Below are 54,553 nucleotides of genomic sequence, written 5' to 3'. Positions count from 1 at the left end.
GCAGCGGCGGTCGCGGCAATGCCGCGGGCTTCAGCAACGCCGAGGTCGACCAGCTGCTGGACGCCGCAGAGACGGAGGCGGACCAGGCCAGGCGCGCGGAGATGTACCGCCGTGCCCAGGCGATCGTGACCGACCAGGCGCCATGGCTTTTCCTCTGGCTGCCGCAGGACATCTACGGGGTCTCGCGCCGCGTCACCCATTGGCGCCCGCAGGCCGACAGCCGCATCAACCTGCATCGCATCCGTTTGGCCGGGTGAGTGACCTGACCCGGTGACGGCCTCCCGGCTGCTGGAGCGGCTGTTCCAGACCCTGCCGGTCCTGCTCGGCGTCAGCCTGATCGTCTTTCTGATGATCACGCTGACCCCTGGCGACCCGGTCGAGATCATGCTGGCCGATAGCCGCGCGACGCCCGAACAGGCGGCGGTGCTGCGCCACGACCTCGGCCTCGACCGGCCGTTGCCCGAGCGCTTCCTCATCTTCCTGGGGCGCGCGCTGACCGGCGATTTCGGCATCTCCTTCTTCCATCGGCGCCCCGTCTGGGACGTGCTGGTCGAGCGGCTGCCGGCGACCATCGAACTCACGCTGGCCGCCATCCTGCTCGCGCTTGCCGTCGCGATCCCGCTCGGCGTCGCCGCGGCGGTGAAGCGGGACACCTGGATGGACCGGGCGCTTTCGGCCATCTCGCTGTTTGGCGTGTCCCTGCCGGGATTCTGGTTCGGCATCCTGCTGATCCTGCTCTTCGCGGTGCAGTGGGGGATCTTCCCGGTGGGTGGCCGGACATCCTTCGATCTGGAGGTCGCGCGCATCACCGGCTTCCTGCTGATCGACACGCTGCTCGCGGGGCGCCTGGACGCCTTCGGCGCGGCCTTGCGGCATCTGGCGCTGCCGGCGATCACGCTCGGCCTGCCGACCGCGGCACTGCTCGCACGCGTGGTCCGCAGCGCCATGGCCGAGGTGCTGACCTCCGACTATGTCCTCTTCGCCGAGGCCAAGGGCCTGTCGCGTGGGCGGGTGCTGCTGCGCCATGCGCTGAAGAACGCGTTGATCCCCGTCGTCACCGTGGCGGCGATCGAGACGGGATCGCTGCTCGGCGGCAATATGATCGTGGAGACGGTGTTCGGCTGGCCGGGCCTCGGGCGGCTGGTGGTGGAGAGCATCTTTGCCCGCAACTACCCGCTGGTGCAGGCGGCGGTGCTGTTCTACGCCGTGACCTATGTCGTGCTGAACTTTGTCGCCGACCTGCTCTACACCGGGCTCAATCCCAAGGTGCGGCTGTGAGTGCTGCGGAGGCGGGCGCGCTGTCGCCGCTGGGCCTCGGGCTCGAACGGTTTCGCGCGAACCGCACGGCGCTCCTCGCTGCGGCGGTGATCCTGCTGTTCGTGCTGGCGGCGCTGTCGGCCCCCTGGATCGCGCCGCATGACCCGGCCGATGCCGACCTGTTCCGTCGCCTGCAACCGCCCGCCTGGCTGGAGGGCGGGGAATGGGGATTTCCGCTCGGCTGCGATTCCCTCGGCCGGGACATCCTGTCACGGCTGCTGTTCGGTGCGCGCGTGTCGTTGCTTGTCGCCGCCATCGTCATCTGCATCGCCGCGGTGATCGGCACGCTGGCGGGGCTGGCCGCGGGGTATCTGCGTGGCTGGACCGATACGCTCATCGGGCGCCTTGTCGATACCCTGCTCGGGTTTCCCTACCTTGTCTTCGCGATCGGGCTGATGGCGATGATGGGGCCGGGGCTCCACAACATCATCCTTGTGCTGGTCTACAAGGAATGGGTGTTCTCCTGCCGCGTGGTGCGCGGGGAGACGCTGGCGGCGCGCGAACAGGATTATGTCGAGGCCGCGCGCGCCCTTGGCGCCGGGCCGGGCCATATCATGCTGCGGGAGATCTTGCCCAATGTGCTGTCGCCAGTGCTCGTCGTCGCCACCTTCCGCATGGCCTATGTGATCATCATGGAGGCTTCGCTGTCCTTCCTTGGTCTTGGCGTGCAGCCGCCCACACCCTCCTGGGGCTCCATGGTGGCCGATGGGCGCGACTTCCTGGTGGATGCCTGGTGGGTTTCGACCCTGCCGGGTCTCGCCATCCTGATGCTGGTGCTGGCGATCAACCTCGCGAGCCAGGGGCTGCGCGACGCCTTCGACCCGCGGCTGCACAGCGCGTGAACCCGCCCCTGCTGTCCGTTCGCGGGTTACGGACCGTCTTTCCGACGCGGCGCGGCCCGGTCGTCGCCGCCGATGACGTGGACCTGGAGATCGCCGAGGGCGAGGCCCTCGGCATCGTGGGCGAGAGCGGTTCGGGCAAGAGCGTCACCTTCCTCTCTGTGCTCGGCCTGCTGCGTCCCCCGGGGCGGATCGAGGCAGGCGAGATCCTGTTCGCGGGCCGTGACCTGCGGCGCCTGCCGCATGCCGAGCTGCGCGCGCTGCGCGGGCGGCAGATGGCGCTGGCGATGCAGGATGCGTTGTCGGCACTCAACCCCGCCTTCACCATCGGCACCCAGGTCACCGAAACGCTGCTGACGCATCGCATCGCGCCCGACATGCGGGCGGCGCGGGCGCAGGCGGCGGCGCTGCTGACCCGCGTCGGCATCCCCGCCGCGGCGGAGCGGCTGGACGATTACCCGCATCAATTCTCCGGCGGCATGCGGCAGCGCGCGATGATCGCGATCTCCCTCGCGGCCCGCCCGCGCCTGCTGGTGGCCGACGAGCCGACGACGGCGCTCGATGTCACCTTGCGGGCCCAGGTGCTGGACCTGCTGGACACGCTGCGGCGGGAGGATGGGCTGGCGCTGGCGCTCATCACCCATGATCTGGCCGTGGTGGCGGAACGCTGCCCGCGCGTGATGGTGATGTATGCCGGCCAGGTCGTGGAAAGCGGCCCCACCGAGGCGGTGATCGCGCGTCCACGCCATCCTTATACGCGCGGCTTGCTCGAAAGCCTGCCGCGGCTTGAGGACCCCGACCGTCCGCTGCACCCCATTCCCGGCCAGGTGCCGGACCTTGCGCGGCTCGACCCCGGCTGCCGCTTCCGCAACCGGTGCGGCATGGCGATCGCGGAATGCGCGGCCCCGGTGACATTGCAGCCCGCCGGCGAAGGGCGGCTTTCGCGCTGCATCCGCGCCCCGGAGATGGCGCCATGACCCCGCTGATCCAAGCCCGGGGCGTCGAGCGCCGCTTCGACATCCCGCCGCCGCTGCTTGACCGGCTGCGCCGCCGGCCGGGCCGCGTGCTGCGCGCCGTCTCCGGCGTGGACCTGGTCATCGCGCGCGGTGAGACGCTCGGCCTGATCGGCGAGAGCGGCTGCGGCAAATCCACGCTCGGCCGGCTGCTGCTGCGCCTGCATGCGCCGACGGCCGGGCAGGTGATCTTCGACGGCCAGGACATCACGGCGCTGCCGGAGCCGGCGTTGCGCCCGCTGCGGGCGCGCATGCAGATCATCTTCCAGGACCCCTATGCCTCGCTCAACCCGCGACGCACGGTGCGGGAGATCCTGACGCTGCCTTTGGCCCTGCATGAGCGGCGCAGCGCCGCCGAACCGCGCATCCTGGCCATGCTCGATCGCGTCGGCCTGGCACGCGCGCATCTGGACCGCTACCCGCACCAGTTTTCAGGGGGCCAGCGCCAGCGCATCGGCATCGCCCGCGCGCTGATCCTGAGGCCGGATTTCGTGGTCTGCGATGAGCCGGTCTCGGCGCTCGATGTCTCGGTGCAGGCGCAGGTGCTGGCGCTGCTGCGCGAATTGCGCGACGAGCTTGGCCTGACCCTGCTGTTCATCTCCCATGATCTGGCGGTGGTGGCCCATCTCGCGGCCCGTATCTGCGTCATGTACCTCGGCCGCATCGTCGAGGAAGGCCCGCGCGACGCGGTGCTGCAAAGCCCGGCGCATCCCTATACGCGGGCGTTGCTGGCGGCGGTGCCGCGGATCGGCGCGGCACCGCTGGCGGCGCGGGCGGCGGCCGGGGACCTGCCGTCGCCCCTGGCGCCGCCGCCCGGCTGCGCCTTTCATCCGCGCTGTCCCTCGGCCGGGCCGCGGTGTTCGCGGCAGGCGCCGCGCCTCATGGATTTGGGCGCCGGACACCAGGCCGCCTGCCATCTGCACGATGGGGGTGTGTTGTGAGCCGCTTGCTCGTGACCTTGCACGGCGATGCGCGGGCGCGCGGGCGTGGCCAAGCGGCTGCTTGCCCCGACCAGGCCAAGGCGGTGCGCGCGGCCATCCGCACCCGCCTTGCCCAGGCGCCAGGCCGTGACGAGCGCATGCGCCGCTTCCTCGCGGCACAGCAGGCCGCGACAGCGCGCCTCGCGCCCGAGGCGCTGGAGGAGATCGCCGGCATCGCCGAGGGCTTTGCGCTCGATCCGGCCGAGGTCTTCGATTTCCTCCATCTCGGCTGCCTTGCCGATCTCGCGGCCGCGCCGGCCGATACCGATGGCTGCTCGGCCTTCGCCGCCGCCGGACGGGTTGCCAAGAACCGCGACTTCCGCCCGGAACATGCCGGGCTGCAGCGCGTCTTCTGCCACCTCGACCCCGCTTGGGGCGGGCGGCGGGTGCTCTGCCTCGGCTCGCTGGGAGCGCCGGGGGCTTGGTCCTCGGGGCTGAACAGCGACGGGCTGGCGCTGGCCGATACCCAGATCCCCACCGCCGACCATGGGCCGGGGCTGCTGCGCTATTTCCTCATGACCCGGCTGCTCGCGACCTGCGCCACGGTGGCGCAGGCGCTGGCGGCGATCGCCGACCTGCCGCATGCCGGCGGCGGCAGCCTGGTGCTGGGCGATGCGACCGGCGCCGCGGCGGCGGTGGAACTGCGCCATGGTCGCGTGGACGTGGCGCATGGTGCGTGGGTCGCGCGCACCAACCACTACACGGCCGCGCCGGACCCGCTGGCACCCGTTCCGCATTCGGCAGGCCGCCTGGCGCTGCTCCAGGCTGCCTTGGCCGCGGAATCCGCGCGCGAGCCGCGGGCGCTGCTCGCCACCCATGCGCCGGTGGCACTGTGCCGCCACGCCCCGGACCCGTCTCCGACGCTGGCCGGCGCGGTCTGGGATTGCGCCGGCCGCAGCGCCGTCATCGCTGCCGGCCCGCCCTGCACCGCGGACTGGGTGGGCTTTGTTCCCGACGGGATGCTCTGGCGCGAAATCCACGCCTCGGCGTAATCTCCACGCATCTGGAGACCGCGCGGGCATGGCCTATTCCGAACTTCTCGGCGAACACGAGAGCATCCGCGCGGTACGCGCCCTGGTTGCGCGCGTCGCGGTCAGCCCAGCCGGCACGGTGCTGCTCTATGGCGAAACCGGCACCGGCAAGGGGCTGGTCGCGAGGATGCTGCACCGTCTGTCGCCCCGCGCCCAAAAACCCTTCGTGGATGTGAATTGCGCCGCGATCCCGGGCAGCCTGATGGAGAGCGAGCTGTTCGGGCATGAACGCGGCGCCTTCACCGGCGCCGCCGGCGCCAAGCAGGGGCTGATCGAGGCCGCCAATGGCGGCACGCTTTTTCTCGACGAAATCCGCGAGATGGAGCTGCCGCTTCAGGCGAAGTTGCTGACTTTGCTGGATACCCAACGCTTCCGCCGGCTGGGCGCGGTGAAGCAGACGGCGGCGGATGTGCGCTTCGTCGTCTCCAGCAACCGCATCCTGCTCTCGGAGGTGAAGGAGGGGCGCTTCCGCGACGACCTCTATTGGCGCTTGCAGGTGGTCCCGGTGAACATCCCGCCGCTACGCGCGCGCGGCGATGATGTGCTGCTGCTGGCGGAGTCCTTCCTGCGCCATCATGGCGAGCGCTGCGGCCGGCGCATCACCGGGCTGGAACCCCGCGTGGCCGAGGTCTTCCGCCGCTATTCCTGGCCCGGCAACGTCCGCGAGCTGGAGAATCTCATCGAACGCATCGCGATCCTGGAGACCGAGGAGCAGGTCCTCGCCCGGCATTTGCCGGACCGCATCCTGCGTGAGGTGGAAGGCCGCGCGCCACCGGCGGCAGAGGGGGAGGGGCCGCGCGTCCTCGACTTCCATGACGCCACCGAGCAGTTCCAGAAGGGTTTGGTCGAGGCGGCGCTGCGTGAGGCGAGCGGGCGGCACGGGCGAGCCGCGGCGCGGCTCGGCCTGACCCGCCATGCCTTGCGGCACCAGATGCAGAAACTTGGCATGGCCATCGCCGTGGGAACCGACGCCTGAAGCTGGCACGGAGCGTGCAATGCCGGTCCCGATACGCCGCCGTCGCGGCAGGAGAGGTCGGAAGACATGACCGAGATCACCATCCTGTGCCCCACCGGGCACCTGGGATTCACCCCGCTTGAGAAGGACAGCTTCCTCGCGGGCTGCGAACTGAAGCCGGATTTCATCATCGCCGATTCCGGCTCCTGCGACATCGGGCCCTATGCTCTCGGCGCCGACGGGCAGGCGAGCCCGGCCGCCTGGCAGCGCCAGGATCTCGAGATCATGCTGCTGGCGGCGCGGCGGCTGGGTGTGCCGATGATTGTGGGCTCCGCCTCCGACACCGGCACCGATCGCGGCGTCGCGCAATATGTCGCGCTGATCCAGGACATCGCGGCCGAGCACGGGCTCGCCCCGTTCCGCCTTGCCGCGATCAATTCCGAGCAGTCGGTGGACGCCCTGCGCCAGCGCCTGTTGGGAGGCATGCCGATCCGCGGCCTTGACGGGCGCAAGGATGCCGATGCCGCGACCCTGGCGCGCACCGACCGCATCGTCGCCGTGATGGGCGCCGAGCCGATCGCCGCCGCGCTGGGCGCCGGCGCCGAGGTGGTGATCGCCGGCCGCGCCAGCGATTGCGCGCTCTTTGCCGCACCGCTGCTGAATGCCGGCCTGTCGCCGGCCACGGCGTATTACGCCGGCAAGCTGATGGAATGCGCCTCCTTCTGCTGCGAGCCTTTCATGGGCAAGGAAAGCATCTTCGGTCGCATCCGTGAGGACGACATCCGCGTCACCGCCATGCATCCGGGGCAGCGCTGCACCCCGGCCTCGCTGGCCAGCCACGCGATGTACGAACGGCGCGATCCGTTCCGCGAGACCGTCGTCAGCGGCCATGTCGACATGAGCGACTGCCGCTACGAACAACTCGACGAGAAGACCACGCGCGCCTCGGGCGCGCGCTTCGTGCCGGCGGTGCAGCCGATGGCCAAGCTGGAAGGATCGGGCAAGGTCGGCGAGCGCCGCCTGGCCGTGGTCGGCATGCGCGACCCTTACATGATCGCCAATATCGACAAGGCGATCGCCTGGGCGCGGGCGCGTCTCACGGAACGCTTCGGCGCGCCGGAGCAGTCGGGCTGGCAGGTGTTCTATCACCTCTACGGCCGCGACGGCGTGATGGGTCCGATGGACCCCACGCCTGCGATGCAGCCGCATGAGATCGGCGTGGTGGTGGAAACGCTGTGCGGCGACGGCACGCGCGCGGAGGAGATCTGCGCCCTGGCCGCGCGCAACCTCTTCTATGCCCGCCTGCCGGAGGTGAAGGGCACCGCCGGCGCCGCGGCGTTGATGTCCGATGAGGTGCTGACCGGCAAGCCCGGCTACGAATGGACGCTGAACCACATCATGCCGGTGTCCGACCCGAGCGAGCTGTTCCGCACACGCTTCCTCGCCGTGGATGGCGCCGCGCGGAGGGCCGCATGATGGACCGGCGCAACATGGCCACGCTGCGCGACATGGCCTCCACCATCCGCAGCAAGAATGCTGGGGTTGATCATATCACCTTCGACATCATCTTCCGCGAGCGCGCCAATTTCGAACGGGTGCGCGACGCGCATGTGCTCTCGCCGGCCATCGTCGCGGGCCTTCTGCGTATCCCCGAAAGCCGCGTGACGGACTTCGTGGTGTTCGAACCCGCCAATGCGATCAAGTTCACGATCTTGCGGGAACGCCCCTCGGGTAGCCCGGGCGAGCGCGATGTCTTCGGGTCGCAGCAATACGCGCCGCTGTTCGACGTCGAGGTACCATAACCTCGGGCGACACCTGACCCGATCCCTGTGTGACCCGATCCCTGGCACGGGTCGGGTCATCGGCCAGCACCATGGCCTGCGCGGCCTGCCCGGCCCTCACCCTCGCCGAGATCCGTCGCGGCATCCTGGAGAAGGAACCGGGGCGCCGCCGCCGAGACCTCGACGCCTGGTTCGCCGGTCCGGAAGGCCCGCGCGGGCTCTTTGCCGGGCGCATCCTGGCCTTCGACGAGAAGGCCGCGCAGCGCGCTCGACATGGTGGTGGCCGCGACGGCGGCCGCGCATGGGCTGGTGGTGACAACCGCGAATGAGCGGCATTTCCGCGATGTCGGCGTGGCCTGGGTCAATCCGAAGGCCGACGCCACGGGGGAGGGCGCCGCCCCATGTTCACGATGCGGGCATGCTGGCCAGATGGCGTTCCAACATGGGCAGCAGCGAGCGTAATCGTGCTGAAAGCAATCCGTGCGTTCCTATGGCTCAGACATACCCAGCGCAGCCAGCCCCTTGAAGACCACATAGACCCCGACGATGGCCACGATGGCAGCAAAAACTTGCGACAGAAGCTGCTTCTTCCCCGCCAGAAACCCAGCAAGCTTGCCGCCAAACACGCCGCCGCCCAGGCCACCGGCGATGAACAGCCCGACCAGCGGCCAATCGACGAAGCCCGACAGCGCGTAATTCGCCGCCGTCGTCATGCCAAAGGCGGTGACCGCGACGAGTGACGAGCCGATCGCGAACAGCAAGGGCATGCCGGTTGCCGCCATCAGCCCCGGCACGATCAGGAAGCCGCCCCCAATCCCGAAAAAACCCGACATCATCCCGGCGCCAAACCCGATGCCGACCAGCCTCGGCAGCAGGTGCTTCGCGGTCGCCCGGGTCAGCACCACCTTTGCGTCACCCCGGCTCTTCTTCGGCCGCAGCATCAGCATGGCAATCGCCACCATCAGCACGCCAAACAGAACGATCAGCTTCTGCCCATCAAGCTGCTTGCCCACGCTGGAGCCGACCGCGGCGCCGGCGACCCCCGTGGCCGCGAAGACCAGGGCGCAGGGCCATTTCACATTGCCCGCGCGGGCATGGCCGATGACATTGCCGAGGGCGCTGACGGCCACCGCCACGGCGCTGGTGCCGATCGCCACATGCGGTGAGCTGACGCCCACCACATACATCAGCAGCGGCACCGCCAGGATCGAGCCGCCGCCGCCGATCAGCCCAAGGACAAACCCCACCAGGCCACCCGATCCGGTCGCCAGCGCCGCGATGCCATAGGTCATTGCGCCAGTTCCGGGCTGGCCATCCATTCGCGCCCGCGCAGCATGGCCTGCCAGTAGATCGGCGGCAGCATCCGCTCCTTCAGCAGCCAGGCGAGATGGCTCGGCTGCGTGCCGTCGATCAGCCATGCCGGGAAGCTCGGCAGCAGCTTGCCGCCATAGCCGAATTCGGCGAGCACGATCTTGCCGCGCTCCACGGTCAGCGGGCAGGAGCCGTAGCCATCATAGATCGCGTCGGCCTCCGCGGTGGCGCCGAGGTCCTTCAACAGGTTGTGCGCGACGACGGGTGCCTGCTTGCGCGCCGCCGCGGCGGTCTTCGCGTTCGGTGCGTTGCAGGCATCGCCGAGACCATAGACTCCGGGAAGCGTCTTGTGGCGCAGCGTCGCCTGATCGACATCAACCCACCCCGCCGCATCGGCCAGCGGCGAGACGCGGATGAAATCCGGCGCCGTCTGCGGCGGCACGACATGCATCATGTCGAATTCCGCCTCGACTGTGGTCTTGTTGCCATCCGCATCGGTGCGGCTGAACCAGGCGCGGTGCGCCGGGCCGTCGACCCGTGTCAGCGTATGCTGGAAATGCAGCTGGGCGTGGTAGCGCTCGATGTAGCGCATCAAGGCCGGCACATAGGCGGCGACGCCGAACAGCACGGCGCCGGCGTTGAAGAAGTCGATCGAGATGTCGTTGAGCCGGCCCGCGCGCCGCCAGTGGTCGGCCGAGAGATACAGCGCTTTCTGCGGCGCCCCGGCGCATTTGATCGGCATCGGCGGCTGGGTGAACACCGCGCGGCCCGCCTTGAGGCCTTGCACGCATTCCCAGGTATAGGGCGCGAGATCGTAGCGGTAGTTCGACGTCACGCCGTTACGGCCAAGCGTTTCGGTCAGGCCCTCGATACCGGCCCAGTTCAGCTTGAGGCCGGGTGCGACGACCAGCGCCGTATATTTCACCACGCGGCAGCCATCGAGGATGACGGAGCGCTTCTCGGGCTCGAAGGCGGCGACGGCCGCCTTGATCCAGCGCACGCCGGGCGGGATCAGCGACGCCATGGTTTTCGCCGTGGTCGCAGGGTCGAAGATGCCGCCGCCCACCATTGTCCAGCCCGGCTGGTAGTAGTGGATCTCCGCCGGGTCGATGATGGCGATGTCGAGTTCGGGTTGGCGCGACTTCAGGCTGGCGGCCAGCGAGACGCCCGCGGCGCCGCCGCCGATGATCACGACGGTATGGGTCGCATCGGCCACATCGGTGGGCGTGCGCCCGCCATTGGCGATGCGACGCGCGACGGCAGCCATGTCGTAGCCGGCCGCCTTGGTGGCGCCGAGGATCTCCGGCAGCGGCCTACCCTGCGCCGCTTCCGACAGCGACCAGAGCGTCGCGGAGCGTGTGCCGGTGCGGCAATAGGCGAAGACGGGCTTCGGCAGGCTGGCGAACAGCGTGCCGAAAGCCGCCGCGTCGCTGTCTTTCACTTTGCCCGAGACCACCGGCTGATAGACGGCCTGCAATCCGGCAGCCTTGGCCGCGGCCTCGATTTCGGCGAAGCCCGGCTGGTCGACGCCCTCGCCGTCCGGCCGGTTGCAGATGATCGTTTTGAAGCCTGCCGCAGCGATGCCGGCGACGGCGTCCGGCATGATTTGTTCCGATACCGAGATGGTTGCGTTGATCGGTTTGGCCTGCATGGCGGTTTCTCTCACGTGTTTCTTGGCCGTCGCATCGACCTTGGGTCAGAGGACGTTGACAGGGACCTTGAGGAAGCGCGTGCCGCTGTCATCCGGCGGCGGCAACGCGCCGGCGCGCATGTTCACCTGCAGCGAAGGGATGATCAGCCGCGGCATGCCGAGTGTGGCGTCACGCGCCTCGCGCATCGCAACGAAGGCGTCCTCGGTCACGCCATCCTTCACATGGATGTTGTGCGCGCGCTCCTCGGCGACCGTCGTCTCCCATTTGATGTCGCGCCCGTTCGGCCCGTAGTCGTGACACATGAACAGCCGCGTCTCCGGCGGCAGCTTGAGTACGCGGTGGATCGAGCGGAACAGCGTACGCGCGTCCCCGCCGGGGAAGTCGGCACGGGCCGAGCCGCCATCAGGCATGAACAGCGTGTCGCCGACAAAGGCGGCGTCGCCGATCACATGCGTCATGCAGGCAGGGGTGTGGCCCGGCGTGTGCAGCGCGAAGGCGGTCATGCCCCCGATCGCGTAGGTGTCGCCATCCTTGAACAGCCGGTCGAACTGGCTGCCGTCGCGGCGGAACTCGGTGCCCTCGTTGAACACCTTGCCGAACACGTTCTGCACCACGGTGATCTGCTCGCCGATGCCGATCTTCCCGCCGAGCTTGCCCTGGATGTAGGGCGCGGCGGAGAGATGGTCGGCATGCACATGCGTCTCGATCAGCCATTCGAGGCGCAGGCCGTGCTGCTCGATATGCGCGATGATCGCGTCCGCCGAGCCATGGGTGATGCGGCCCGCCGCATAGTCGATGTCCATCACGGAATCGACCACCGCGCAGGCGGCGGAGGCCGGGTCCTTCACGACGTAGCTGATGGTGTTGGTCGGCGCGTCGAAGAAGGCCGTGACCTCCGGCTTCACCGCAAGTTCGACGCGATGGGGAATGGCGTTCATGGGTTATCTCCTCTCGGGTTTCTTGTTGCGTTAGGCGTGTGGCGTGGCGGGGAGCAATGCGCTGGGGCGATTGGCGAGCCAGCGGGCGCCGCTCATGCCGAGCAGCATCGCGACGATGAAGAATGCCGCCGCGCTGCCGCCGGTCGTCAGCGCCGTGAAGGCCGGGCCTGGGCAGAAGCCGGCGAGGCCCCAGCCCACACCGAAGATGGCCGGGCCGAGGACGATCCGCGCGTCGATCTCGGTCGCGCTCGGCAGGTGGAACGTCCCGCCGAAGATCGGCTGCGGACGACGCAGCACCAGCCTGAAGCCGATGAAGGTCACCGCGATGGCGCCGGCCATGACGAAGGCCAGGCTCGGATCCCAGCCGCCGCTCGGTATGGCGGCGAGGTCGAGGAAGTTCAGCACCTTCGCCGGGTTGGACATGCCGGCGATGACCAGCCCGAGCCCGAAGACCAGGCCGATGGCGAATTGCACCAGGACGGACATGGCGGGCCTCAAAATACGTGACGGGTGAGGAAGACGGTGGCCATCGCGGTCGCCATGAAGGTGAGCGTCGCCACCAGCGAACGGACGGACAGCCGCGACAGGCCGCAGACGCCATGGCCGGAGGTGCAGCCATTGCCCCAGACCGAGCCGAAGCCGACCAGAAGCCCCGCCAGGACCAGCAGCGCCGGGCCGGTCTCGATGGTCGGCACCGGCGCCGTGCCGGTGACGAGCAAGACGACGAGCGGTGCCACCACGATGCCCAGGATGAAGGCAAGCCGCCCGGCGAACTCACTATCGGAGTAGGGCGGCAGCAGCCGAACCGTGATGCCGCTGACGCCGGCGATGCGGCCCTTGGCGGCCATCAGCATCACGGCCGATGCGCCGATCAGCGCGCCGCCGAGAAGCGAGGCCACCGGAGTGAAGTCGGTGGCCATCATGTCACGCCTTGCCGATCGCGCAGGTGCGGATGCCGAACAGCATGTAGGCCGGGCAGATGCGGAAGACCGCGGTGGCGAACAGCACGGCACCGACACCGGCCACGGCGAACCGCCACTGGCCGAGCGGGGCGAACATCGCCGGCAGCACGAAAGGGGCCGCGAGAAGCGCGGCGCCGAGCACGAAGCGGACGGCGCGATCGAGGGAACCGATATTGGCCATGGTGTGATCCTCCAGCGGATTGCTGCTGGATTCATATCTGCGCAAATGCTAAGGTGTCAAGATGAAAACAGACACTCTGGATGCGCCTTTTGTGGCGCTCGAAGCCAAGGCCGAGGAGGCCGCCCGGATGCTCTCGGCGCTGGCGAACGCCAAGCGGCTGATGGCGCTGTGCCACCTCCTGGAGGGCGAAAAATCCGTCGGCCAACTGGCGGAGCTTGTCGGCTTGGCCCCGGCCGCGCTGTCGCAGCACCTGGCCCGGATGCGCGACCTGCGGCTGGTCGAGACCAGGCGCGACGGCCAGACGATCCATTACCGCCTGGTCAGCGCTGAGGTCGGCGCGATCCTGGAGACGCTGTACCGCCTCTACTGCGCGCCGGCCGGCAGCAGCGCCGGCGCCGGCTGATCCGCGCGCACGAGCCGGTCGAGCAGGGCGGTCCGGTTGAATGCGATGTCGGCGATGGTCAGATCGTCGAGAACCGAGAGAAATGCGCGCAAAGCGCGCTGCAGGCCACGCGAGAGATGGCACACACCGAGCAATGGGCAGGTGTTGGTCTCGGGGTTGAAGCACTCCACGAGCTCCAGCGGCGCCTCGGTCCAGCGGATGATCTCGCCGACCGTGATCTGCTCCGCCGGCCGCGCCAGGCGCATGCCGCCGCGCCGCCCGCGGATGGTCTCGATATAACCGCGCCGGGCCAGCTCGCCGGCCACCTTGACCAGATGCGCCTTGGAGATGCGATGCGCCCGGGCGACGTCATCGACGGTGACGATCTCGGGCGCGCGGACCGCCACCAGCTGGAGGGTCCGGAGCGTGAAGTTGGAATACTGGGTGAGGCGCAAGGTCGATCCTTCGGCACGATAAACCTCTATCGAGAGTATTGCTTTTCCCAGGATCGGGCAATATCCTGCATCATCGATGATGATTTGAAGCGGGGATTGCCATGGATTCCTCTGACGCATTGACGCTGGCACGCCTCCAGTTCGCCTTCACCGTCAGCGCCCACATCATCTTCCCCGCCTTCTCGATCGGCCTTGCGAGCTTCCTCGCCGTGCTGAACGGTCTCTGGCTCGCGACCGCGCGCGCGGTCTTCCTCGACCTGTTCAACTACTGGAAGAAGATCTTCGCCGTCGTCTTCGGCATGGGCGTCGTCTCCGGCATCGTCATGAGCTACCAGTTCGGCACGAATTGGAGCGTCTTCTCCGACAAGGTCGGCCCCGTCATCGGCCCGCTGATGGGCTATGAGGTGCTCTCGGCCTTCTTCCTCGAAGCGGGCTTCCTCGGCGTCATGCTGTTCGGGCGTGAGCGCGTCGGGCCGAAGCTGCATCTTCTGGCGACGCTGATGGTGGCACTCGGCACCTTCATGTCGGCCTTCTGGATACTGGCCGTGAACAGCTGGATGCAGACGCCGGCCGGATACGCCATGAACGATGTCGGGCAGTTCGTCGTCACCGATTGGTGGGCGGTGATCTTCAACCCCTCGCTGCCCTATCGCCTGGTGCACATGGTCCTGGCCGCCTACCTGACCACGGCCTTCGTGGTGGGCGCCGTGGGCGCGCTGCATCTGCTGCGCAACCGCACCCATGCCGCGGCGCGCGTCATGTTCTCGATGGCCATGTGGATGGCCGCGATCGTGGCGCCCGTGCAGATCATGGCCGGCGACTTCCACGGGCTGAACACGCTGGAGCACCAGCCGGCCAAGGTCGCGGCGATGGAGGGGCATTTCGAGACCCATGCCGGCGTGCCGCTGGTGCTGTTCGGCATCCCCAATGCCGCCGCGGGCCGCATCGACTATCGCGTGGCCATTCCCAACCTCGGCTCGCTCATCCTGACGCATGAATGGGATGGCGTGGTGCGCGGCCTCAATGAATGGCCGGCGGACCAGCGCCCGCCCGTCGGCATCGTGTTCTGGAGCTTCCGGGTGATGGTCGGCATCGGCTTCGCGATGCTGGGCCTCGGTGTCTGGAGCCTGTGGATGCGCTATCGCCGGAAGCTCTACGACGCGCCCTGGCTCTACCGCGCCGCCATCCTGATGGGCCCCTCCGGCTTCGCCGCGGTGCTGGCCGGCTGGATGGTCACCGAGGTCGGGCGCCAGCCCTATACGGTGTATGGCCTGCTCACCACGGCGGACTCGGCCTCCCCGATCGCGGCGGCGGCGGTCGCCTCCTCGCTGATCGCCTTCATCGTCGTGTATTTCGCGCTGTTCGGGTCGGGCACCTTCTACATCCTGCGGCTGATGAACCAGCCGGTGCATGGCCACGAAACCGGCCTGCCGCCCGAGCAGCCGATCCGCGCCGGCGGCATCATGCCGGGGCCGGTGATGGCGGCAACACACGTCCTGCCGGCCACGGAACAGGGAGCCTCCTCATGACGCTCGATCTTCCCCTGATCTGGGCCGGGCTGATCGCCTTCGCGGTGCTGGCCTATGTTGTGCTCGACGGCTTTGATCTTGGCGTCGGTATCCTGTTTCCGCTGATCCGCGGCGAGCCCCATCGCGATGAGGCGATGAACTCCGTCGCCCCTGTCTGGGACGGCAACGAGACGTGGCTGGTGCTGGGCGGCGGCGGGCTGCTGGCGGTCTTCCCGCTGGCCTATTCCATCATCATGTCGGCGCTTTATGTGCCGATCATCGTGATGTTGCTGGCGCTGGTGTTCCGCGGCGTCGCCTTCGAGTTCCGTTGGAAGACGCAGCGCGGCAAGTTTCTCTGGGACTGGGCCTTTGCGGGTGGCTCGACCCTCGCGGCGCTCGCGCAGGGCGTGGCGCTCGGCGCGCTGGTGCAGGGTATTCCGGTGGTGGGCCGCGCCTATGCCGGCGGCTGGTGGGGTTGGCTCACGCCCTTCAGCATCCTTACCGGTGTGGCGCTGGTGATCGGCTACGCGCTGCTCGGCGCCACCTGGCTGATCCTGAAGACCGAGGGCCATGTGCAGCGCCGCGCCTATGACATCGCCTTCTGGGTGGCGCCCGCGACCTTGCTGCTGATCGGCGTGGTCAGCCTTTGGACGCCCCTCCTGAACACGATCTACATGCAGCGCTGGTTCGCGTGGCCGCAGGTGCTGCTGGTGGGCGTGGTGCCGCTCGCGGTTCTGGGCACTGGCTACCTGCTGCTGCGCGGCCTGACCGAGCGGCGCGAGGCGATGCCCTTCCTCGCTTCGCTGCTGCTGTTCGTGCTGTGCTTCGTGGGGCTCGGCATCAGCTTCTTCCCGCATCTCGTGCCGAATTCCGTGACGATCTGGGAAGCAGCGGCCCCGGACAACAGCCTGTCCTTCCTGCTGGTCGGTGGCGTGGTGCTGATCCCGATCATCCTCGCCTATACCGCCTACGCCTATTGGGTGTTCCGCGGGAAGGTGAACGCCGCGGGGGGCTACCACTGATGGCCGCCCCGCATCCGCGATCTGCCGGCTCACTGGGCGTCAGGCTCGCGTGGTTCGCCGCGCTCTGGGCAGGGAGCGTGGTCGGCCTCGGCATCATCGGCTTCGCCATCAAGCTCGCGCTCCGATGACCGGGCGGGTTTCCGAACGACGTGCCTGACGCAGGGGCGAGACGGTAGGCGCCACGCCGATCAACGAGATGTTCGATCATTTCGACGAGAATTATTTGTTGGATTATATATTAGAATAATCGTAAATACGAACTCTATAAAAGATAGGAGCAAGACTATGACAACGTCGAACACTGGGCTGAACACCGGTCTGCCGCGCCTGAACGAAGCCGCCCCCGACTTCCGCGCGCACACCACACATGGCGACCGCAGCCTGGCCGACTACAGCGGCAAATGGCTGGTGCTGTTCTCCCACCCCGCCGATTTCACGCCGGTCTGTACCACCGAGTTCATCGCCTTCGCGCGCGCCCATGATCGGTTCGCGGCGCTGAAATGCGACCTGCTCGGCCTGTCGATCGACAGCCTCTTCGCGCATCTCGCCTGGGTGCGGAACATCGAGGAGAAGTTCGGCGTCGCCATCCCGTTCCCGATCATCGAGGACATCAAGATGGAGGTGGCCGGCGCCTACGGCATGGTGCATCCGGGCGCCGCCGATACGCAGGCCGTGCGCGCGACCTTCCTGATCGATCCCAAGGGCGTGCTGCGGGCGATGCTCTACTACCCGATGAGCAATGGCCGCAGCATCGAGGAGATCCTCCGCCTGCTGACCGCGCTGCAGACCTCCGACGCGCATGGCGTCGCCACCCCCGAAGGCTGGCAGCCCGGCGAAAAGGTGATCGTGCCGCCGCCCAAAACCGCCGCGGCCGCGGCGAAGCGCGTCAACGAAGGCTATGAGACGACCGACTGGTATTTCTCCAAGCGTGCCTTGTGAGTGCCACGCAGCCCCCCGCATCACGAAAGGAATTCGCCATGTCCGCCATCAACGACCGCGCCGCCCACACCGCGGATGCCCTCAGCGCCGTTCTTGCCGACACGTTCCGCCTCTACATGAAGGTGCATGGCTTTCACTGGAACGTCAGCGGCCCGCGCTTCCGCGTGCTGCACCAGATGTTCGAGGAACAGTACAATGAGCTGTGGCAGGCGCTCGACCCCATCGCCGAGCGCATCCGTGCGCTCGGGCAGACGGCGCCGGGCTCGCTCGGCGCGATCGCGGCCCTCGGCACGCTGCCCGAGACCGAGGGCGTGCCCGCTGCGCGCGCGATGATCGAGGCGGCCCTCGATGGCCACCTCGCCGTTGCCGGCAGCGCCAAGGCGGCGCTCACGGCTGCCGAGGATGCCGCGGATCCGGTCACGGCGGACCTGATGACCCAGCGCATCGCCAGCCATGAAAAGACGGCCTGGATGCTGCGCGCGATGCTGAGCGAGGACGTGCCGGCGCTGTGACGGATCAGCGCCATGATGCCATGACAGGCCCTGGCGTGATCCTCGCACCCAACCGCATCCCCTGGCCGCCGATCCTGTTTGGCGTGGCGGCCATCGCGGCGGTGGGGCTGGGCGTCGTGCTGCCGGGGCCGGAATGGCTGCGCGCGCCGATCTGGGCGGCACTCGGCTGGGCCGTGCTGCTGGCCGGGCTCGCGCTCGACATCGCCGCGATGGTGACGATGTCGCGCCAGCGCGCCAACATCCTGCCGCATCGCGCGGCGACGGCGCTGGTCACGAACGGCCCCTTCGCCTGGTCGCGCAACCCGATCTACCTCGGCAACACGCTCGCCATGACGGGGGCCGCGCTGGCCTTCGCCAACCCTTGGTTCCTGCCGGCCGCGCTGGTGGCCGCGCTGGCGGTCACGCAGTTGGCGATCCGGCGGGAGGAAGCCCATCTGGCGGCGCGTTTCGGCGCGGCCTGGGACGCCTACAGCCGGCAGACCGCGAGGTGGTTCGGACGATGACGACGCCCTATGACCGGATGGGCGGCGAGGCAGGCATCCAACGCTTCACGCACCGCTTTTATGTGCTGATGGACACGCTGCCGGAGGCCGCCGCCTGCCGCGCCGTGCACCCGCCAAACCTGGCCAATGCCGAGCAGCGCCTGTTCGAATACCTGTCGGGATGGCTTGGCGGTCCACCGCTCTACGTCGAACGCCATGGACATCCGATGCTGCGGCGCCGCCACATGCACGCACGGATCGGCGCCGAGGAGGTCCGTGGCTGGCTGTTGTGTTTCCATCGCGCCTGGAAGGACGAGGTCGAGGACGCGGCGCTCGGCCATGATGTGCTGCCGCAGATCGGGAAACTTGCCCACCACATGCAGAATCGCGGTGTAGGATAGTGGGCATGAGGAAAAGAGGAACTGGCGGCGTGCGCGTTCTCCGTTTCGCCATGGCCGGGCTTGTCGTCGCCGCGGCCGCCGGGGGCTTCTGGTGGTATACGCGGCAGCGCGCGCTGCCCGTACCCGTCGCCGCCTTTCAGCAGGATGTGCCGGTCACCGTCTTCGGCCTTGGCGCGATCGAGGCGCAGGTGCTCTCGCGCGTCGGCTTCGAAGTGCCCGGCACGCTCATCGAGTTGGCTGCGGACCACGGCGATCGCGTTGCGGCCGGCGCCGTGCTCGCGCGCCTCAACCCGATCAGCCAGCAGGCGCGCCTCGCCCGCGCCGAGGCCGCGGTGCTTTCGGCCGATGCGGCTGCGGCGCGGGCCGACGCGCAGCGTGAGCGCGCGGCGGCGCAGTTCACCCAGAAGCAGGCCACGGCGCGGCGGCGGCGCGACCTCGCGAGCCGTGGCGTGGGCAGCCAGGAGGTCGCGGAACTCGCCGAGACCGAGCAGGAGCTGGCGCGTGTCGATCTTCTGGTGAACGCCGCTGATGCGGCCGTGGCGCGCGCCGCCCAGGCCGAGGCGCGCGCCAATCTGGAGACGGAACGCGCCACGCTGGAGAAGCACACGCTGCGCGCGCCCTTCGATGCCATGGTGATCGCCCGGTCGCGTGAGGCGGGCACGGCGCTCAATCCGGGCGAGGCGGTGTTCACCCTGGTCGCCCCCGAGAGCATCTGGATGCAGGCCTTCATCGATGAGGGCCGCGCCGGTGACCTGGCGCTCGGCCAAACCGGCATGGTCACCGTACGCAGCCGCCCGGGCCATCCGATCGAGGCGCAGATCGTCCGCATCGGGCTGGAGGCTGACCGCGTCACGGAGGAGCGCCGCGTCTTTCTGCGCTGCCGCTCCTGTCCCACCATGCCCGTGGTGGGCGAGCAGGCCGAGGTCGTGATCGAGACAGCACGCCTGCCGCGTGCCCGGCTGCTGCCGGAACAGGCGCTGCATGGCTTCGACGGCGCCGGCGGCACCGTCTGGACGATCGAGGATGGGCGGCTCGCGCAACGGCGCGTGACCATCGCGGCGCGGCTGGTCGATGGGCGGGTGGCGATCACGGATGGCCTGCCGGAGGATGTCGCGCTGGTGAGTCAGGTCGGTTCGCGCTTCGCCGTGGGCAGGGCGGCGCGCGCGGTGGCGGCGCCGTGAACCTCGCGCTCGCCGACATCCGCCACAAGCTCGGCCGCTTCGTGCTGACCTGCCTCGGGCTCGGCCTGCTGATGGCGGTCGCATTGTCGATGGTCGGCATCTATCAGGGTGTGGTGACGGAGGCGCTGGCGCTGTCGCGCAGCCTGCGCGCGGATCTCTGGGTGGTGGAATCCGGCACGCGCGGCCCCTTCGCCGAAGCCTCGCGCATCCCGGGCGATGTGCGGGAGATGGTGGCGCGCCTGCCCGGCGTGGCGGCGGCCGGCGCCATCACGCTGCGCACGGCCGAAGCCCAGGCGCCGCAGGGCACCATCCGCGTTCAGGTCATCGGTTATGAGCCTGGGCGGCCCGGCGGGCCATCCGTCATTGCCACGGGGCGCGGCCTGGGTGGGACGCGGTTCGAGATCGTGGCTGATGCCAGGTCCGGCCTCCCGCTCGGCGCCACGCTGCTGCTCGGCCGGTATCGCTACCATGTCGTCGGCACCACGCGCGGGCTGGTGGCCTCGGGGGGCGATCCGCTGATCTTCATGCAGTTGCGCGACAGCCAGGACCTGCAATTCCGCCTCGCGCCCGCGGCAGCAAGGCGGGCCATCGCCGCCAGCACCGGCGGCGGCAGCACCGATACGGTGAACGCCATCATCGCCCGGCTGCACCCGGACGCGGACCCTGCCCTGGTGGCGGAGACCGCGCTGCGCTGGAAGCACCTGGCGGCGCTGACGGATCAGGAACAATCGGATCTGCTGACCCTGTCGGTCGTCAATCGCGCGCGCGTGCAACTCGGCATGTTCACGGTGGTGCTGCTGTTCGTCTCCGCCGTCATCATCGCCTTGATCATCTACACAATGACGATGGACAAGCTGCGCGAGATCGCGACGCTGAAGCTGATCGGCGCGCCGGACCGCACGATCATCGGCCTGGTGCTGCAACAGGCGCTGCTGCTGGGTGGTGTCGCCTATGTCGCCGCTGTGGCGATCGTCTTCTCCGCGCGTGATGTCTTCCCCCGCACGGTGGCGCTCGGCCCGGCGGAGGTCGCGGTCATGGCCGTGGTTGTCGCCGTGATCTGCCTGCTCGGAAGTCTGGTCTCGATCCGCGCCGCGCTCAGGATCGAACCGCAACAGGCGTTGGGGGGCTGAGACGCATGGCCGGCCCCCTCGTGCAGGTCGAGAAGCTGTGCAAGACCTTCGGCGCCGGCGAGACCGCGGTGCGCGCCCTGGCCGATGTCGACCTGCAGGTTGGTGCCGGTGAGGTGGTCGGGCTGAAGGGCCCCTCCGGCAGCGGCAAATCGACGCTGCTGAACCTGATCGCCTGCATCCAGGAACCCACCGCCGGCAAGCTCTCCATCGGTGGCGAGACGGTGTGGGAGGGACATTGGCGCGTGCCAGATCTGCGCCGGCTGCGGCGGGAGCGGATCGGCTTCATCTTCCAGTTCCACAATCTGCTGCCCTTCCTGAACGCCATCGACAATGTCGCGCTGGCCATGACGCTGGATGGCGTGGACCGCACCACGGCGCGGCAGCGGGCGGGCGCGCTGCTCGACTATCTCCAGGTCGGCAAACGCGCCTCGGCAATGCCCTCGCGGCTGTCGGGCGGCGAGGCGCAGCGCGTGGCCATCGCCCGCGCCCTGGTCAACCGGCCGCAGGTCATTCTCGCGGACGAACCCACCGCGGCGCTGGATTCCGAGCGCGCGCGCGTGGTCATGGACTTGCTGCGGCAGGTGGCGCGGGAACAGCAGGCGGCAATCCTGGTCGTCACGCATGACGAGAAGATTTTTGATCGCTTCGACCGCATGGTGGCGTTGCGCGATGGACGGATTGAACAGGAGCAGCCACGCGCCGCGTGATGGCACGACGTGCTGCGAACGGCCTCTGTGGCACCTTTCGCTTTGCCACCCGCACCGACAGGGACGCCTGCGCCAGATCCTCCGCCCGCGCCCGCTCACCGTCACATCGATCAGCGACGTCGCCCCCGGCGCCAGGCTCGGCAGATCCCAGGACACCTCCGCCGCGAACTCCCGACTGCGGCAGCAGCGGCGTGCCGTTCAGTATGGCCGGAGAAGCCTTCGGCAAGGGCGGCTACGGCTGCGCCATCGGCTGGAACGCTTCAAGCGCCTGGCCGCCGGCGCCAGCGCCGAGGAGAAGGCCGACCTGTTCTGGCGCGGCGCCGCGCGCTTCTACCGCCTGTCCGGGATCGGCTGATCAGATGTCCGGCTCCAGCCCGAGACCCGGGCCGTCCGGCACGGTGACGAACCCCTCTTGCGCCGCCAGCGCGGCGCCGAAGGGGGGCGTCGCCAACTCGGCGAAGTATATCTCCAGCGGTTCCTCATGATCGGCGGCGGCGAGCCAGTGCAGCGTGGCGAGCAGCCCCGGGCCGAAATAGGGCGAGTGCGGCACCACGGCGATGCCGGCCGCGCGCGCCATCGCCGCCACCTCGACCATGGCGGTCAGCCCGCCATGCTTGGTGACGCTGGGCTGCACGAAATCCACCGCGCGCGCCGCGATCAGCCTGGCGAAATCCTCCGGCCCGCCGAGGTTTTCCCCTGCCGCGATACCGCAGCCCGCCGCCGCCCGCACCGCGCCCATGGCGGCGAAATCCTCGGGCGGCCAGACCGGCTCCTCGACCCAGCGGATATTCATCCCCTCCACCGCGCGACAGAAGCCCACCGCCTCCTCGACCCGCTCCCAGGTGCAGTTGATGTCGAGCATCAGGGGCACCTCGGGCGGCGCCGCCGCGCGCGCGGCGCGGATGCAGGCCAGATCCACCTCATGCAGCTTGATCTGGCGGTAGCCCAGGCGGATGGCCTCGGCGACATTGGCCGCCACCACAGTCGGCTCGCCATAGCGCAGCAGGCTGGCATAGGCGGGAACCCGCGCGCGGCCGCCGTTGCCGAGCAGCGCATGCAGCGGCTTGCCGGCGCGCTTGCCCGCCAGGTCCCATAGCGCGACGTCGATGGCCGAGATCCCGTAGCGCACCGGTCCATGCCGGCCGAAATTGTGGAAGCGGCGCAGCAGCAGGCGCTGCACCCCCGCGATATCGCTGCCGTCCAGGCCGATGCAGGCCGGGCCGATCAGCCGGTCCACCGCATCCTTCGTCGTTTCGCCCAGGCTGAAGCCAAAACCCTCGCCCCAGCCATGCAAGCCATCCTCGGTCTCGACCCGCACCAGCAGCGTCTCGATCTCGCGCAGGCGGAGGTTGCCGCCGAACCCCGCGCTGCCCGCGCCATAGGTGAAGGCGCTGCGGAGCATGCGGGTTTCGATGCGGATGATTTTCATGTCTGCTGCCCTATCGCCTTCGGACTTCGCCGCGGGCTAGGCTTGTCACACCCATGGCCGGCCCAAAGAAGCCGGTAGGGAGGAAATAAGAATGAGACTCCATGCAATCCTGGGCGCCCTGCTCGGCGCCCTGACGGTCCTGCCCGCGGCGGCGCAGGACGCCTACCCGACCCGGGCGATCCGCTTCATCGTGCCCTTCGGGGCCGGCGGGCCGAGCGACATCGTCGCCCGCATCATGGCGCCGCGGATGGCGGCGACCTTGGGCCAGCCCGTGGTGGTCGAGAACCGCGCCGGTGCCGGTGGTGTGACCGGCGTCGATGTCGCGGCCAAATCCGCGCCCGACGGCTACACCTTCGCCATCGGCAGCGCGGGGGCCCTGGCGATCTCGCCCAACCTCGATCGCGGCACGCCCTATGACCCGCTGAAGGATCTGGCGCCGCTCACCCTGGCCGTGCTGGTGCCGGAGCCGCTGGTGGTTCCCATCGCCTCGCCCTACCGCACGCTCCAAGAGCTTGTGGCCGGTGCGAAGGCCTCGCCGGGCAAGCTGAACTTCGGCTCCACCGGCTCCGGCAGCATGCCGCATCTGGCGGCCGAGCAGCTTCGCGCCGCGGCCGGGATCGACATCGTCCATATTTCCTACAGCAGCGGCGGCCAGCTCGCGACCTCGATCCTGCGGGACGAGGTCCAGCTTGGCTTCGCCGACCTGCCCGTGCTGCTGCCGCAGATCCGCGCCGGGACGATGCGCGCGCTTGCCGTGGGGACCCGCGAGCGCCTGTCCTGGCTGCCCGATGTCCCGACCATGACCGAGGTCGGGCTGCCGGCGGTCGATGCCAGCAACTGGCATGGGCTGATCGCCCCCATCAACATGCCGGCGGGCCCGCTGGCCGCCCTGCGCCGCGCCGCCATCGGCGCCTTGCAGGACCCGGATGTGAGGCGCCTGCTGGATGGGCAGGGCGCGATCCCTGGCGGCAACAGCAGCGAGGAATTCGGGGCCTTCCTGCGCAGCGAGATTGAGAAGTGGGGCGGGGTCATCCGCCGCAACAACATCCGCGCCGACTGAGCAGCCTGGAGAATCTGGGGGCGGCCGGCCATCCGGCCAGCCGCCTTCAGCGTATCGTCAGGCGGGCCGCCGATGGCGCCGCCTCGAAGCGAACCCAACCCGGCACTTCGGCGGCGAGATTGACCTCCCGCCATTTGGGATGCCGGGGCGGGCGCAAAAATTCCCCGAATTGCGCGTGCAGCGCCTCGATGAAGCGCGACACCTTGCGGTGGCGATCGCTGCCCGGCTGCCAGGCATAGACCGCCATTACCGCGCCCACCGCGATCGTCTCCACCGTCGTGCCCGGTGCGATCAGCATCGGGTAGTCGGCCGAGGCCAGGCTGGATGGCAGATAGGTCTCGATCAACTCGGGCGTGGCCGGGATCGGCAGGAAGTGCAGATCGCTCCCCGCCGGCACGCCGCCAAAAATCCGGGCCGGCTTGCCCGCCACGAAGGCCATGGCCGCGATCTCGCCGCGCCGGAGCCTGGTCAGGGCGACGTCCTGGGTCTCGTCGGTCATGACGACCGGGATGCCCAGCATGTCGAACACCAGCGAGGCCGTCATCGCCGTGCCGCTGCCCGGAACATCGACATTGACCGGCTTGCCAGCGAGGTCCTCCAGCATGCGGATATCCGCGCGCGCAAGGATGTGGATCTCCTCGTCGTAGAGCTTGGCGATGTATTGGATCAGCGTGCCGACCCCTGGCAGGATGCGTTGGCGCCGGGCGAAGGCGAGCGCATCGGACTGCACGATCCCGATGTCGATGCCGCGCAGCAGCAGGATATCGGCGATGTTGCGCAGCGACCCCTTGCCGACGATCGCGAGGACCCGGAGCGTATCACCATCGTCCAGCACCGCCGCGAGGTCGGCGGCGATGCGGATATAGGTCCCGTCAACACCGCCGGAGATGATGCCCACCGTTCCCGCATTCGCCCGCGCGGTCAGGGCATTGACCGACATCGGCAGCCCTTGGGCGAGCGCCGGGCCGGTGAGCGCCGTCATGAGTCCGGCCAGGACCAGGTCCCGGCGTGACAGGGAGGCGGGCAAGGTCGGGCTCATGGTCGCTCCTCGGGCGTTTTGGTCAGGGTCGGGGCCTCGGCCGCACTGAGGGCTTTGGCGCGGTCGTACCAAAGCCGGGCGGCGGCGAGGTCGGGCTCGATCCCGAGCGCGCCGCGCAGCGCCAGCATCCGCGGGTCGTAGGTTTCGGCCAGGGCATGGGCCGCGACGGCGCTGCCGGCGGCGGCGGCGCGTTCGAAGAAGCGTCGCGCACCGGAGATATCGCCCAGTGCCATGAGCGATTGGCCGCGCTGGAGCATCGCGACGAGTAGCGTGGGGGCCATGGGGATGGTGCGCGGCGTCAAGACCGGCGGCTCGGCGCGGGGAGGCGCCGGCAAGGCCGGCTCGGGCTGGGGTTGCGATCCCGGTGGCACCTCGGTCATCGCTGCCGGCGTGCCGGGGGCGGGCGCCTCCTCCGGTGGCGCCGGCTCCGCGACCATGGCCGGCGCCGGCAGCATCGGCTCGGGCGCTTCCGGCTCACGGATGGGTTCGGGCTCGGCCATTGCGGCAGGGGCGTCCACGGGGGGCAGCGCAATCATGGGCTCCGGGGGCGGGGCTGCGGCGGTGGCTTCCGCCGGAGGAGGGTCATCCGGTTCCGGGGCGGCCGCCTGGGCCGGCGGCGATGCCGTCTCCAGCATGTGCTCGACGGGGTGGGTGGGCGGCGGTTCGGCCGCGAGGACGTCCTCCGGTTCCGGGATCGGGAGTGTGCCGAACCAGACCGGCGGAGCGGCGTCTTCGGGCGGTGTGCTCTGCGTCGCCTCCTGCGGGGCGTGGGAGGCCTCCGCGATGACGAGGCTCGGCGCCAGGTCTGCCGTCGCCGAGGCAAGGATCGCATCCCCGTCCTGGACCACGCCGACGGCATCCGGCTGCGGAGCGTCCCCGGCGCCCGGCAGCGCCACCATCCGATCGGCCGGGGCCTGCGACCACGCCGGCATGCCGGGCAGCGGCTGGTCGTCCCAGACCACGACGGGGGTCGCCTCGGGCTCTTCGCCGATGCTGCGCGCCATCACCAGACCAATGCCCACGGCCCCGAGCAAGGTCAGCGTCAGCCCCGGCATCCGTTTGCGCGGGGTCGGTGGCGGCGGCACCGGGAGGGGCGGCGGTGGCTCCGATGGTTGGATGGTGGCGGGCTGGGACAGGACCGCCTTCAGCGCCGCCTCCCACGCCCCGTCGCCCTCGATCGAAATCGGCTCCTGCCAGACGAAGGCCGCGGCAAGCAGCAAATCCAGCTTCGGCACCTCCTGGGGCCGCAGCGGCTGATGGATGATGGGAAGGTGACCCGGGTAACGGGCCGCAAAACCGGCCGCATCGAGCCTTTGGCGTAACTGCGCCATGGCATTCGGCGCCCAATGCGGTTCGATTTCGAGTAATACCACCCCGCTTTCGGGCTGGATAAGAACAATATCGATATGCGCCGTGCCAATCTGGCAGTTGCTGAGAATGCTCCAGCCACTCCTCGCGTGCTTTGCGACCGCGGGCGGCGCCTGCCCCATGCGCCCAACAGTCGCCACATCCGGATCGGGTGATCGGCTGTCGCGCAACGCTAGCCTCCAAAGTCCGACAGAACAGCCTCAGCGACCTAAAGGTTAGCCAGATAGCATGGACTGCACCAGAACTTCTAAGGCTTTGAGGGCGGACTCCTCTGAAATTACATGAAGTATAGCATTTCAGATCAATATTTCTGCAATATTCAAGCAAAATTACCTGATCTTGTTGCGGAGAGCGGAAGTTCCCCTGTGATGAAAATGGACAAGCGCTCGCCACCGCAGGTGGTGCGACGGGGGGGGCTCGCAATTCGGGCGTGGGCAGGGGCTGGCGGCCACGCCTCAGGAGCGGGGCGCTCTCCGGCGCCCCGCTCGGGCTGGCTAGAGGGCCGCCTTGACGCTGGCGCTGGCCTCGGAGCGCGTGGTGCCGACCCGCAGCGCCAGGGCCGCGGCCATGAACTCGTCCAGCCCGCCATCCAGCACCGCGGCGGGGTTGCCGGTTTCGGTGCCGGTGCGCAGGTCCTTCACCATCTGATAGGGCTGCAACACGTAGGACCGGATCTGGTGGCCCCAGCCGATGTCGGTCTTGCCGGCCTCGATGGCGGCGCCGAGCGCCTCGCGTTTGCTCAGTTCCAGCTCATAGAGTCGCGCCTTCAGCATGTTCATCGCGATCGCGCGGTTCTTGTGCTGGCTGCGGTCCTGGGTGGAGGCCGCGACGATACCCGTCGGGATATGGGTGAAGCGCACCCCGGATTCGGTCTTGTTGACGTGCTGGCCGCCGGCGCCGCTGGCCCGGAAGGTATCGGTGCGGATATCGGCGGGGTTGATGTCGATCTCGATCTTGTCGTCCACCACCGGATAGACATAGACGCTGGCAAAGCTGGTCTGCCGCCGCGCGGCCGCATCGAAGGGGCTGATGCGGACCAGGCGATGCACCCCGGTTTCGGTCTTCAGCCAGCCATAGGCGTTGGCGCCGGAAACCTGGATGGTCGCGCTCTTGAGCCCGGCCTGTTCGCCGGTGCTTTCCTCGGTCAGCTGCACCTTGTAGCCGTGGCGTTCGGCCCAGCGGGTGTACATGCGCAGCAGCATTTCCGCCCAGTCCTGCGCCTCGGTGCCGCCGGCGCCGGCATTCACTTCCAGATAGGCGTCGTTGCTGTCGGCCTCGCCGGACAGCAGGCTTTCGATCTCGCGGTGCTTGGCTTCGCGGGCCAGGGCCTGGAGGTCGGCGACGGCGGCATCGGCGGTGGCGGCATCGCCCTCGGCCTCGGCCATCTCGATCAGCTCCAGCGCATCCGCGACCGATTGCTTGAGCTTGGCCACGCCCTCGGTCTGGTCCGAGAGGCGGGTGCGTTCCCGCATCAGCGTCTGGGCCAGATCCGGCTTCTCCCACAAAGCGGGATCCTCGGCGCGGGCATTCAATTCTTCCAGGCGCGCGAGAGCGACGTCCCAGTCGAGGTGGCGTCGCAACAGCTCAACACTGTCGGCGATCTGGGTCTTCAGGCTTTCGGCATCGGCGCGCATGACGCGGCAGTTAGGCCGCGCCGCGCCACCGCGCAAGCGATGCCTGTATCAGTAAAGATCCCCCAGCCTTCGCTGCGCTGCGCCGGGGTTCCCTTGCACGCCGGGCACGCCGAAGGCGGGCGGCAGGTCCGGCACGGCGGCATTGGCGTCGCCACCGAACAGGTCGGCGTCGTTGGGCGGCGGGCGGGCGCTGTTCTCGGTGCCGGGGCGGAAGGCCTCGGTGATGGTCTGGCCGCGGTCGGTCTGGAGCCGCACCAGTGCCACGCCGGGCGGTACACGGAAGGGCACTGGCGGGCTGTCGCCCAAGGCTGCCTCCACCACATCGCGGAAGATGGGGGCGGCATTGCCGCCGCCGGTCTCGCCATTGCCCAGGGTCTGCGGGTCGTCGAACCCGAGCCAGACCGCGACCACGAGGTCCGGCGTATAGCCGACGAACCAGTTGTCCACGTAGTCGTTGGTCGTCCCGGTCTTGCCCGCGATCGGGCGGTTCAGCCCGGTGGCCGCGCGCCCACCGGTGCCGCGCTGCACCACGCCCTGCAACAGGCTGGTCATCTGGTAGGCGGCGATCGGATCGGTGATCTGGCGCCGCGTATCGGTCAGTTCCGGCGGCCCGTCCTGGAAGGGGCGGGTCGCGCATTCGGGGCAGGCGCGCCCCTCCGGCCGCCAGACCAGGCGGCCGAAGCGGTCCTGCACACTGTCGATCAGGGTCGGTTCCACCCGCTTGCCGCCATTGGCGAAGGAGGCATAGCCCGCCGCCATCCGCAGCACCGTGGTCTCGCCGGAGCCCAGCGCCATGGCGAGGTAGCGCGGCATGTTGTCGATGACCCCGAAGCGGGCGGCGGTGGCCGCGACCCGCTCGATGCCGATTTCCTGCGCGAGGCGCACGGTGACGAGGTTGAGGCTGCGCTCGATGGCGCTGCGCATCGTCACCCAGCCATTGGAGGTGCCGGCGTAGTTCCCGGGCCGCCACAACCCCTGCGGTGTGGCGATCTCGATCGGCGCGTCCAGCAGCCGCTGGTTCGGCGGAATGCCAAGCTCCAGCGCCGGCAGATAGACGAAGGGCTTGAAGGAGGAGCCCGGCTGCCGCTGCGCCTGCGAGGCGCGGTTGAACCAGGAACGCTCGAAGGAGAAGCCGCCGACCATCGCCAGCACGCGGCCGGTATTGGGGTCGAGGGCCACGATCGCCCCCTCCACATTCGGCAATTGCCGCAGCGAAAGATGCTCCGGGCTGCCACGGTTGCGGCCGGCGGCGGGGGTGGCGGGCTCGACCTCCACCATCACGACATCGCCCGGGCTCAGCACATCCTGCATGCGGCGGGGCGAGCCGCCCAGGCGTCCGCCCGGCTGCACCGGCTTGGCCCAGGACTGCACATCGTCGAGCGGCAGGGTCATGGTGCGGGGCTCGGCCGCGGCGCGTGGATCGGCGCGCGCGATCCAGGCCATGCGAGCCTCGGTGTTCCGCACCTCAAGGGCCACGGCCAGATGCCAGCCGGGCAGGGCGCCAGGGGGGCGGGCGACTTGTTCGAGCTGCGGCAGCCAGTCCGTGGAGCTGGCCGAAATCCGCGCCACGGGGCCGCGCCAGCCACCACGGCGGCGGTCATAGGCGAACAGCCCCTTGCGCAGCGCCTCCTCGGCACCGGCCTGCAAGGTCGGGTCGAGGCTGGTGCGGGCGACGAGGCCACCCATGGTGGTCTGTTCCGTGCCGAAGCGGGCGACCAGCTCACGCCGCACCTCCTCGGTGAAGTACTGGCCCACCGGCACAAAATCCGGCCGGCGGCTTGGCCGCGCCTGCAACGGCTCGGCACGGGCGGTCGTCGCCTCGGCCAGGGTGATGGCCTGGTCGTCCAGCATCCGGTCGATCACCCAGTCGCGTCGCGAGCGGGCGGCGTCGGGGTAGCGGAGCGGGTTGTAGTTGTTGGGCGCCTTGGGCAGGGCGGCCAGGAAGGCAGCCTCGGCGACGGTCAGATCGTCCAGCCCCTTGCTGAAATACTGCTGCGCCGCCGCGGCGACGCCATAGGCCTGGGCGCCCAGGAAGATCTCGTTGAGGTAGATCTCCAGGATGCGGCTCTTGGGCATCGCGGTTTCGATGCGGGAGGCCAGGATCGCTTCCCGCAGCTTTCGCAGCATGGTGCGGTCATTGCCGGTCAGCATGTTCTTGGCGACCTGCTGGGTGATCGTGCTGGCGCCGACGGCCCGCCGGCCGGTGGAGAGGTTTTCCACATTGGTGAGGGCGGCGCGGGCGATGGCGATCGGGTCCACGCCGCTATGGGTCCAGAAATTCTGGTCCTCGGCCGAGACGAAGGCTTGCTGCACCCGGCGCGGAATGGCGCCGATGGGGACGAAGATGCGGCGCTCGGTCGCAAGCTCGGCCATCAGCCGCGAGTCGGCGGCGTAAATGCGCGACATCTGCGGCGGCTCATAGGTGGTCAGCCACTGGATATCGGGCAGTTCGGCGATCGCGGCGCGGTAGAAGCCAAAGGCCGCGACGCCGCCGCCGACCACCATGGTCCCGGCCAGGATCACGCCGATACGCCACATCCAGCCGAAAAAACCGAAGGGGTTCTGGCGGCGACGCTTTGGTACGGGGGGGCGGGGCGGGGATTTGGGCGGGCCGCCGGCGACCGGCGTTGCGGGAATGCGGTCGCCCGCCAAGGGGCGATCAGCGCGGAGTTCGTTCGGAGCCATGGAGCGCTTCCTACACCGCCTCGGGCGCCCGCGCGAAGCACGAAGACGCTGGACGCGGGGCCGGGTGACAATTCATATCAATTGCTGCTTCGGGAGGTCGCGATGGCCCTGCTGCTGATCGCCGCGCTGGTATGGGTCATGGTCCATGTCGGCCTGGCCGGATCGCCGCTGCGGGCCGCCCTGGTCGCGCGGCTGGGGGAGGGCGGCTTCCGCGCCGGGTTCTCGGTGCTCTCGGTGGTGGCCCTCATCCTGCTGGTGATGGCCTGGCGCGGGGCGGAGACGAATTTCCTCTGGAGCGCCGCCCCCTGGTTCCGCTGGCTCATGGCGGCGCTGATGCTGCCGGTGCTGGTGCTGTTCTTCACCTCGGTCGCCGCACCCAACCCGACCGCGGTGGCGGGGGAGGCGGCGCTGGGCCGGGAGGCGCGGGGCATCACCCGGATCACCCGCCATCCGATGCTGTGGTCCTTCACCCTGTGGTCGCTGCTGCATGTGCTGGCCAATGGCGACACGGCGGCGATGGTGTTCTTCGCGGCCTTCGCGGTGACGGCGCTGCTGGGGATGCCCTCGATCGACGCCAAGCTGCGGGCGCGGGCGCCGAATGCCTGGGCGGGCTTCGCGGCCAGGACCTCGGTGCTGCCCTTCGCCGCCATCGCCGGGGGGCGCAACCGGCTGGCCCTGGCCGAAATCGGCTGGGCCGCGCCGCTGCTGGGCCTGATCGCCTGGGCGGCGCTGCTGCATTTTCACCGGGCGCTGTTCGGCGTCCCGGCGCTGCTGCTGGGGTAGCGGTCAGGCGAAATCATAGGCGGCATCCACCCGGTACCACTGCCCGGCCTTCCACGCCGCGAGCTCCGCCTCCAGGAAGGCGGCGCGGGTGTCGTCCGGCTTGTTCAGCCAGTTCCAGGTGGTTTCGGGCAGCATGAAGCGCCAGCCGCCGTCATCCCCGCCCGCTCGCCGCATCAGCTTGACCCAGCCCAGCACGCGCGGCGCCGAGATGCCGAGAAACGCCTTCTCCCCCGGCCGCCAGACGTTCGGGGGGTGGAAGGCGATGGAGGTCGAGCCTTCCGCCGGGCGGCCGAAGTCCATCTGCCATTTCTCGGTATCCACGCCCTTGAGGCCGCGGCAATCGGTCGCGACCAGGTAGTGCCAGGCGATCCCTTCGGCGGCGGACTCCGTGTCCCGCGTCGGCAGGGCGGTGGCGCCCATCAGGGAGCGGGCGATGCAGGTGCCGGTTTCGTTCAGCACGTCGCGGTTGAGGTACCAGAGGAAGACCCGGTCCCGCTGCGCGATATGGGTGCCGAGCACGACCCAGCCCCGCAGCTTCAGCAGCAACGCGGGGGAATGGGACAGCGGCTGGCAGCCCTCGCGCAGGATGCGGGGCAGATCGTCGTTGCCCGCGGTCTTGCTGCCCTCCACGCGGTAGCCGATGCCATGCGTCGCCCAGGCGGTCGCGGTCCGCTGCCGCGGCACGACGTTTTCCGCGTCGGGGTTCAACGGCCTGAGGGAGGAGGGCAGCGGCTGGCTCGCCGCCGTCACATCGCCATCGCGTTCGGTCATCGTCTCGGCCGGGGTGGTTGCCAGCAAGCAGTCGACGATGCGCTTCTGTAGCGCATCGATCAGGGCGATCTGCCCCGGCGTCCGCAAGACGTTGAAGGCCCGGATCGTGGTTTGCAGCAGCTCGGCGAAGGTCGGGCCGGGCAGCTTCGGCTCGAACTGCCCGGGGGGCATATGGGCGAAATAGAGTGTGGTGATCAGCTTGTCGCGCGTGCTGGACAGGATCGGCTCCTGCCCGACGCCCTGGCTCATGCCCTGGCGCAACAGCCCGATCAGCATGGGGTTGGTGCAGAGCCGGGCCCGGATGTCCTGTTGCAGGACCCCCGCCGGCGCCTGGAACAGGTCTTTGATCGGTCGATCCAAAGGATCGATCACTACGCCGCCGCGCGCCTGGCTCATTCTGAAAACTCCCTCTTCGCCGGGAGGCTAGACCAGGGTGGCGGAATATTCCGGATCACGACTGCTCGACCCTCGACTTGCCCCCGGCGGCGGCAGCCGATACCGAAGCCGATCCCCGCTGGCTTGATCGAGACCGCACCATGTCCCGTCCGACCCCCGTCATGCTCATCATCCTCGATGGTTGGGGCTTTCGCCCGGCCTGCCCCGACAATGCGGTGGCCCAGGCGGCGACGCCGACCTTCAACGCGCTCTGGGCCGCCGGGCCGCGCGGCTACCTCCGCACCTGCGGGCCGGATGTCGGGCTGCCGGTGGGGCAGATGGGCAATTCGGAGGTCGGGCATCTGAACCTCGGCGCCGGGCGGGTGGTGATGCAGGACCTGCCGCGGATCGATGCCGCCATCGACGACGGCAGCCTGCCGACCCTGCCGGCGCTGGTCGATCTGATCGGCAGGCTCCGCGCCTCGGGCGGCACCTGCCACCTCATCGGGCTGCTGTCCGAGGGGGGGGTGCATAGCCACCAGCGCCATGCGCTCGCCTTGGCCCGCGTGCTGGTCGGGGCCGGGGTGCCGGTCGCGGTGCATGGCTTCTCCGACGGGCGCGACTGCGCGCCGGATGCGATGACGCGGGACCTGCCCGCCTTCCTCTCCGGCCTGCCCTTGGGCGCGCGGCTGGCGACGCTGACCGGGCGCTACTACGCCATGGACCGCGACAACCGCTGGGAGCGCGTCTCCACCGCCTGGCGCGCCATCGCCCTGGCCGAGGGGGCGCGCGTCGCCGACCCGATGCAGGCGGTGGCCGAGAACACCGCCGCCGGCCGCAGCGACGAATTCGTGCCCGCGCATGTGATCGGCGACTACGCCGGCATGGCCGATGGCGATGGCGTGCTGTGCTTCAATTTCCGCGCCGACCGGGTGCGGGAGATCATGGCGACGCTGGTCGATCCCGCCTTCTCCGGCTTCGAGCGCCCCCGCGTGCCAAAACTCGCCGCCGCCGCGGGGATGACCCAGTATTCGGTGGAGCTGGACGCGCATCTGGCCACGCTCTTCGCCCCCCAGCCGATGACCGGGCTGCTGGGCGAGACGGTCGCCGCCGCCGGGCTGACCCAGCTTCGCATGGCCGAGACCGAGAAATACCCCCACGTCACCTACTTCCTGAACGGCGGCGAGGAGGCGGTGCTGCCGGGCGAGGAGCGCATCATGGTGCCCTCGCCCAAGGTCGCGACCTATGACCTCCAGCCCGAGATGTCCGCCCCCGAACTGGCAGCCAAGGCGGCGGCCGCGATCCGGGCGCAAAAACATGCGCTGATCGTGCTGAACTTCGCCAATGCCGACATGGTCGGCCATACCGGCAGCCTGCCCGCCGCGATCAAGGCGGTGGAGGCGGTGGATGCCGGGCTCGGCCAGATCATCGCCGCCCTGCGCGAGACCGGCGGCGCGGTGCTGGTCACCGCCGACCATGGCAATGCCGAGACGATGCGCGACCCGGAAACCGGCGGGCCCTATACCTCGCATACGCTGAATGTGGTGCCCTGCGTGGTCTTCGGCGGGCCGGAGGGCACGACGCTGGCCGATGGCCGGCTGGCGGATGTGGCGCCGACGCTGCTGGGCCTGCTCGGGATCGCGCAGCCGGCGGAGATGACCGGGCGGTCGCTACTGCGGCACGGCTGAGCCGGGCGGGCGGCAGGACTCGCGGATCACCAGCCGGGTGGGCAGCTTCAGGCAGCGGAACCCGGCGGGGGCCTGGCCGCGCATCCGCTCCAGCAGCATGGTCGCGGCATGGCGGCCCATTTCGGCGAGGTCCCAGGCGACCGCCGTCACCGGGGGCGTGTAAAGCTCCGCGAGGTCGGAATCGCTGCCGGCGATCAGCGAGACATCCTCGCCCACCCGGCAGCCCAGCGCCCGCAGCGCGCGCAGGCTGCCCTCCAGCAGATCCATGGTCGCGACGAAGATCGCCGTCGGCGGCGGCGTGAGCCTCATCAGCGCCATCGTCTCCCGAAACGTATCCTCGGCCGTCAGCACCCGGTCGCGCAGCAGTGCCGGGTCAGGCGCCAGCCCCGCCGCGTCGAAGGCCTCGGCAAACCCCTGGACCCGGCTGCGGGCGGGAAAGGCCTTGGTGTCGCCGACCAGCAAGGCGATGCGCCGGTGCCCCAAGGCCAGCAAATGCCGCGTCGCCCGCGCCGCGCCGGCGCTGTGGTCGGCGGTGACGCGGTCGGCGGTGTCGATGCGGTCGCGGTCGATCAGCAGCACCGGCATGGGGGCCGCGGCCAGCGCCTCCAGCACCCCCGGATGCGCCTCGTCGCTGATCGTCATCATGACGCCATCGACTTTTCGGCGCGCAAAGGCGCGCAACAGGTCCAGCTCCACCTCCGGCCGGTTGGTCGTGCTGGAGAGCAGCAGCGTGTAGCCCTGCTCCCGCAGCAGGTGCTCGGCCTCCTTGATGAAGGTGGCGAAGCGGGGGATGTCGAAATCGCGGATGGCGCAGGCGACCAGCCGGGTGGCGCCGCCGCGCATGCTCTGGGCGATGGTGTCGCGCTCGTAGCCCATGGCGTCGATCGCGGCCTGGACCTTGCGCCGGATCGGCTCCGTCACGGTGGGATGGCCGTTGAGCACGCGCGAGACGGTGCCGACCGCAACCCCGGCCGCCTTGGCCACATCCCGGATCTTCGTGCTGCCGCGCATGGCTTGACGCCCTCTTGATGAACCGGTTCATATCGGCTCATGCCGCGATTTGGAAGCAGTGTTGCGACGATTGCCGTTCTCGGCGCCATCGCCTTCGTCAATGCGATGGGGGCGGTGATCGTCTTCCCGCTGGGGCCGTTTTTGGCGCGGGATCTGGGGGTGCCGCTGCAGGACGCGGCGCTGACCAGCACGGTCTATACCGCCGCCGCGGGGATCGGCGGGCTGGCGGGGGCGCTGTTCCTCGGGCGCTGGAGCCGGCGGGGGGCGCTGGTCGGCTCGCTCGGCGGGCTCGGGCTGGGGATGGTCGCGGCCGGGCTCGCGCCCGATTTCCGCTGGCTGCTGCTGGCGCGGTTCCTTTCCGGCCTCTGCGCCGGGCCGCTGATGGCGGCGGTGGTGACGATCGCGGCCGAGGCGGTCTCCGAGGACCGGCGCAACCGGGTGGTGAGCGCGATCGTCGGCTCCTACGGGCTGGCGCTGGTGCTGGGCCTGCCCTTTGCGCTGTTGCTGTCGGCCTCGGCGGGGGGGTGGCGCATCCCCGTGCTGGTCCTGGGGGCGGCCTGCCTCGCGCTGCTGCTGCCGGCCTGGCGGATGCAGCGGCCGGCGCGGGCGGCCGAGCCCGGGCCGAAGGTCACCCCGGCCAGCCTGCTGCGGCTGCTGCTGCGCGCCGAAAGCCTGACCGGGTTGGCGCTGATCGGCGCGGCCTCCTTCGCCAGCCTGCTGATCGCGCCGCATCTGAGCGGCTTCGCGCTGGGCAATGCCGGGGTCGGCGAGGCCGGGTTGCGGGCGATGTATCTGTTCGGCGGCGGGATGGCGCTGGTCACCACCCGCGTCACCGGCTGGGTCATGGACCGCATCGGCACCTTGCAGGCCTCGCTGGGGGTGGGGGCGCTGCTGACGGTGCTGCTGGTCGCCGCCTTCATGGTGCCGCTGCCGCCGCTGGTCGCGGTGCCGCTGCTCGGCGCGGTGCTGGCGGGGCAATTGGCGCGCAGCACGGTGGCGCAGGCCAGCGCCACCCGCGTCGCCCAGCCTTCGGAGCGGATGACCTACCAATGCCTCGTGGCCGCCGCCACCAGCCTGGGCCAGGCCGCCGGCGCCGCCTGCTCGACCCTGGTGCTGCATGAGGCGCCGGGGGGCGGGCTGGCCGGGATGGGCGGGCTTGCCGGGCTGAGCATCGCGCTGGCCTGGCTCGCCCCGCTGCTGGTGGTGGTGCTGAACCGGCAGTTGCGGCGGCGCGACCACAGATGAACCGATTCACCCACCCTTTATCGGAGCAGGCAGCATGAGCCACCCCGTCATCGGCTTCGTCGGCTTCGGCGAGGCCGCGCAATGCTTCGCCCGGCATTTTTCCGGCCAGGGCGTGGCCGGGATGCTGGTCTTCTGCGAGGGCGCGACCAACCGGCCGCCCTATTCGCCCGCCTTCCGCGCCAGCGTGGCCGCCCATGGGGCGAGGCTCGTGGACAGCCTGGAGGCGCTGGCCGCCGCCGCGGACATCATCGTCTCGGCGGTGGTGGTGGCGACGGCGGCCGGGGTCGGCCAGGCCATCGCCGCCGCCGCCCGGCCGGGCGCGCTGGTCGTGGACATCAACGCCGCCACCCCCAGCGCCAAGCGCCTGGTCGCCGAGGCCGTGGCGGCGCGTGGCGGGCAGTATGTCGATGCCAATCTGATGGGCGCGGTCGGGCTGTATGGCCCGGCGGTGCCGCTCTATTGCTCGGGCAGCGGCATGGCGCGGTTCATCGCGACCTTCGCGCCCCTGGGGCTCGTCATCGAGGATGCCGGGCCCGAGGCCGGCACAGCCGCGGCCGTGAAAATGCTCCGCAGCGTGGTGACCAAGGGGATCGAGGCGCTGGTGATGGAGGCGCTGACCGCCGCCTCGGCCGCCGGGGTGCGGCAGGAGGCGTTGCGCGGCATCTGCGGGCCGATGGATGCCACAAGCTTCAGCACCTTCGTGGACATGTGCGTCCGCACCGATGTGCTGCACGCCGAGCGCCGCGCCGTCGAGATGGATGGGGTGATCGAGGGCCTGAGGGAACTTGGGCTGGACCCGGTGATGACGGTGGCGACCGCGGCACGGCTACGCGCCTCGGCCGCACTTGGGCTGCGCGCCGAGTTCGCGGCGCGGGGGGCCTATACCGCCGATGCGGTGCTTGATGCCTATGCGGCGCGGATGGCCTAGCCTTCCAACTCCCGCCGCACGATCGCGGCCCCTTCGGCCAGGGCCTTGAGCTTCCCGAACGCCCGTTCGCGCGGCAGGTACTTCATGCCGCAATCCGGCGCCGGAACCAGCCGCTCGGCGGGCAAATGCTTCAGCCCCTCGCGGATGCGGGCGGCGACCTCCTCCGCGGTCTCGACCTGGTGGCTGCCGAGGTCGAGCACGCCCAGCAGGATCGTCTTGCCCGACAATTCGCGGAGCACGCCGAGGTCCAGATGCGGCTGTGCCGCCTCGATCGAGATCTGGTCGGCGATGCAATCGGCCAGTTGCGGCAGGAAGGAATAGCCGCTCGGCTTGTCCTGCACGATGGCGGCGTAGCCGAAGCAGAGGTGCACGATGGTCGGCCCCGGCACCCCCTCCAGCGCCCGGTTGATCGCCTTCACCCCATAGCGCCGCGCTTGCTCCGGCCGCGCCTGGAGCCAAGGCTCGTCGAGTTGGATGATGTCGGCACCGGCGGCCTTCAGGTCGCGGGCTTCCTCGGCCACCACGGCGGCATAGGCCATGGCGAGGGCTTCCTCGTCGCCGTAGAACTCGTCCTTGGCCTGCTGGGCGAGGGTGAAGGGGCCGGGCAGGGTGATCTTGATCTTCTTGTCGGTATTGGCGCGCAGGAACTGCACGTCACGCACCTCAACCGGCCGCATGCGGCGGATCGCGCCGATCACGCGGGGCACCAGCGTGGATTTGCCGGCGCGGCCCATGACGGAGGCGGGGGTGTCCACATCCACCCCCTCCAGCGCCAAGGCGAAGCGGTTGGAGTAGCTTTCGCGCCGCATCTCGCCATCGGTGATGATGTCGATCCCGGCGCGCTCCATGTCGCGGATGGCGATGAGGGTCGCGTCATCCTGCGCCCCTTCCAGCACCGGCTCGGCCACGCGCCAGATGTCGCGCATGCGGACGCGGGGCACGAGGTTCTTGGCCAGCACCTCGCGGTTCACCAGCCAATCGGGCTGCGGGTAGCTGCCAACGACGGTGGTGGGCAGCAGCATATCAGCCATGGGTCGGTTTCCTCTGGGCTCGGGCGGCGCCCTGTTCCGGCCGGAGCCTGCCGCCGCGGCGCCGAACACACAAGACCGACAAAATGCGTTGACAGACGTGTTTTGTCGGGAAAATCTCCCTCCCAGGAGAAATGGTCCATGCACACCGCCACGAGCCGGGACGTGACGCGGTGAACACGCCGGCACCCCTGGTCACCCTGACATTCGACAATGGGCCGGAGCCGGAGGCGACCCCGGGCGTGCTCGACGTGCTGCGTCGCCGTGGCCTGCACGCGACCTTCTTCGTGATCGGCCAGAAGCTCGAAGATCCGGCGCGGCGGGCGATCGCGGCGCAAGCCCATGCCGAGGGCCATTGGATCGGCAACCACACCTATACCCATGCCGGGCCGCTCGGCGATCGCCCGCCGGGCCATGCCGAGGCGGAGATCGGCCGCACCCAGGCGCTGATCGGCGATCTGGCGCACCCCGACCGCCTGTTCCGCCCGGTCGGCGGCGGCGGCCATCTGGGGCCGCACCTGCTGAGCGTCGAGGCCCGCGATTACCTGCTCCGCGACCGCTACACCTGCGCCCTGTGGAACGCCGTCCCCGGCGACTGGAAGGACGCGGAGCACTGGCCGGATCGGGCGCTGGCGATGTGCCTCGCGCAGGATCATGCGGTGCTGGTCCTGCATGACCTGCCGAACGGGGCGATGCGGCATCTGGACCGCTTTCTCGGGCGGCTTGCCGATGCGGGCGCCAGCTTCCGGCAGGATTTTCCCGATGCCTGCCTCGCCATCCGGCGGGGCGTGCCATCGGGACGGCTGGGGGATTGGGTGGCCCCGGCTTCATTGACCAGACTGGGCGCGGACGCGCAGGCTTGAGCAAAAGGACGCTCCGCTCTGGCGGAGCAAAGCAGGAGGATGCGATGCAGGATCTCGACAGCGCAGGCATCACCGAGGCGGTGCTGGCGCAGATGGCCGATACGCCCGATGCGCGGCTGCGCGAAATCGCCGACGCCGCGGTGCGCCATCTGCATGACTTCGCGCGGGAGGTGAATCTCAAGCCGGACGAATGGCTCGCGGGCATCGCCTTCATGACCGCCGTGGGCCAGGCCTGCACCCCGTACCGGCAGGAGTTCATCCTGTTGTCGGACGTGCTGGGGCTGAGCCGCCTGGTGAACGTCATGCATGACGTGACGGGGCGCGAGGCGGCGGGGACGGAGACCAGCCTGCTCGGCCCGTTCTTCCGTGAGCAGGCACCGAAGATCGCGCTGGGCGACAGCATCGCCAAGATCGGCCAGGGCGAGGAGATCATGATCTTCGGCCAGGTCACGGATGCCGCCGGCAAGGGCGTGCCGGGCGCGCAGGTCGATGTCTGGCAGACCGACGCCGAGGGCGCCTATGACCTTCAGGCGCACGACCCCACGGTGATGGACATGCGCGGCCAGTTCCGCTGCGATGCCGAGGGCCGCTTTCGCTTCCGCACGGTCAGGCCGCTTGGCTACATGATCCCCATGGACGGGCCGGTGGGCGACCTCATCAACCGGCAGCACCGGCATGGCTATCGCCCGGCGCATATCCACTTCCTGATCTCGGCCCCCGAGTACCGGGAATTGGTGACGGCGCTCTATTTCGCCGATGACGAACATGTGGACAGCGACACGGTGTTTGGCGTGTCGCGCTCCCTCGTCATCAGCCCGGCCGTGGGTGTGGAGGGCGCGCCGGACCCGGCGGTACCGAGCATCCGCTACGACTTCTGCCTCTCGCGTGAGACGGAGGAAGGGGGCGGGCGCGTGGGTTCCGACCCGTCGAAGCTGATGCCCGCCTCTGGCTGAGGGCGCCACGGGACCGCAGACAACGCTTGGGAGGACAAGAAGATGACAAAGATCACCCGCCGGAGTCTCGGCCAGCTTACGGCCGCGACCGGGCTCGCCGCCGCATCCGGCATCCGCCCGGCCGCGGCGCAGGCGCCCTCGGGCCCGCCCCTCCGCATCGGCTATTCCATGTCGCTGTCGGGCGGGCTCGCCGGCAATGGCCGGCCGGCGCTGGCCACGCACCGGATCTGGGCGGATGACGTGAATGCGCGCGGCGGGCTTCTCGGCCGGCCCGTGGAGCTCGTGCATTACGACGACCAGAGCAATGGCGCGCAGGTGCCCGGCATCTACACCAAGCTGATCGACGTCGATAAGGTCGATCTGGTCGTTTCGGGCTATGCCACCGCGATCATCGCGCCGGCCATGCCGATCGTGATGCAGCGCGGCATGACGATCGTGACCCTGCTTGGCACCGGCGTGAACCATGAGTTCCGCTACGACAGGCACTTCAACATCTGCCCCGTGGGCAGCCAGGTGAAGGAGACCTTCGCCAAGGGCTTTTTCGACATCGCCATGGCGATGGATCCGAAGCCGCGCACCATTGCCATCGCGGCGCTGGACTCCGACTTCCCGCAGCGGACCGCGGAAAGCGCGCGCTTCCTGGCGCGGCAGCATGGGCTGCGGGTGGTCTATGACCGCTCCTATCCGCCGGGCACGGTGGATTTCTCGCCCATCATGCGCTCGATCCAGGCGGCACGGCCGGATCTTGTCTACATCGGCTCCTACCCGCCGGATTCGGTCGGGCTGCTGCGCTCGGCGAGCGAGCTGCGCATGTCGGCGCGCATGTTCGGCGGCGCGATGATCGGGCCGCAGATCTCGGCGCTGAAGGCGCAGTTGGGGCCCATCCTCAACAACCTCGTCACCTGGGACGTCTATGCCCCCGAGCCGACGATGCAGTTCCCGGGTGTGGAATCCCTGCTGCGACGGTATCGCGAGGTCGCGGCGCGGGAACAGACCGATGCGCTCGGCCTCTACGTGCCGCCGCTGGCCTATTCGCAGATGCAGGTGCTGGAGCAGGCGGTGAAGCGTGTCGGCAGGATCGACCAGGCAGCACTGGCCGCCGACATGCACGCGAACGCGTTCGACACGGTGATCGGGCCGCTGACATTCGACGCGCTCGGGGAATGGACGGAGGAGCGCAACCTCTACGTCCAGTATCAGGGCGTCACCGATGGCAATCTGGAACGCTTCGCGCGCCCGGGCACGCAGGTGATCCTCTATCCGCCACGCTACAAATCGGGCGAGCTGCGCGGACCCTACGGCGCCAGCGCGACCTGACGACATGGACCCCGAACTCGCGCTCCTGGTGAATGCCATCATCTCGGGCCTGTTGCTCGGCAGCCTTTATGCTGCCGCGGCGGCGGGCCTCGCGATCTCCTTCGGCATGCTGGATATCGTCAACATCGCGCATCCGGCGCTGGTGGTGCTGGGCGCCTTCGCGGTGGTGGTGGTCTCGGGCGGGCTCGGGCTCGATCCGCTGTTGTCGGCCGTGCTGCTGGCACCGGGTTTCTGGTTGCTGGGGGCGGGGATCTACACCGCTTACCACCACTTCTTCGAACGCCGGGGGGATCAGGCGCTGCACGGCCTCGCCTTCTTCTTCGGCGTCATGTTCATCATCGAGGTCGGGCTGGTGATGGTCTTCGGCGCCGACCAGCGCTACGTCGATCCATCCTACGCCAGCATCACCTACTACTTCGGCGATATCGACCTACCCTTGCGGATGCTGGTGCCTGGGGCGTCGGCACTGGCCACGATCGGGGCGCTGGCGCTGTATCTGCGGACGACCTTCACCGGCCGGGCCATCGCCGCCGTGGCGCAGGACCCGGAGGCGCTGCGCCTGCTCGCCATCGATCCGGTGCGGATCAAGCGCTTCGCCTTCGGCATCTCGGTGGCGCTGGCCGGGCTCGCGGGCGGGGCGCTGGTGGTGGTGCAGCCGATCGATCCCTGGTCGGGCCATGTCTTCATCGGCCGCGTCTTCGCCATCGTCATCATGGGCGGCATGGCGAGCCTGTCGGGCTGCGTGCTGGCGGCCCTGGCCTTTGGCGTGGCCGAGAATGTCACCGCTGCCTTCTATGGCCCGTCCTGGTCGCCGGCGGTGGCCTTCGGCGCGCTGCTGCTGGTGCTGGCCTTCCGGCCGCAGGGCCTGTTCGGACGCGCGGCGTGACGGTCAAGACCGAGGCGGCCCTCCGGCCCCGCCCCGCCCTGCCCGCCGGCCATATCGCCTTTTGGGGCGGGGCGGCGCTGCTGTGCCTCGCGCTGGTCGCGGGCTTCCGGGTGCTCGACAATGAATACGCTTGGTTCGCCGGCTACTTCATCCTGCAATACGTGCTGCTCGCCACCGCCTGGAACATCCTTGGCGGCTATGCGGGCTATGTGAATTTCGGCGCGGCGGGCTTTCTCGCCGTTGGCGCCTATACCACCGTGGCACTCCGAAAAGCCTTCGGCCTCGACCTGCTGCCCTGCATCGCCGCCGCCGCCTGCATCGGCGGGCTGCTGGGCTTAGGCACCGGCTGGCTCGCGCTGCGGCTGAAGGGTGTGTATTTCGCCATCGCCACGCTCAGCCTCGCGGTGCTGCTGCATACCATCGTGGTGAACTGGAGCTTTGTCGGCGGCTCGCGCGGCGCCTATGTGCTGCGCCCGGCCTCGATCCCGCCCTTCGTCAGCTATGGCGAGTATCTGTTCGTCGTGATGCTGGTGCTGGCGGTCATCGGCGTCGGCATCGCGCGGGGGATCGAGGGCTCGCGCCTCGGCATGGGGCTTGCCGCTTTGCGCGACGATGAACGCGCGGCCGAGGCCGCGGGCGTGCCCACGCTGCGGCTGAAACTCGTTGCCACCACGCTGAGCGGCGCGTTGATGGCCGTCGCGGGGGCGCCGCTGTCGCATTACACCGGCTATCTGAATCCGGAGGCCGCCTTCGGCCTCGCCTTCTCGGTCAATGCCATCGCCATGCCGCTGATCGGCGGCGCCGGCACCTGGTTCGGGCCGGTGATCGGCGCGGTGCTGCTGGCCTCGCTGCAACAGGCGGCGACGGTGACGATTTCCTCGGCGGCCAATCTGATGATCGTTGGTGTCGTGCTCGTGATCTTCGCGGCCGCGGCGCCGCGCGGCATCGTCGGGCTGATCCGTGGCGGGCGCCACCGGTGAGCGGCGAGATCCTGCTGCGCGCCGAGGGCGTCGGCAAGCGCTTCGGCGGCTTCGTCGCGCTGAACGGCATCGACCTTGAAGTGCGCGCCGGTGAGCGGCTCGGTCTGATCGGACCGAATGGCTCGGGCAAGAGCACCTTCGTGAACTGCCTCGGCGGCAGTTTCCCGGCGCATGAGGGGCGCTTCATCTTCGACGGCAAGCCGATGGCCGGGCTTGCGCCGCACCGGCGCGGGCATCTCGGCCTGGCCCGCACCTTCCAATTGCCGCGCCCCTTCAACAGCCTGTCGGTGCTGGAGAATGTGACCGTGCCGCTGCTGTTCGGCCCAGCGCGGGAAACCTCGCCGGCCGAGGCCCGCGCGCGCGCCATGGCCTGCCTGGAACAGGTGGAGCTTGCCGGCCGCGCCGCCCAACACCCGCGCGAATTGACCCAGGTGGATCTGCGGCGGCTGGAGATCGCCCGCGCCATCGCGTTGCGCCCGCGCTTGCTGGTGGCCGATGAGGCGATGGCCGGGCTGTCGCATACCGAGGTGGCGCAGATGCTGGAACTGCTGTTCCGCCTCAATGCCGCCGGCACCACCATCATCATGATCGAGCATGTGATGCGCGCGGTCCGCGAATTCTCCCAACGCCTCGTCGTCTTCGTCGCCGGCAACAAGATCGCCGATGGCGACCCCAATGAGGTGCTCGCCATGCAGGATGTCGAGGAAGCCTATCTTGGCCGGTAGCGCCTCGCTCACCATCACCGGGCTGCACGCGGGCTATGGCGCGGTGCGGGTGCTGGAGGATGTCGGTCTCACGGTGGCGCCGGGCGAGACCGTCGCGCTGCTGGGCACCAATGGCAATGGCAAGTCCACGCTGATGCATTGCGTGATGGGCCTCGTGCGCCCCTCTCAGGGCAGCATCCGCGCGACGCTTGACGGGCAGGAGATCGACCTGATCGGCCATTCGCCCGAGGAGATCGTGGAACTCGGCATCGTGCTGGTGCCGGAGGGGCGGCGGCTGTTCCCGCTGCTCTCGGTCGAGGAGAATCTGCTGCTCGGCGCCTGGCGCGCCGCCGCGCGACCGAAGCGCCTGGCCAATCTGGAATTCTGCTACGATTGCTTTCCTCGCCTCAAGGAACGCCGCCGCCAGGCCACCGGCACCATGAGCGGCGGCGAGCAGCAGATGGTCGCGCTGGCCCGCGCCATCATGGCCGAACCGCGGCTGTTGCTGGTGGATGAGCCCTCGGTTGGCCTCGCGCCGCTGCTGGTCGCGCGCACCATGGACAAGATCGCCGAGTTGCAGCGCCGCCTCGGCCTGACGGTGCTAATGGCGGAGCAGAATTTTCCCCAGGCCGTCCGCATCGCCGATCGCGGCTATGTGCTGGTGCATGGCCGGATCGAATACGCCGCGGCCTCGGCCGCCGAGCTGAACGAGAACCAACTCGTGCGGAACCTCTATTTCGGTTCCTGATACAGCAGGGAGACACGCGATGGCCGGACCGCTCGAAGGGATACGGATCGCCTGGATCGGCGTGGGCAACATGGGCCTGCCGATGGCGCGCCGGCTGCTCGGCGCCGGCGCCGCGCTGGTGGTCTGCGACCGCGATCCCCGCCGCGTCGTGCAACTGGTCGCCGAGGGCGCCGAGGCCGCGGCACGCCCCGCCGCCGCGATCCGGGGGGCGGCGCTCAGCTTCTCCATGGTGCCGGATGATGCGGCTTTGCGCGCGGTGGTCGGCGGGCCCGATGGCGTGGCCGGCGCGGCGGGGCCGGGGCTCGTGCATGTCGATCTCAGCACCGTCTCGCCCGCCGCCTCGGCCGAGGTCGCGGCGGCGCTGGCGGCGGGCGGGGCGGGCTATCTGCGCTGCCCGGTCTCCGGCAGCACGGTGACGGCGGCGACCGGGCAATTGACCCTGTTCTGCTCCGGCCCGGTCGCGGCGCTGGAACGCTGCGGCCCCGCGCTGGATGTGCTGGGCGCGCGGCGGCTGCATCTGGGGCTGGCGGAGGAGGCGCGGGTGCTGAAGCTGCTGGTGAACCTCGTCGTCGCCGCCATGCCGGCGCTGCTGGGCGAGGCGCTGGCCTTCGGCACGCGCCTCGGCCTGCCGCGCGATGTCATCGTCGATGCGCTGGGGCAGAGCGTCGTCGGCACGCCGCTGCTCGCCTACAAGGCCGATGCGATCAAGCGGGAGGACTGGACTCCCGCCGCCTCGATCGACCTGCTGTCCAAGGACCTGGACCTCGCGCTCGGCGTGGCGCGGGAGGCGGGGATCGCGCAGCCTCTGGTCGCGCTGGTGCGGGAGCACTATGCCGCGCGGCAGGCCTGCGGTGAGGGTGGGCTGGATTTCTTCAGCCTGACAGCATCGCCCGCCGCCCGCCGGCCAATTCAATGACCTCGGCGGTGATGCCATCCTGGCGCAGCTGGCGTTCCTTCGCGCCGAGTTCGCCCAGCATGCGTTCGATGTTGCTGCGCGCCGCGGCCATGGTGGACATGCGCGCCTCATTCTCGGCGGCGAAGGCGATGGTCACGGCCTCGCGCAGCTGCGCATGCACGTATTCCTCGGCCAGCCCCTCGATCAGCGCGGCCGGGGCGAGATTGATCAGCGGCGGATAGCCCGAGAGCGGGCGCGCGAAGCGGCGCGGATCCAGCGGCAGCAGGGCGCGGTGCTCCACATGCAGCCCTTCGCGCTGGGTCCAGTTGGGCAGCACCAGGGCGATGCGGGCCAGGTGCCGTTCCCGGATGCCGGTGTAGAGCGCCTCACCCAGCCGCTGCGCCAGCCCGGCCAGCCCATCGACATGCGGCACCATGCCCGCGGTCCAGACCGGGTGCAGGCCGCGTTCCTCGGCACGGCTGACGCCGCGCGCGCCGATCAGGAAGATCTCGGTCGCGGCGGGCTCACCCGTCAGCGTGTCCAGCACAGCTTCGCTGAAGGCGCCGGCAAAGCCCTGCTCGGCGCAGAACACCACCAGCGCGCCATGGCCGGACGGCTGCGTGCGATCGGGCAGCCCGGCCGGCAGCAACCGCAGCGCCTGCGCCAGCGCCCCGGCGACGACATCGGCATAGGTGCGGATCGCGGGCAGCAGGTTGCGGCTTTGCTGCGCCCGCGCCGCGGCCATGCCACGCATCGCGCCCACCACCGTGTCGAGCTGCCGCACGGTGCCGAGCCGGGCCGAGACATCCGCGAGCTGCCCGGTCACGCATGCTGCTCCGCGAGGTGGCGCAGCACCACGAGCAGGCTGGTCTGGGCGGTATCGGAGAGCGCGTGGCTCCGCTGCACCTCCTCCACCACCGCCGCCGCCTGCTGGTCGAGCCATGCGGGCAGGGCGTGGCGGAAACTGGCCACCGCCGCCGGGGCCAACGTATCCAGCACGCCTTCCTTCAAGGCGACGGTCAGCGCGACCTCATCCACCAGCCGCAGCGTGGCGAAGCGAGGCTGGGTCAGCAGACTCCGCATGCGCGCGCCGCGGGCGAGCTGCGCCTTCACACGCGCATCGGACATGCCGCCGAAGCGGGTGAAGCTCTCCAATTCCAGGAACTGCGCGTAGTCCAGCCGCAGCGTGCCGCTGGCATGGCGCAGCGCCGGCGCCTGGGTCTTGCCGCCGACCCGGCTGACGCTGGTGCCGACATCCACGGCGGGCTTCTGGCCCTCATGGAACAGCATCGCATCCAGCACGATCTGGCCATCGGTGATGGAGATGAGGTTGGTCGGGATATAGGCGCTGAGGTTGCCCGCCTCGGTCTCCGCGATCGGCAGAGCGGTGAGCGAGCCGCCGCCCTTGGCCGCCGACATTTTTCCGGCACGTTCCAGCAGCCGGGCATGGAGGTAGAAGATGTCGCCCGGAAACGCCTCGCGCCCCGGCGGCTGGCCGGTCAGCAGCGCGATTTCCCGATGGGTCGCGGCATGCTTGGTCAGATCGTCCACCACCACCAGCGCATGCTGGCCGCGGTCGCGGAAATACTCGGCCATGGTGAAGCCGGCGAAGGGGGCGACCCATTGCAGCCCCGGCGCATCGGCGCCGCCGGCCACGACGAAGATGCAGCGTTCCGGCGCGCCATGTTCGCGGATCGCCGCGATCAGCCGCGCGACGGTCGAGGATTTCTGGCCGACCGCGATATAGACGCAGATCAGGTCGCTCGCTTTCTGCGCGATGACGGTATCGACGGCGACCGAGGTCTTGCCGGTGGTGCGGTCGCCGACGATCAGCTCCCGCTGTCCGCGCCCGAGCGCGAAGAGCGCATCGACCACCAGCAGCCCGGTCTGCACCGGCTCGGTGACCAGGTCGCGTTCCATGATGCCGGGGGCGGGGCGTTCGATGGGCTCGTGGGCCTCGGCCTCGACCGGGGCGCCGCCATCCAGCGGACGGCCCAGCGGATCGACGATGCGGCCGAGCAGGCCGGGGCCGATCGGGACGCGCAGCACCTCGCCGGTGCCGCGCACGATGTCGCCGGCCTCGATGCCACCGGTCTCGTCGAGCAGCACGCAGCCGATGCGGTCGTGCTCCAGCACATGGGCGAAGCCGCGCTGGCCCTTGTCGAAGACCAGCACCTCCGACAGCCGCACGCTCGGCAGGCCGGAGATCAGGGCGATGCCGTCGCCGATCCGCTCGACGCGGCCGATCTCCTCCTGCTGCGGCGTGAGGTCGGCCGCGGCCACCTGCTGGCGGGCGGTCTCGATCCAGGTCTCACTCATGGCTGGGAGGCACCGGCATGGTGAGCGACCGGCCGAGGCGGTCCAGATCGGCCCGCCAGTTCCGGCGCAGCAGCGTATGCGGCCCTTGCAACGTGGCGCCGGCGATCAGCCCGGGGTCCTCACCGAAGGTGAAACGGGCGTCCTTGCCCAGGAGCTGCGTCAGGCGCTCCTGCCAGGCGGTCTGCGCGTCGGCGGACAGGGCGGTTGCGGTGGTCACCACGACGGGCCGCTCGGCGGCGGCCAGCTCCCGCCGCGCCTCGGCCGGCAGGGCCGCGAGGTCCTGCGCCAGCGCCTCCAGCAGCGCCGCCGTGACGGTGTCGGCGGGCAGCAGATCGAGCAGGCGGCGGGCCATGACGACGGCAAGTTCGCCGGCCTGGGCTTCCAACTCATGCCGCTGGGTCTCGCGTTCGCGCGCCAGGATCTTGTGCGCCTCGGTCTCGATGCGTGCCGCCTCCTGCCTGGCCTGTTCCAGCATGTTGGCGCGTTCGGTCAGCGCGGTGGCCTGGGCGGCGGCCAGGATGGCTTCGCCTTCCTTGGAGAAGTCCTTCCGGCGCGCCTCAATGGCCGCGACCGCCTCCTGTGCCGCGTTGCGCGCCGCCTCCGCATCCGCCAGCAGCTTTTCCGAGGCGTCGCGGCGCGCGTCGATGATCGCCTTCACCGGCCGGAAGAGGAAACGCTGCAGCAGCCAGATCAGGACGAGGACATTGATGGTCTGCAGACCGAACGTCCACCAGTCGATCTGCACGCGTCTAGCCCCGGAAGGGATTGGCGAAGAGCAGCAGCAGCGATACGACGAGGCAGTAGATCGCCGTCGTCTCGATCATCGCCAGGCCGACGAAGAGCGTGCGGGAGATGACATTGGCGGCTTCCGGCTGGCGGGCGATGGCATCCAGGGCGGCGGCCACCGAGCGCCCCTGCCCCAGGGCCGGCCCGATCGCCCCGAAGGACACGGCGAAGGCCGCGGCGATGATGCTGGCGATCTCGATCATGATGCTGTGTCCTCTTGCTGTTGCGCCGCGTCGGACGGCTTTTCCTCGATGGCGCCGCTGATGAAGACCATGGCCAGTACGGCGAAGATGTAGGCCTGGACTGCACCTGTCAGCAATTCGAGCGCCATCAGCGGCACCGGCACCAGCAGCCCGACCAGCGACAACAGGATGGCGATGATGAAGACACCGCTCATCACATTGCCGAACAGTCGGACCACCAGCGCGAAGGTCCGGGTGAACTGTTCCAGCAGGTTCATCGGCACCAGGAACAGGTTGGGATAGGCGAAGCTGCGTAGATACCCGCCGAGCCCGCGGGCCTGGATACCGAAGCCGACAACCGAGAGGAAGACGATCAGCGCCAGGGCCGCATCGGTTTCGATCTTGGCGGTCGGCGGCTCGATCCCCGGCACCATGGACGACCAGTTCGCCGCCAGGATGAACAGGAACAGCGTGCCGATCAGCGGGAGGAACAGCGTGGAGGCGGTGTGCATGGTGTCGTGGATCTGCCCCTGGATCGTCTCCACCACCAGTTCCAGGCAGGCCTGCGCGGTCCCGGGCCGCATCGTGAGCCGCCGCGTCACCGCCCAGGCGGCGGCGGCCAGGGCCGCCATGATCCCCCAGGTCGTCAGCACCGTCGTGCTGATCGGCACAGGGCCGAGGGTGAAGGCGAGATGGGTCGAAAGCGGCGAATCCATCATCTCAGCGGCGCTCCGGCCGGACAATCCAGGAGCGGGCCAGCAGCAGCCCCCCGAGTGCGAAGATCAGCGGCCAGGCGCCACGCATCCCCACCAGCACCAGCCCCGCGACCACGATGACCATCCGCGCCAGATGCAACGCCACCGCCGCCGCCATGCCGCCGGTCAGATACAGCCCGGTGTTGTGGCGCAGCGTGGAGAAATGCACCGCGCCGAGCAGCAGGCCGGCCAGGGCCCAGAGCGGATCGGTCAGCGCCATCATTGCCGGTGCATCCATTTCCATCCCGACCAGCAGCCGAGACCGATGCCGAACATCATCAGCGGCGCGGTCCAGAAGATGCCGGTGCCGAACGAGCGATCGATCCAGCGGCCGAGGAACATGGCCAGCAATCCCGGCGTCACGATCATCCAGCCGAGCGTGCCGATCTGCGCCAGATAGGCGCCCACGCCCGGCGGCCCCTGCTTGCGCGCCCGCCGTTCGCGCGCGGCGTGCTGCTGCACGGAACGGAACAGAGGGTCCTTGTCCGGCTGTTCGGTCATGGCGACAGCACCGAACGGCCCTGGCTGGAGCGCAGGATGCGGACGATCTCCCGCACCGCGCTCATCTGCATCCTGGTCGCGGCGACGCGTTCGGTCCGCTCCGTCTCCGCGGCGGCCAGGAAGGTCGCGAGGACGGTCGTCTCCAGCGCCTCGGGGCTGTCGCCAAGCTGGCCCTCACGGGTCGCGATGGCGATCTCCTTGCCGCCGCGCACGGTCAGGATGCCGCCGCGCACGGCGCAGCAGCCCGTGTGGCCGTCCTGGTGCCGCCAGGAGACCACGGAGACGCTCAGCACCGTCAGCAGGTCGGCATGCCCGGGCCGGATGCCGAAGCCGCCGCTTGCATCGGCGGCGCGCAGGGAGACGACGTCATCATGCTCGGCGAGCACATGGACGGGGTCGGTGAGCAGCAGCTTCATGATGCGTTCGCCTTCTGGCGCGCGGCCTCCTTCTGCCGCCCCTGATCCAGCCCGCCGATCATGTAGAGCGAGCTTTCGGCCCAGTCATCCGTTTCGCCATCGAGGATCGCCTTCGCCCCCGCCAGCGTCTCCGCCAGCGGCACCGATTGTCCGGGCGTGCCGGTGAAAGCCTCGGTGACGCCGAAGGGCTGGGTGAGGAAGCGTTGCAGCCGGCGCGCGCGGATCACCGCCTGACGGTCCGCCGCGCCAAGTTCCTCGACGCCGAGCAAGGCGATGACGTCCTGCAATTCCTTGTAGCGCGCCAGTACCTGGCGGGCGCGGGCGGCGAGTGTGTCATGCTCCACCCCCACCACGGTGGGATCGAGCAGGACGGAGGCGGAGGTGAGCGGGTCGATCGCGGGATACATGCCCTCCGCCGCCATGGAGCGGGAGAGCGCGATCATGCTGTCCACATGCGCGGAGATGGCGGTGACCGCGGGATCGGTGAAGTCATCGGCGGGGACGTAGACGGCCTCGATCGCCGTGATCGCGGCACCGGCCACGGAGGCGATGCGTTCCTGCAACCCCGCGACCTCGCTGGCCAGGGTCGGCTGGTAGCCGACGCGTGAGGGCGGGCGGCCGAGCAGCCCCGAAACCTCGCTGCCCGCCTGGACAAAACGAAACACATTATCCATCAGAAGCAGCACGTTCTTGTGCTGCACGTCGCGAAAATATTCGGCGATGGTCAGCGCGGTGAGCCCGACGCGCCAGCGCGCGCCTGGCGGCTCGTTCATCTGGCCATAGACCAGCACCGTGCGCGCGAGCACGCCGGATTCCGTCATGTCGGTGAGAAGTTCGTGTCCCTCACGCGAACGTTCGCCGATGCCGGCGAAGACCGAGGTGCCGTGGTAGCGCTCCGCCATGGCGCGGATCAACTCCATCACCAGCACGGTCTTGCCGACACCGGCGCCGCCGAACATCGCCGCCTTGCCGCCCTGGGCCAGCGGCACCAGCAGGTCGATCATCTTGATGCCGGTCTCGAACATGCCGGTGGCGGCATTCTGTTCGGCAAGCGGTGGTGGCGCGCGGTGGATCGGCCAGATGGGCGTATCGGGCGGCAGCGGCGGGCCGAAATCGCGCACCGCCCCGGTCACGTCCAGCAGCCGGCCCAGCACCGCATCCCCCACAGGCGTGGTCAGCGGTGCGCCGGTCGCCAGCACCTTGGCGCCGCGTTGCAGACCCTCGGTGGAATTCATCGCGATGGCGCGGATGCTGTGCCGGTCGAGGTGGCTCTGCACCTCCAGCAGCACATCCTCGGCGCCGGGCCGGGCGATGCGCAGGGCTTCCTCGATCTGCGGCAACCCGCCATCGGCGAAACGGATGTCGAGGGCCGCGCCGCGGACGGCCAGGACCGAGCCGGTCAGCTTTACCGGGTCTGTCGAGGCTTGCGGCATATCACGCTCCGGTTCAGACCCGCATTCTAACATGGTTCACGCCATCACATGCGCCCCGCCATCGACATAGGTGACGGAGCCGGTGAGGGGTTTGCCGCCGTCGCTGGCCAAAAAGGCGGCGACACGGCCGATTTCCTCGATGGTGACAAGCTGATGTGCGGGGGTGCGCTCCACCGCGCGCTCCAGCAATTCATCGAAGCGTCCGATGCCGGAAGCCGCGCGCGTCTTCACGGGGCCGGCGGAAAGCGCATGCACGCGGATGCGGCTCGCGGCCAGATCGACGGCGAGGGTGCGGACGCTGGACTCCAGCGCGGCCTTCACCGGACCCATCAGATTGTAGTTCTCCACGACGCGGTTGGAGCCGAAGAAGGTGACCGTCATCAGGCAGCCGCCATCGGTCATCAGCGGCTGCGACAGGCGGGCCATGCGGATGAAGGAATGGCAGGAGACATCCATCGCCAGCGCGAAGCCCTCCGCCGAGCAGTTCACGAGGCCGGTCGCCAGATCCTCGCGCGGGGCGAAGGCGATGGAATGCAGCACGAAATCGAGCTTGCCCCAGGTCTCGGCGATCCGCGCGAACACGGCTTCGAGCTGCCCCGGGGCGCGCACGTCGCAAGGCAGGCACAGCGTGGCGCCAAGGGCCTCGGCCAGCGGGCGGACGAAGGGTTCGGCCTTCTCGTTCAGATAGGTGACCGCAAGTTCCGCCCCCGCCGCACGGAGCGCCTCGGCGCAGCCATGGGCGATGCTGTGGGCATTGGCGATGCCGACGACGAGGCCGCGCTTGCCAGCAAGATCGATGATCTGGGTCATGGCGCGCTCATTTCGTGGTTGAGGATGTAGAGGGCGTCGTCGGCGATCACCTGCTCCTCGTCGGTTGCGAGCACGAGCACGGCGACGGTGCTGCCGGCCGCCTCCAGCCGAGGCTGGCCGGCGGCATTCGCGCCCGCATCGAGCGAGACGCCGAGCCAGCCGAGGTGGTCGCAGATGGCCTGGCGGATTTCCGGCTGGTGTTCGCCGATGCCGGCGGTGAAGACGATCGCATCGAGCCCGCCGAGGGTATTGGTCAGGGCCGCGATCTCACGCGCAACGCGGAAGGCGAAGACCGCGATTGCCTCCCGCGCTTCCGGCGCCTCGGAGGCGAGCAGCACCCGGCTGTCGCCGCTGATGCCGGACAGGCCGAGCAGACCGCAGCTGTGGTAAAGCATATCCTCCAGCTGCGCCGGCATCATCCGATGGTCGTCCAGCAGGTGGAGCAGTACCCCTGGGTCCAGCGCGCCGCAGCGCGTGCTCATCGGTATCCCGTCGAGCGTGGAGAAGCCCATGGAGCTGTCCTGGCTCAGCCCGCCCCGCAGCGCGCAGAGGCTGGCGCCGCTGCCGAGATGCGCCACGACGACGCGCCCCGCCGCGACATCCGGCGCCCGCTGCTGCAGCGCCTGGGCGATGTAGGTGTAGGACAGGCCATGGAAGCCGTAGCGCTTGATCCCCTTGTCGTGGAGATGCCGCGGGATCGCGAAGCGGCGGATCATCTCGCTCTGCGTGCGGTGGAAGGCGGTGTCGAAGGATGCGGTCTGCCGCAGGCCGGGGCGCAGATGCCGGATGGCGCGGATCAGCCGCAGGCTTTGCGGCTGGTGCAGCGGCGCCAAGGTCACGAGGCCGGCGATGGCCGCGAGATTCGCCTCATCGATGCCGACAGGGCCTGCGAAGATGTCGCCGCCATGCACCACGCGATGGCCGACCAGCCCGAGTTTTTGCAGTGGGAAGTGGGTGCCGAGCCAGCGCAGGACCTCGTCCAGCACTTCATGCAGATCCTCGGTGATCCCGGCTTCGAGCAGGATGTGTTCCCGTGTCGTGCTCTCGATCGTCAGCGTCAGCGGGCGCTGCTGCAGATCCACCTGGCCCTTGCCGATGCGTTGCGCCACGCCGTCGCGCGCAATGAACAGCCCGATCTTGATGCTCGACGACCCGGGATTGAAGGTCAGCAGCAACTGCCCGCTCATGCTGCCCTACCGTTCAGATGCTGCTTCTGCAGTGCCTGACGCCGTGATCCTGGCATGCCAGGATCACGGCGCGGCGGCGGTGTCGGGATGGTTTT

61 protein-coding genes (1 of these 61 cut by a window edge) are annotated in these 54,553 nt (G+C 69.5%); 35 read left to right on the top strand and 26 right to left on the bottom strand.

All coding sequences use genetic code 11. From position 1 onward, the window contains the following. The 10 genes from C8P66_RS20170 to C8P66_RS20125 form a co-directional block, all read left to right on the top strand. Nucleotides 1–257: the 3' end of an ABC transporter substrate-binding protein gene (locus tag C8P66_RS20170; RefSeq protein ID WP_245903697.1), read on the top strand. Its footprint begins 1,249 nt before the window's first position; only the last 257 of its 1,506 coding nucleotides appear in the window; the start codon falls outside the window, past its left edge; the stop codon is at nt 255–257. A 13-nt stretch (nt 258–270) separates the two neighbouring features. Further along, nucleotides 271–1,278: an ABC transporter permease gene (locus C8P66_RS20165; RefSeq protein ID WP_111400087.1), complete on the top strand. Its 1,008-nt coding sequence runs from the start codon at nt 271–273 to the stop codon at nt 1,276–1,278. Then, on the top strand, nt 1,275–2,159 hold the full coding sequence (locus C8P66_RS24535) for an ABC transporter permease (protein ID WP_111400086.1): 885 nt from the start codon (nt 1,275–1,277) through the stop codon (nt 2,157–2,159). Before C8P66_RS20165 ends, C8P66_RS24535 begins: the two co-directional genes overlap by 4 nt. Beyond that, nucleotides 2,156–3,133: an ABC transporter ATP-binding protein gene (locus C8P66_RS20155; protein ID WP_245903696.1), complete on the top strand. Its 978-nt coding sequence runs from the start codon at nt 2,156–2,158 to the stop codon at nt 3,131–3,133. The genes C8P66_RS24535 and C8P66_RS20155 overlap by 4 nt, the downstream gene beginning before the upstream one ends. Next, on the top strand, nt 3,130–4,110 hold the full coding sequence (locus tag C8P66_RS20150; RefSeq protein ID WP_111400084.1) for an ABC transporter ATP-binding protein: 981 nt from the start codon (nt 3,130–3,132) through the stop codon (nt 4,108–4,110). Before C8P66_RS20155 ends, C8P66_RS20150 begins: the two co-directional genes overlap by 4 nt. Next, entirely contained in the window at nt 4,107–5,141 is a 1,035-nt protein-coding gene (locus C8P66_RS20145; RefSeq protein WP_158537328.1) for a C45 family autoproteolytic acyltransferase/hydolase, read from the top strand. The genes C8P66_RS20150 and C8P66_RS20145 overlap by 4 nt, the downstream gene beginning before the upstream one ends. A 28-nt stretch (nt 5,142–5,169) precedes the next feature. Continuing rightward, nucleotides 5,170–6,156, top strand: a complete 987-nt coding sequence (locus tag C8P66_RS20140; protein ID WP_111400082.1) for a sigma-54 interaction domain-containing protein — start codon at nt 5,170–5,172, stop codon at nt 6,154–6,156. 66 nt (nt 6,157–6,222) lie between these two features. Further along, complete coding sequence (locus C8P66_RS20135; RefSeq protein WP_111400081.1) at nt 6,223–7,611, top strand: acyclic terpene utilization AtuA family protein; 1,389 nt, start codon at nt 6,223–6,225, stop codon at nt 7,609–7,611. A gap of 14 nt (nt 7,612–7,625) precedes the next feature. Next, complete coding sequence (locus C8P66_RS20130) at nt 7,626–7,937, top strand: DUF4387 domain-containing protein (protein WP_111400094.1); 312 nt, start codon at nt 7,626–7,628, stop codon at nt 7,935–7,937. 71 nt (nt 7,938–8,008) lie between these two features. Beyond that, nucleotides 8,009–8,245, top strand: a complete 237-nt coding sequence (locus C8P66_RS20125; RefSeq protein ID WP_211314217.1) for a PIN domain-containing protein — start codon at nt 8,009–8,011, stop codon at nt 8,243–8,245. 159 nt (nt 8,246–8,404) lie between these two features. On the opposite strand, the gene C8P66_RS20120 is transcribed toward C8P66_RS20125, so the two are convergent. From C8P66_RS20120 to C8P66_RS20095, 6 genes are read right to left on the bottom strand one after another with little or no spacing between them, the layout of a single operon-like run. Further along, on the bottom strand, nt 8,405–9,208 hold the full coding sequence (locus C8P66_RS20120) for a sulfite exporter TauE/SafE family protein (RefSeq protein WP_111400080.1): 804 nt from the start codon (nt 9,206–9,208) through the stop codon (nt 8,405–8,407). Beyond that, the gene (locus C8P66_RS20115) at nt 9,205–10,878 is read right to left on the bottom strand and encodes a bifunctional protein tyrosine phosphatase family protein/NAD(P)/FAD-dependent oxidoreductase (protein ID WP_111400079.1); all 1,674 of its coding nucleotides are present in this window, start codon (nt 10,876–10,878) and stop codon (nt 9,205–9,207) included. The genes C8P66_RS20120 and C8P66_RS20115 overlap by 4 nt, the downstream gene beginning before the upstream one ends. Before the next feature lie 45 nt (nt 10,879–10,923). Next, a complete protein-coding gene (locus tag C8P66_RS20110) occupies nt 10,924–11,817 on the bottom strand; it encodes an MBL fold metallo-hydrolase (protein WP_111400078.1) in 894 nt (297 codons plus the stop codon). A 30-nt stretch (nt 11,818–11,847) separates the two neighbouring features. Beyond that, the gene (locus C8P66_RS20105) at nt 11,848–12,303 is read right to left on the bottom strand and encodes a DUF6691 family protein (protein WP_111400077.1); all 456 of its coding nucleotides are present in this window, start codon (nt 12,301–12,303) and stop codon (nt 11,848–11,850) included. An 8-nt stretch (nt 12,304–12,311) separates the two neighbouring features. Next, nucleotides 12,312–12,740 (bottom strand): YeeE/YedE family protein, encoded by a 429-nt coding sequence (locus C8P66_RS20100; protein ID WP_111400076.1) that lies wholly within the window; start codon nt 12,738–12,740, stop codon nt 12,312–12,314. A gap of 1 nt (nt 12,741) precedes the next feature. After that, the gene (locus C8P66_RS20095) at nt 12,742–12,960 is read right to left on the bottom strand and encodes a YgaP family membrane protein (RefSeq protein WP_111400093.1); all 219 of its coding nucleotides are present in this window, start codon (nt 12,958–12,960) and stop codon (nt 12,742–12,744) included. A 61-nt stretch (nt 12,961–13,021) separates the two neighbouring features. Between C8P66_RS20095 and C8P66_RS20090 the strand changes: the two genes are divergently transcribed. After that, nucleotides 13,022–13,363: an ArsR/SmtB family transcription factor gene (locus C8P66_RS20090; RefSeq protein WP_111400075.1), complete on the top strand. Its 342-nt coding sequence runs from the start codon at nt 13,022–13,024 to the stop codon at nt 13,361–13,363. Here the strand turns inward: C8P66_RS20090 and C8P66_RS20085 are convergent. Next, nucleotides 13,324–13,797, bottom strand: coding sequence for an RrF2 family transcriptional regulator (locus tag C8P66_RS20085; RefSeq protein ID WP_211314216.1), 474 nt, complete (start codon nt 13,795–13,797; stop codon nt 13,324–13,326). The genes C8P66_RS20090 and C8P66_RS20085 overlap by 40 nt on opposite strands. A 101-nt stretch (nt 13,798–13,898) precedes the next feature. Here C8P66_RS20085 and C8P66_RS20080 point away from each other — a divergent pair, with 101 nt between their 5' ends. The 11 genes from C8P66_RS20080 (at nt 13,899) to C8P66_RS20030 (ending at nt 22,034) form a co-directional block, all read left to right on the top strand. Next, nucleotides 13,899–15,326, top strand: a complete 1,428-nt coding sequence (locus C8P66_RS20080) for a cytochrome ubiquinol oxidase subunit I (protein WP_111400073.1) — start codon at nt 13,899–13,901, stop codon at nt 15,324–15,326. Beyond that, nucleotides 15,323–16,327: a cytochrome d ubiquinol oxidase subunit II gene (gene cydB, locus C8P66_RS20075; RefSeq protein ID WP_111400072.1), complete on the top strand. Its 1,005-nt coding sequence runs from the start codon at nt 15,323–15,325 to the stop codon at nt 16,325–16,327. The genes C8P66_RS20080 and cydB overlap by 4 nt, the downstream gene beginning before the upstream one ends. Beyond that, complete coding sequence (locus tag C8P66_RS20070) at nt 16,327–16,455, top strand: DUF2474 domain-containing protein (protein WP_111400071.1); 129 nt, start codon at nt 16,327–16,329, stop codon at nt 16,453–16,455. The genes cydB and C8P66_RS20070 overlap by 1 nt, the downstream gene beginning before the upstream one ends. Before the next feature lie 157 nt (nt 16,456–16,612). After that, nucleotides 16,613–17,266, top strand: a complete 654-nt coding sequence (locus tag C8P66_RS20065) for a peroxiredoxin (protein WP_111400070.1) — start codon at nt 16,613–16,615, stop codon at nt 17,264–17,266. Between the two features lie 38 nt (nt 17,267–17,304). Then, nucleotides 17,305–17,778 carry a Dps family protein gene (locus tag C8P66_RS20060; RefSeq protein ID WP_111400069.1) on the top strand — a complete coding sequence of 158 codons (474 nt, stop codon included), beginning with the start codon at nt 17,305–17,307 and terminating at the stop codon, nt 17,776–17,778. Between the two features lie 35 nt (nt 17,779–17,813). Beyond that, nucleotides 17,814–18,281, top strand: a complete 468-nt coding sequence (locus C8P66_RS20055; protein WP_211314215.1) for a methyltransferase family protein — start codon at nt 17,814–17,816, stop codon at nt 18,279–18,281. Further along, the gene (locus C8P66_RS20050; protein WP_111400068.1) at nt 18,278–18,661 is read left to right on the top strand and encodes a group II truncated hemoglobin; all 384 of its coding nucleotides are present in this window, start codon (nt 18,278–18,280) and stop codon (nt 18,659–18,661) included. The genes C8P66_RS20055 and C8P66_RS20050 overlap by 4 nt, the downstream gene beginning before the upstream one ends. 29 nt (nt 18,662–18,690) lie before the next feature. Next, complete coding sequence (locus C8P66_RS20045; protein WP_158537327.1) at nt 18,691–19,842, top strand: efflux RND transporter periplasmic adaptor subunit; 1,152 nt, start codon at nt 18,691–18,693, stop codon at nt 19,840–19,842. Beyond that, nucleotides 19,839–20,972 carry an ABC transporter permease gene (locus C8P66_RS20040; RefSeq protein ID WP_111400066.1) on the top strand — a complete coding sequence of 378 codons (1,134 nt, stop codon included), beginning with the start codon at nt 19,839–19,841 and terminating at the stop codon, nt 20,970–20,972. The genes C8P66_RS20045 and C8P66_RS20040 overlap by 4 nt, the downstream gene beginning before the upstream one ends. A 5-nt stretch (nt 20,973–20,977) precedes the next feature. Then, complete coding sequence (locus C8P66_RS20035; protein WP_111400065.1) at nt 20,978–21,679, top strand: ABC transporter ATP-binding protein; 702 nt, start codon at nt 20,978–20,980, stop codon at nt 21,677–21,679. Further along, nucleotides 21,642–22,034: a hypothetical protein gene (locus tag C8P66_RS20030; protein WP_111400064.1), complete on the top strand. Its 393-nt coding sequence runs from the start codon at nt 21,642–21,644 to the stop codon at nt 22,032–22,034. The genes C8P66_RS20035 and C8P66_RS20030 overlap by 38 nt, the downstream gene beginning before the upstream one ends. Here C8P66_RS20030 and C8P66_RS20025 read toward each other — a convergent pair whose 3' ends face one another. Then, a complete protein-coding gene (locus C8P66_RS20025; protein ID WP_111400063.1) occupies nt 22,035–23,108 on the bottom strand; it encodes a mandelate racemase/muconate lactonizing enzyme family protein in 1,074 nt (357 codons plus the stop codon). It lies immediately after the preceding gene. Between the two features lie 91 nt (nt 23,109–23,199). Here C8P66_RS20025 and C8P66_RS20020 point away from each other — a divergent pair, with 91 nt between their 5' ends. Continuing rightward, nucleotides 23,200–24,168, top strand: a complete 969-nt coding sequence (locus C8P66_RS20020) for a Bug family tripartite tricarboxylate transporter substrate binding protein (protein ID WP_111400062.1) — start codon at nt 23,200–23,202, stop codon at nt 24,166–24,168. 46 nt (nt 24,169–24,214) lie between these two features. On the opposite strand, the gene C8P66_RS20015 is transcribed toward C8P66_RS20020, so the two are convergent. The 4 genes from C8P66_RS20015 to C8P66_RS20000 all read right to left on the bottom strand — a co-directional run bounded on the left by C8P66_RS20015 (nt 24,215) and on the right by C8P66_RS20000 (nt 30,894). After that, on the bottom strand, nt 24,215–25,207 hold the full coding sequence (locus C8P66_RS20015) for a TAXI family TRAP transporter solute-binding subunit (RefSeq protein ID WP_111400061.1): 993 nt from the start codon (nt 25,205–25,207) through the stop codon (nt 24,215–24,217). Then, a complete protein-coding gene (locus C8P66_RS20010) occupies nt 25,204–26,442 on the bottom strand; it encodes a hypothetical protein (RefSeq protein WP_146422987.1) in 1,239 nt (412 codons plus the stop codon). The genes C8P66_RS20015 and C8P66_RS20010 overlap by 4 nt, the downstream gene beginning before the upstream one ends. Nucleotides 26,443–27,069: 627 nt before the next feature. After that, complete coding sequence (prfB, locus tag C8P66_RS20005; RefSeq protein ID WP_111400059.1) at nt 27,070–28,209, bottom strand: peptide chain release factor 2; 1,140 nt, start codon at nt 28,207–28,209, stop codon at nt 27,070–27,072. A 48-nt stretch (nt 28,210–28,257) separates the two neighbouring features. Next, entirely contained in the window at nt 28,258–30,894 is a 2,637-nt protein-coding gene (locus tag C8P66_RS20000; RefSeq protein ID WP_170141595.1) for a penicillin-binding protein 1A, read from the bottom strand. A 102-nt stretch (nt 30,895–30,996) separates the two neighbouring features. On the opposite strand from C8P66_RS20000, the gene C8P66_RS19995 reads away from it, so the two are divergent. Then, the gene (locus C8P66_RS19995) at nt 30,997–31,677 is read left to right on the top strand and encodes an NnrU family protein (RefSeq protein WP_146422985.1); all 681 of its coding nucleotides are present in this window, start codon (nt 30,997–30,999) and stop codon (nt 31,675–31,677) included. A 3-nt stretch (nt 31,678–31,680) separates the two neighbouring features. Here C8P66_RS19995 and C8P66_RS19990 read toward each other — a convergent pair whose 3' ends face one another. Further along, nucleotides 31,681–32,844, bottom strand: coding sequence for a hypothetical protein (locus C8P66_RS19990; RefSeq protein ID WP_111400056.1), 1,164 nt, complete (start codon nt 32,842–32,844; stop codon nt 31,681–31,683). Between the two features lie 140 nt (nt 32,845–32,984). Between C8P66_RS19990 and gpmI the strand changes: the two genes are divergently transcribed. Next, nucleotides 32,985–34,511, top strand: coding sequence for a 2,3-bisphosphoglycerate-independent phosphoglycerate mutase (gene gpmI, locus C8P66_RS19985; protein WP_111400055.1), 1,527 nt, complete (start codon nt 32,985–32,987; stop codon nt 34,509–34,511). Here the strand turns inward: gpmI and C8P66_RS19980 are convergent. Next, nucleotides 34,494–35,522 (bottom strand): LacI family DNA-binding transcriptional regulator, encoded by a 1,029-nt coding sequence (locus C8P66_RS19980; protein WP_111400054.1) that lies wholly within the window; start codon nt 35,520–35,522, stop codon nt 34,494–34,496. The two genes, gpmI and C8P66_RS19980, sit on opposite strands and share 18 nt — an antisense overlap. 39 nt (nt 35,523–35,561) lie before the next feature. Between C8P66_RS19980 and C8P66_RS19975 the strand changes: the two genes are divergently transcribed. Beyond that, complete coding sequence (locus C8P66_RS19975; RefSeq protein ID WP_111400053.1) at nt 35,562–36,767, top strand: MFS transporter; 1,206 nt, start codon at nt 35,562–35,564, stop codon at nt 36,765–36,767. A 34-nt stretch (nt 36,768–36,801) separates the two neighbouring features. Continuing rightward, a complete protein-coding gene (locus C8P66_RS19970) occupies nt 36,802–37,695 on the top strand; it encodes an NAD(P)-dependent oxidoreductase (protein ID WP_111400052.1) in 894 nt (297 codons plus the stop codon). Here C8P66_RS19970 and C8P66_RS19965 read toward each other — a convergent pair. Further along, nucleotides 37,692–38,726 carry a uroporphyrinogen decarboxylase family protein gene (locus C8P66_RS19965; RefSeq protein WP_111400051.1) on the bottom strand — a complete coding sequence of 345 codons (1,035 nt, stop codon included), beginning with the start codon at nt 38,724–38,726 and terminating at the stop codon, nt 37,692–37,694. The two genes, C8P66_RS19970 and C8P66_RS19965, sit on opposite strands and share 4 nt — an antisense overlap. Nucleotides 38,727–38,857: 131 nt before the next feature. On the opposite strand from C8P66_RS19965, the gene C8P66_RS19960 reads away from it, so the two are divergent. From C8P66_RS19960 to C8P66_RS19925, 8 genes are read left to right on the top strand one after another with little or no spacing between them, the layout of a single operon-like run. After that, nucleotides 38,858–39,586 (top strand): polysaccharide deacetylase family protein, encoded by a 729-nt coding sequence (locus C8P66_RS19960; protein WP_111400050.1) that lies wholly within the window; start codon nt 38,858–38,860, stop codon nt 39,584–39,586. 44 nt (nt 39,587–39,630) lie between these two features. Then, nucleotides 39,631–40,539: a dioxygenase family protein gene (locus tag C8P66_RS19955; RefSeq protein WP_111400049.1), complete on the top strand. Its 909-nt coding sequence runs from the start codon at nt 39,631–39,633 to the stop codon at nt 40,537–40,539. A gap of 42 nt (nt 40,540–40,581) precedes the next feature. Next, nucleotides 40,582–41,856: an amino acid ABC transporter substrate-binding protein gene (locus tag C8P66_RS19950; protein ID WP_111400048.1), complete on the top strand. Its 1,275-nt coding sequence runs from the start codon at nt 40,582–40,584 to the stop codon at nt 41,854–41,856. Between the two features lie 4 nt (nt 41,857–41,860). Continuing rightward, entirely contained in the window at nt 41,861–42,742 is an 882-nt protein-coding gene (locus C8P66_RS19945; RefSeq protein WP_111400047.1) for a branched-chain amino acid ABC transporter permease, read from the top strand. After that, entirely contained in the window at nt 42,739–43,722 is a 984-nt protein-coding gene (locus C8P66_RS19940; protein ID WP_111400046.1) for a branched-chain amino acid ABC transporter permease, read from the top strand. Before C8P66_RS19945 ends, C8P66_RS19940 begins: the two co-directional genes overlap by 4 nt. Continuing rightward, nucleotides 43,719–44,447: an ABC transporter ATP-binding protein gene (locus C8P66_RS19935; RefSeq protein WP_111400045.1), complete on the top strand. Its 729-nt coding sequence runs from the start codon at nt 43,719–43,721 to the stop codon at nt 44,445–44,447. The genes C8P66_RS19940 and C8P66_RS19935 overlap by 4 nt, the downstream gene beginning before the upstream one ends. Beyond that, nucleotides 44,437–45,174, top strand: a complete 738-nt coding sequence (locus C8P66_RS19930; protein WP_245903695.1) for an ABC transporter ATP-binding protein — start codon at nt 44,437–44,439, stop codon at nt 45,172–45,174. Before C8P66_RS19935 ends, C8P66_RS19930 begins: the two co-directional genes overlap by 11 nt. 19 nt (nt 45,175–45,193) lie before the next feature. Beyond that, nucleotides 45,194–46,090 carry an NAD(P)-dependent oxidoreductase gene (locus C8P66_RS19925; protein WP_111400043.1) on the top strand — a complete coding sequence of 299 codons (897 nt, stop codon included), beginning with the start codon at nt 45,194–45,196 and terminating at the stop codon, nt 46,088–46,090. Here the strand turns inward: C8P66_RS19925 and C8P66_RS19920 are convergent. Genes C8P66_RS19920 through C8P66_RS19870 form a run of 11 tightly spaced genes read right to left on the bottom strand, consistent with a single transcriptional unit; the run spans nt 46,047 to nt 54,458 of the window. Beyond that, complete coding sequence (locus C8P66_RS19920) at nt 46,047–46,895, bottom strand: F0F1 ATP synthase subunit gamma (protein ID WP_111400042.1); 849 nt, start codon at nt 46,893–46,895, stop codon at nt 46,047–46,049. The two genes, C8P66_RS19925 and C8P66_RS19920, sit on opposite strands and share 44 nt — an antisense overlap. Beyond that, complete coding sequence (locus C8P66_RS19915) at nt 46,892–48,388, bottom strand: F0F1 ATP synthase subunit alpha (protein ID WP_111400041.1); 1,497 nt, start codon at nt 48,386–48,388, stop codon at nt 46,892–46,894. Before C8P66_RS19915 ends, C8P66_RS19920 begins: the two co-directional genes overlap by 4 nt. Continuing rightward, nucleotides 48,381–49,133 (bottom strand): F0F1 ATP synthase subunit delta, encoded by a 753-nt coding sequence (locus tag C8P66_RS19910; protein ID WP_158537326.1) that lies wholly within the window; start codon nt 49,131–49,133, stop codon nt 48,381–48,383. Before C8P66_RS19910 ends, C8P66_RS19915 begins: the two co-directional genes overlap by 8 nt. Nucleotides 49,134–49,137: 4 nt before the next feature. Then, nucleotides 49,138–49,377, bottom strand: a complete 240-nt coding sequence (locus C8P66_RS19905; RefSeq protein WP_111400039.1) for a F0F1 ATP synthase subunit C — start codon at nt 49,375–49,377, stop codon at nt 49,138–49,140. Continuing rightward, complete coding sequence (locus C8P66_RS19900; protein WP_111400038.1) at nt 49,374–50,075, bottom strand: F0F1 ATP synthase subunit A; 702 nt, start codon at nt 50,073–50,075, stop codon at nt 49,374–49,376. The genes C8P66_RS19905 and C8P66_RS19900 overlap by 4 nt, the downstream gene beginning before the upstream one ends. 1 nt (nt 50,076) lies before the next feature. Further along, on the bottom strand, nt 50,077–50,334 hold the full coding sequence (locus tag C8P66_RS19895; protein WP_158537325.1) for an N-ATPase subunit AtpR: 258 nt from the start codon (nt 50,332–50,334) through the stop codon (nt 50,077–50,079). Continuing rightward, the gene (locus tag C8P66_RS19890; protein ID WP_111400036.1) at nt 50,331–50,612 is read right to left on the bottom strand and encodes an AtpZ/AtpI family protein; all 282 of its coding nucleotides are present in this window, start codon (nt 50,610–50,612) and stop codon (nt 50,331–50,333) included. Before C8P66_RS19890 ends, C8P66_RS19895 begins: the two co-directional genes overlap by 4 nt. Further along, nucleotides 50,609–51,028, bottom strand: coding sequence for a F0F1 ATP synthase subunit epsilon (locus C8P66_RS19885; RefSeq protein WP_111400035.1), 420 nt, complete (start codon nt 51,026–51,028; stop codon nt 50,609–50,611). The genes C8P66_RS19890 and C8P66_RS19885 overlap by 4 nt, the downstream gene beginning before the upstream one ends. Continuing rightward, nucleotides 51,025–52,461, bottom strand: a complete 1,437-nt coding sequence (atpD, locus tag C8P66_RS19880; RefSeq protein WP_111400034.1) for a F0F1 ATP synthase subunit beta — start codon at nt 52,459–52,461, stop codon at nt 51,025–51,027. The genes C8P66_RS19885 and atpD overlap by 4 nt, the downstream gene beginning before the upstream one ends. A 36-nt stretch (nt 52,462–52,497) precedes the next feature. After that, complete coding sequence (gene fabI / locus C8P66_RS19875) at nt 52,498–53,271, bottom strand: enoyl-ACP reductase FabI (protein ID WP_111400033.1); 774 nt, start codon at nt 53,269–53,271, stop codon at nt 52,498–52,500. Continuing rightward, nucleotides 53,268–54,458 (bottom strand): acetate/propionate family kinase, encoded by a 1,191-nt coding sequence (locus tag C8P66_RS19870; RefSeq protein ID WP_111400032.1) that lies wholly within the window; start codon nt 54,456–54,458, stop codon nt 53,268–53,270. The genes fabI and C8P66_RS19870 overlap by 4 nt, the downstream gene beginning before the upstream one ends. Between the last annotated feature and the right edge of the window lie 95 nt (nt 54,459–54,553).

This window comes from Humitalea rosea (assembly GCF_003253705.1).
GTDB classification, from domain to species: domain Bacteria; phylum Pseudomonadota; class Alphaproteobacteria; order Acetobacterales; family Acetobacteraceae; genus Humitalea; species Humitalea rosea.
Note: the sequence above shows the minus strand (reverse complement) of the source record. Positions and strands in the feature narration are given on the sequence as shown.

Bases quoted from the DNA above. Each gene is read 5' to 3' on its own strand.
- atpD (WP_111400034.1), bottom strand. From the start codon at position 52,461: ATGCCGCAAGCCTCGACAGACCCGGTAAAGCTGACCGGCTCGGTCCTG.
- C8P66_RS20035 (WP_111400065.1), top strand. From the start codon at position 20,978: ATGGCCGGCCCCCTCGTGCAGGTCGAGAAGCTGTGCAAGACCTTCGGC.
- C8P66_RS19955 (WP_111400049.1), top strand. From the start codon at position 39,631: ATGCAGGATCTCGACAGCGCAGGCATCACCGAGGCGGTGCTGGCGCAG.
- C8P66_RS19975 (WP_111400053.1), top strand. From the start codon at position 35,562: ATGCCGCGATTTGGAAGCAGTGTTGCGACGATTGCCGTTCTCGGCGCC.
- C8P66_RS20130 (WP_111400094.1), top strand. From the start codon at position 7,626: ATGGCCACGCTGCGCGACATGGCCTCCACCATCCGCAGCAAGAATGCT.
- C8P66_RS20125 (WP_211314217.1), top strand. From the start codon at position 8,009: ATGGCCTGCGCGGCCTGCCCGGCCCTCACCCTCGCCGAGATCCGTCGC.
- C8P66_RS20080 (WP_111400073.1), top strand. From the start codon at position 13,899: ATGGATTCCTCTGACGCATTGACGCTGGCACGCCTCCAGTTCGCCTTC.
- C8P66_RS19960 (WP_111400050.1), top strand. From the start codon at position 38,858: ATGGTCCATGCACACCGCCACGAGCCGGGACGTGACGCGGTGAACACG.
- C8P66_RS19905 (WP_111400039.1), bottom strand. From the start codon at position 49,377: ATGATCGAGATCGCCAGCATCATCGCCGCGGCCTTCGCCGTGTCCTTC.
- C8P66_RS20140 (WP_111400082.1), top strand. From the start codon at position 5,170: ATGGCCTATTCCGAACTTCTCGGCGAACACGAGAGCATCCGCGCGGTA.
- C8P66_RS19890 (WP_111400036.1), bottom strand. From the start codon at position 50,612: ATGACCGAACAGCCGGACAAGGACCCTCTGTTCCGTTCCGTGCAGCAG.
- C8P66_RS19925 (WP_111400043.1), top strand. From the start codon at position 45,194: ATGGCCGGACCGCTCGAAGGGATACGGATCGCCTGGATCGGCGTGGGC.
- C8P66_RS20060 (WP_111400069.1), top strand. From the start codon at position 17,305: ATGTCCGCCATCAACGACCGCGCCGCCCACACCGCGGATGCCCTCAGC.
- C8P66_RS19995 (WP_146422985.1), top strand. From the start codon at position 30,997: ATGGCCCTGCTGCTGATCGCCGCGCTGGTATGGGTCATGGTCCATGTC.
- C8P66_RS20025 (WP_111400063.1), bottom strand. From the start codon at position 23,108: ATGAAAATCATCCGCATCGAAACCCGCATGCTCCGCAGCGCCTTCACC.
- C8P66_RS20110 (WP_111400078.1), bottom strand. From the start codon at position 11,817: ATGAACGCCATTCCCCATCGCGTCGAACTTGCGGTGAAGCCGGAGGTC.
- C8P66_RS20115 (WP_111400079.1), bottom strand. From the start codon at position 10,878: ATGCAGGCCAAACCGATCAACGCAACCATCTCGGTATCGGAACAAATC.
- C8P66_RS19915 (WP_111400041.1), bottom strand. From the start codon at position 48,388: ATGAGTGAGACCTGGATCGAGACCGCCCGCCAGCAGGTGGCCGCGGCC.
- C8P66_RS20000 (WP_170141595.1), bottom strand. From the start codon at position 30,894: ATGGCTCCGAACGAACTCCGCGCTGATCGCCCCTTGGCGGGCGACCGC.
- C8P66_RS20120 (WP_111400080.1), bottom strand. From the start codon at position 9,208: ATGACCTATGGCATCGCGGCGCTGGCGACCGGATCGGGTGGCCTGGTG.
- C8P66_RS20065 (WP_111400070.1), top strand. From the start codon at position 16,613: ATGACAACGTCGAACACTGGGCTGAACACCGGTCTGCCGCGCCTGAAC.
- C8P66_RS19945 (WP_111400047.1), top strand. From the start codon at position 41,861: ATGGACCCCGAACTCGCGCTCCTGGTGAATGCCATCATCTCGGGCCTG.
- C8P66_RS20105 (WP_111400077.1), bottom strand. From the start codon at position 12,303: ATGTCCGTCCTGGTGCAATTCGCCATCGGCCTGGTCTTCGGGCTCGGG.
- C8P66_RS20135 (WP_111400081.1), top strand. From the start codon at position 6,223: ATGACCGAGATCACCATCCTGTGCCCCACCGGGCACCTGGGATTCACC.
- C8P66_RS19980 (WP_111400054.1), bottom strand. From the start codon at position 35,522: ATGCGCGGCAGCACGAAGATCCGGGATGTGGCCAAGGCGGCCGGGGTT.
- C8P66_RS20090 (WP_111400075.1), top strand. From the start codon at position 13,022: ATGAAAACAGACACTCTGGATGCGCCTTTTGTGGCGCTCGAAGCCAAG.
- gpmI (WP_111400055.1), top strand. From the start codon at position 32,985: ATGTCCCGTCCGACCCCCGTCATGCTCATCATCCTCGATGGTTGGGGC.
- C8P66_RS20020 (WP_111400062.1), top strand. From the start codon at position 23,200: ATGAGACTCCATGCAATCCTGGGCGCCCTGCTCGGCGCCCTGACGGTC.
- cydB (WP_111400072.1), top strand. From the start codon at position 15,323: ATGACGCTCGATCTTCCCCTGATCTGGGCCGGGCTGATCGCCTTCGCG.
- C8P66_RS19900 (WP_111400038.1), bottom strand. From the start codon at position 50,075: ATGATGGATTCGCCGCTTTCGACCCATCTCGCCTTCACCCTCGGCCCT.
- C8P66_RS19895 (WP_158537325.1), bottom strand. From the start codon at position 50,334: ATGATGGCGCTGACCGATCCGCTCTGGGCCCTGGCCGGCCTGCTGCTC.
- C8P66_RS19950 (WP_111400048.1), top strand. From the start codon at position 40,582: ATGACAAAGATCACCCGCCGGAGTCTCGGCCAGCTTACGGCCGCGACC.
- fabI (WP_111400033.1), bottom strand. From the start codon at position 53,271: ATGACCCAGATCATCGATCTTGCTGGCAAGCGCGGCCTCGTCGTCGGC.
- C8P66_RS19965 (WP_111400051.1), bottom strand. From the start codon at position 38,726: ATGGCTGATATGCTGCTGCCCACCACCGTCGTTGGCAGCTACCCGCAG.
- C8P66_RS19885 (WP_111400035.1), bottom strand. From the start codon at position 51,028: ATGAAGCTGCTGCTCACCGACCCCGTCCATGTGCTCGCCGAGCATGAT.
- C8P66_RS20050 (WP_111400068.1), top strand. From the start codon at position 18,278: ATGACGACGCCCTATGACCGGATGGGCGGCGAGGCAGGCATCCAACGC.
- C8P66_RS20150 (WP_111400084.1), top strand. From the start codon at position 3,130: ATGACCCCGCTGATCCAAGCCCGGGGCGTCGAGCGCCGCTTCGACATC.
- C8P66_RS19990 (WP_111400056.1), bottom strand. From the start codon at position 32,844: ATGAGCCAGGCGCGCGGCGGCGTAGTGATCGATCCTTTGGATCGACCG.
- C8P66_RS19870 (WP_111400032.1), bottom strand. From the start codon at position 54,458: ATGAGCGGGCAGTTGCTGCTGACCTTCAATCCCGGGTCGTCGAGCATC.
- C8P66_RS20100 (WP_111400076.1), bottom strand. From the start codon at position 12,740: ATGATGGCCACCGACTTCACTCCGGTGGCCTCGCTTCTCGGCGGCGCG.
- C8P66_RS20015 (WP_111400061.1), bottom strand. From the start codon at position 25,207: ATGAGCCCGACCTTGCCCGCCTCCCTGTCACGCCGGGACCTGGTCCTG.
- C8P66_RS20095 (WP_111400093.1), bottom strand. From the start codon at position 12,960: ATGGCCAATATCGGTTCCCTCGATCGCGCCGTCCGCTTCGTGCTCGGC.
- prfB (WP_111400059.1), bottom strand. From the start codon at position 28,209: ATGCGCGCCGATGCCGAAAGCCTGAAGACCCAGATCGCCGACAGTGTT.
- C8P66_RS20070 (WP_111400071.1), top strand. From the start codon at position 16,327: ATGGCCGCCCCGCATCCGCGATCTGCCGGCTCACTGGGCGTCAGGCTC.
- C8P66_RS19970 (WP_111400052.1), top strand. From the start codon at position 36,802: ATGAGCCACCCCGTCATCGGCTTCGTCGGCTTCGGCGAGGCCGCGCAA.
- C8P66_RS20030 (WP_111400064.1), top strand. From the start codon at position 21,642: ATGGACGGATTGAACAGGAGCAGCCACGCGCCGCGTGATGGCACGACG.